The organism is Enterobacter cloacae complex sp. 382A5, assembly GCF_050031095.1.
Lineage (GTDB): Bacteria > Pseudomonadota > Gammaproteobacteria > Enterobacterales > Enterobacteriaceae > Enterobacter > Enterobacter cloacae.
Genome location: NZ_JBLGVK010000001.1, coordinates 1,094,338 through 1,151,381 on the forward strand (window position 1 = coordinate 1,094,338; position 57,044 = coordinate 1,151,381).

At 56.1% G+C, this 57,044-nt stretch carries 53 protein-coding genes and 2 tRNA genes (2 of these 55 only partly in view); 29 read left to right on the forward strand and 26 right to left on the reverse strand.

The genetic code is table 11. The features are described from left to right. Window positions 1–617, reverse strand: the 5' portion of a protein-coding gene (locus ACQG2G_RS05160) for an MFS transporter (RefSeq protein WP_013095903.1). Its footprint begins 604 nt before the window's first position; 617 of the gene's 1,221 nt are visible here — the first part of the coding sequence; the start codon lies at window positions 615–617; the stop codon falls past the left edge of the window. Window positions 618–780: 163 nt separating this feature from the next. Here ACQG2G_RS05160 and ushA point away from each other — a divergent pair, with 163 nt between their 5' ends. Then, complete coding sequence (ushA, locus tag ACQG2G_RS05165; RefSeq protein ID WP_013095904.1) at window positions 781–2,433, forward strand: bifunctional UDP-sugar hydrolase/5'-nucleotidase UshA; 1,653 nt, start codon at window positions 781–783, stop codon at window positions 2,431–2,433. 122 nt (window positions 2,434–2,555) lie between these two features. Here ushA and ybaK read toward each other — a convergent pair whose 3' ends face one another. Both ybaK and ACQG2G_RS05175 read right to left on the reverse strand, forming a co-directional pair. Next, entirely contained in the window at window positions 2,556–3,035 is a 480-nt protein-coding gene (ybaK, locus tag ACQG2G_RS05170; protein ID WP_061772951.1) for a Cys-tRNA(Pro)/Cys-tRNA(Cys) deacylase YbaK, read from the reverse strand. Window positions 3,036–3,234: 199 nt separating this feature from the next. Further along, on the reverse strand, window positions 3,235–4,029 hold the full coding sequence (locus ACQG2G_RS05175) for a TraB/GumN family protein (RefSeq protein WP_013095905.1): 795 nt from the start codon (window positions 4,027–4,029) through the stop codon (window positions 3,235–3,237). 209 nt (window positions 4,030–4,238) lie between these two features. Between ACQG2G_RS05175 and ACQG2G_RS05180 the strand changes: the two genes are divergently transcribed. Then, window positions 4,239–5,396 (forward strand): DDE-type integrase/transposase/recombinase, encoded by a 1,158-nt coding sequence (locus ACQG2G_RS05180; RefSeq protein WP_061772952.1) that lies wholly within the window; start codon window positions 4,239–4,241, stop codon window positions 5,394–5,396. A 78-nt stretch (window positions 5,397–5,474) separates the two neighbouring features. On the opposite strand, the gene copA is transcribed toward ACQG2G_RS05180, so the two are convergent. Next, window positions 5,475–7,973, reverse strand: a complete 2,499-nt coding sequence (gene copA, locus ACQG2G_RS05185) for a copper-exporting P-type ATPase CopA (RefSeq protein ID WP_040021500.1) — start codon at window positions 7,971–7,973, stop codon at window positions 5,475–5,477. 108 nt (window positions 7,974–8,081) lie between these two features. Between copA and cueR the strand changes: the two genes are divergently transcribed. Further along, window positions 8,082–8,492 carry a Cu(I)-responsive transcriptional regulator gene (gene cueR, locus ACQG2G_RS05190; protein WP_013095907.1) on the forward strand — a complete coding sequence of 137 codons (411 nt, stop codon included), beginning with the start codon at window positions 8,082–8,084 and terminating at the stop codon, window positions 8,490–8,492. On the opposite strand, the gene ACQG2G_RS05195 is transcribed toward cueR, so the two are convergent. Together ACQG2G_RS05195 and ACQG2G_RS05200 are read right to left on the reverse strand one after the other, a co-directional pair. Further along, a complete protein-coding gene (locus ACQG2G_RS05195; RefSeq protein ID WP_020685017.1) occupies window positions 8,489–8,941 on the reverse strand; it encodes an NfeD family protein in 453 nt (150 codons plus the stop codon). The two genes, cueR and ACQG2G_RS05195, sit on opposite strands and share 4 nt — an antisense overlap. Beyond that, entirely contained in the window at window positions 8,938–9,852 is a 915-nt protein-coding gene (locus ACQG2G_RS05200) for an SPFH domain-containing protein (protein WP_008499312.1), read from the reverse strand. The genes ACQG2G_RS05195 and ACQG2G_RS05200 overlap by 4 nt, the downstream gene beginning before the upstream one ends. Window positions 9,853–10,014: 162 nt before the next feature. On the opposite strand from ACQG2G_RS05200, the gene fetA reads away from it, so the two are divergent. Together fetA and fetB are read left to right on the forward strand one after the other, a co-directional pair. Further along, on the forward strand, window positions 10,015–10,686 hold the full coding sequence (gene fetA / locus ACQG2G_RS05205) for an iron efflux ABC transporter ATP-binding subunit FetA (protein WP_061771681.1): 672 nt from the start codon (window positions 10,015–10,017) through the stop codon (window positions 10,684–10,686). Continuing rightward, entirely contained in the window at window positions 10,679–11,461 is a 783-nt protein-coding gene (gene fetB / locus ACQG2G_RS05210; RefSeq protein WP_020685020.1) for an iron efflux ABC transporter permease subunit FetB, read from the forward strand. Before fetA ends, fetB begins: the two co-directional genes overlap by 8 nt. Before the next feature lie 48 nt (window positions 11,462–11,509). Here fetB and ACQG2G_RS05215 read toward each other — a convergent pair whose 3' ends face one another. Genes ACQG2G_RS05215 through tesA form a run of 3 tightly spaced genes read right to left on the reverse strand, consistent with a single transcriptional unit; the run spans window position 11,510 to window position 13,845 of the window. Next, window positions 11,510–12,364, reverse strand: a complete 855-nt coding sequence (locus ACQG2G_RS05215) for a co-chaperone YbbN (RefSeq protein WP_048970985.1) — start codon at window positions 12,362–12,364, stop codon at window positions 11,510–11,512. A 58-nt stretch (window positions 12,365–12,422) separates the two neighbouring features. After that, window positions 12,423–13,193 (reverse strand): SDR family oxidoreductase, encoded by a 771-nt coding sequence (locus ACQG2G_RS05220; RefSeq protein WP_061771682.1) that lies wholly within the window; start codon window positions 13,191–13,193, stop codon window positions 12,423–12,425. A gap of 28 nt (window positions 13,194–13,221) precedes the next feature. Then, window positions 13,222–13,845: a multifunctional acyl-CoA thioesterase I/protease I/lysophospholipase L1 gene (gene tesA / locus ACQG2G_RS05225; protein ID WP_013095913.1), complete on the reverse strand. Its 624-nt coding sequence runs from the start codon at window positions 13,843–13,845 to the stop codon at window positions 13,222–13,224. On the opposite strand from tesA, the gene ybbA reads away from it, so the two are divergent. The 3 genes from ybbA to ACQG2G_RS05240 all read left to right on the forward strand — a co-directional run bounded on the left by ybbA (window position 13,816) and on the right by ACQG2G_RS05240 (window position 18,241). After that, window positions 13,816–14,502, forward strand: a complete 687-nt coding sequence (ybbA, locus tag ACQG2G_RS05230; RefSeq protein WP_013095914.1) for a putative ABC transporter ATP-binding protein YbbA — start codon at window positions 13,816–13,818, stop codon at window positions 14,500–14,502. The two genes, tesA and ybbA, sit on opposite strands and share 30 nt — an antisense overlap. Further along, window positions 14,499–16,913 (forward strand): putative ABC transporter permease subunit YbbP, encoded by a 2,415-nt coding sequence (gene ybbP, locus ACQG2G_RS05235; RefSeq protein WP_061771683.1) that lies wholly within the window; start codon window positions 14,499–14,501, stop codon window positions 16,911–16,913. Before ybbA ends, ybbP begins: the two co-directional genes overlap by 4 nt. Before the next feature lie 182 nt (window positions 16,914–17,095). After that, window positions 17,096–18,241 (forward strand): porin, encoded by a 1,146-nt coding sequence (locus ACQG2G_RS05240; RefSeq protein WP_013095916.1) that lies wholly within the window; start codon window positions 17,096–17,098, stop codon window positions 18,239–18,241. Between the two features lie 123 nt (window positions 18,242–18,364). Here ACQG2G_RS05240 and mnmH read toward each other — a convergent pair whose 3' ends face one another. The 7 genes from mnmH to ppiB form a co-directional block, all read right to left on the reverse strand. Beyond that, window positions 18,365–19,435, reverse strand: a complete 1,071-nt coding sequence (mnmH, locus tag ACQG2G_RS05245; RefSeq protein ID WP_020685023.1) for a tRNA 2-selenouridine(34) synthase MnmH — start codon at window positions 19,433–19,435, stop codon at window positions 18,365–18,367. Between the two features lie 95 nt (window positions 19,436–19,530). Beyond that, complete coding sequence (gene purK / locus ACQG2G_RS05250; RefSeq protein ID WP_013095918.1) at window positions 19,531–20,598, reverse strand: 5-(carboxyamino)imidazole ribonucleotide synthase; 1,068 nt, start codon at window positions 20,596–20,598, stop codon at window positions 19,531–19,533. Then, on the reverse strand, window positions 20,595–21,104 hold the full coding sequence (gene purE, locus ACQG2G_RS05255; protein ID WP_013095919.1) for a 5-(carboxyamino)imidazole ribonucleotide mutase: 510 nt from the start codon (window positions 21,102–21,104) through the stop codon (window positions 20,595–20,597). Before purE ends, purK begins: the two co-directional genes overlap by 4 nt. Before the next feature lie 160 nt (window positions 21,105–21,264). Further along, entirely contained in the window at window positions 21,265–21,450 is a 186-nt protein-coding gene (locus ACQG2G_RS05260) for a hypothetical protein (protein WP_013095920.1), read from the reverse strand. Window positions 21,451–21,515: 65 nt separating this feature from the next. After that, complete coding sequence (locus tag ACQG2G_RS05265; protein WP_013095921.1) at window positions 21,516–21,725, reverse strand: YdgH/BhsA/McbA-like domain containing protein; 210 nt, start codon at window positions 21,723–21,725, stop codon at window positions 21,516–21,518. Window positions 21,726–21,865: 140 nt separating this feature from the next. Then, window positions 21,866–22,588 carry a UDP-2,3-diacylglucosamine diphosphatase gene (gene lpxH, locus ACQG2G_RS05270; protein ID WP_029882625.1) on the reverse strand — a complete coding sequence of 241 codons (723 nt, stop codon included), beginning with the start codon at window positions 22,586–22,588 and terminating at the stop codon, window positions 21,866–21,868. A 3-nt stretch (window positions 22,589–22,591) separates the two neighbouring features. Then, the gene (gene ppiB / locus ACQG2G_RS05275) at window positions 22,592–23,086 is read right to left on the reverse strand and encodes a peptidylprolyl isomerase B (RefSeq protein WP_020685026.1); all 495 of its coding nucleotides are present in this window, start codon (window positions 23,084–23,086) and stop codon (window positions 22,592–22,594) included. 174 nt (window positions 23,087–23,260) lie between these two features. Here ppiB and cysS point away from each other — a divergent pair, with 174 nt between their 5' ends. After that, window positions 23,261–24,646 (forward strand): cysteine--tRNA ligase, encoded by a 1,386-nt coding sequence (gene cysS / locus ACQG2G_RS05280; protein WP_020685027.1) that lies wholly within the window; start codon window positions 23,261–23,263, stop codon window positions 24,644–24,646. Between the two features lie 89 nt (window positions 24,647–24,735). Here the strand turns inward: cysS and ACQG2G_RS05285 are convergent, their stop codons facing one another. From ACQG2G_RS05285 to folD, 5 genes are all read right to left on the reverse strand, one after another. Then, window positions 24,736–25,263: a metal-dependent hydrolase gene (locus ACQG2G_RS05285; RefSeq protein WP_061771684.1), complete on the reverse strand. Its 528-nt coding sequence runs from the start codon at window positions 25,261–25,263 to the stop codon at window positions 24,736–24,738. 74 nt (window positions 25,264–25,337) lie between these two features. Continuing rightward, window positions 25,338–26,354: a Mal regulon transcriptional regulator MalI gene (gene malI / locus ACQG2G_RS05290; RefSeq protein ID WP_020685029.1), complete on the reverse strand. Its 1,017-nt coding sequence runs from the start codon at window positions 26,352–26,354 to the stop codon at window positions 25,338–25,340. A gap of 83 nt (window positions 26,355–26,437) precedes the next feature. Then, complete coding sequence (locus tag ACQG2G_RS05295) at window positions 26,438–27,937, reverse strand: PTS transporter subunit EIIC (protein ID WP_014830936.1); 1,500 nt, start codon at window positions 27,935–27,937, stop codon at window positions 26,438–26,440. Window positions 27,938–28,173: 236 nt separating this feature from the next. Next, a complete protein-coding gene (gene ybcJ / locus ACQG2G_RS05300; RefSeq protein WP_023621558.1) occupies window positions 28,174–28,386 on the reverse strand; it encodes a ribosome-associated protein YbcJ in 213 nt (70 codons plus the stop codon). 1 nt (window position 28,387) lies between these two features. After that, window positions 28,388–29,254 carry a bifunctional methylenetetrahydrofolate dehydrogenase/methenyltetrahydrofolate cyclohydrolase FolD gene (folD, locus tag ACQG2G_RS05305; protein WP_013095929.1) on the reverse strand — a complete coding sequence of 289 codons (867 nt, stop codon included), beginning with the start codon at window positions 29,252–29,254 and terminating at the stop codon, window positions 28,388–28,390. A gap of 311 nt (window positions 29,255–29,565) precedes the next feature. On the opposite strand from folD, the gene fimA reads away from it, so the two are divergent. From fimA to sfmF, 6 genes are all read left to right on the forward strand, one after another. Then, window positions 29,566–30,129 (forward strand): type 1 fimbrial major subunit FimA, encoded by a 564-nt coding sequence (fimA, locus tag ACQG2G_RS05310; RefSeq protein WP_013095930.1) that lies wholly within the window; start codon window positions 29,566–29,568, stop codon window positions 30,127–30,129. 68 nt (window positions 30,130–30,197) lie between these two features. Continuing rightward, a complete protein-coding gene (gene fimI / locus ACQG2G_RS05315) occupies window positions 30,198–30,743 on the forward strand; it encodes a type 1 fimbrial protein subunit FimI (protein WP_013095931.1) in 546 nt (181 codons plus the stop codon). A 34-nt stretch (window positions 30,744–30,777) separates the two neighbouring features. After that, window positions 30,778–31,470, forward strand: a complete 693-nt coding sequence (gene fimC / locus ACQG2G_RS05320) for a type 1 fimbria chaperone FimC (RefSeq protein WP_013095932.1) — start codon at window positions 30,778–30,780, stop codon at window positions 31,468–31,470. 14 nt (window positions 31,471–31,484) lie between these two features. Next, the gene (locus ACQG2G_RS05325) at window positions 31,485–34,049 is read left to right on the forward strand and encodes a fimbrial biogenesis usher protein (RefSeq protein ID WP_061771685.1); all 2,565 of its coding nucleotides are present in this window, start codon (window positions 31,485–31,487) and stop codon (window positions 34,047–34,049) included. Between the two features lie 13 nt (window positions 34,050–34,062). Beyond that, on the forward strand, window positions 34,063–35,067 hold the full coding sequence (gene fimH, locus ACQG2G_RS05330; protein ID WP_020685033.1) for a type 1 fimbria D-mannose specific adhesin FimH: 1,005 nt from the start codon (window positions 34,063–34,065) through the stop codon (window positions 35,065–35,067). Window positions 35,068–35,076: 9 nt separating this feature from the next. Next, window positions 35,077–35,601: a fimbria assembly protein gene (sfmF, locus tag ACQG2G_RS05335; protein WP_061771686.1), complete on the forward strand. Its 525-nt coding sequence runs from the start codon at window positions 35,077–35,079 to the stop codon at window positions 35,599–35,601. Window positions 35,602–35,652: 51 nt separating this feature from the next. Here the strand turns inward: sfmF and fimZ are convergent, their stop codons facing one another. The 3 genes from fimZ to ACQG2G_RS05350 form a co-directional block, all read right to left on the reverse strand. After that, window positions 35,653–36,285 carry a fimbria biosynthesis transcriptional regulator FimZ gene (fimZ, locus tag ACQG2G_RS05340; protein WP_013095936.1) on the reverse strand — a complete coding sequence of 211 codons (633 nt, stop codon included), beginning with the start codon at window positions 36,283–36,285 and terminating at the stop codon, window positions 35,653–35,655. Between the two features lie 805 nt (window positions 36,286–37,090). Then, on the reverse strand, window positions 37,091–37,813 hold the full coding sequence (locus ACQG2G_RS05345) for a helix-turn-helix transcriptional regulator (protein ID WP_038982831.1): 723 nt from the start codon (window positions 37,811–37,813) through the stop codon (window positions 37,091–37,093). A 24-nt stretch (window positions 37,814–37,837) separates the two neighbouring features. Beyond that, the gene (locus ACQG2G_RS05350; RefSeq protein ID WP_061771687.1) at window positions 37,838–38,536 is read right to left on the reverse strand and encodes an EAL domain-containing protein; all 699 of its coding nucleotides are present in this window, start codon (window positions 38,534–38,536) and stop codon (window positions 37,838–37,840) included. A gap of 278 nt (window positions 38,537–38,814) precedes the next feature. Between ACQG2G_RS05350 and ACQG2G_RS05355 the strand changes: the two genes are divergently transcribed. The 14 genes from ACQG2G_RS05355 (at window position 38,815) to ACQG2G_RS05420 (ending at window position 55,332) form a co-directional block, all read left to right on the forward strand. Further along, window positions 38,815–38,891, forward strand: a tRNA-Arg gene (locus ACQG2G_RS05355). A 282-nt stretch (window positions 38,892–39,173) separates the two neighbouring features. Beyond that, window positions 39,174–39,246, forward strand: a tRNA-Thr gene (locus ACQG2G_RS05360). Window positions 39,247–39,327: 81 nt separating this feature from the next. Then, window positions 39,328–40,158, forward strand: coding sequence for a CPBP family intramembrane glutamic endopeptidase (locus ACQG2G_RS05365; protein WP_248079013.1), 831 nt, complete (start codon window positions 39,328–39,330; stop codon window positions 40,156–40,158). Window positions 40,159–40,516: 358 nt separating this feature from the next. Further along, entirely contained in the window at window positions 40,517–41,533 is a 1,017-nt protein-coding gene (locus ACQG2G_RS05370; protein ID WP_061772343.1) for an iron ABC transporter substrate-binding protein, read from the forward strand. 24 nt (window positions 41,534–41,557) lie between these two features. Continuing rightward, window positions 41,558–43,132 (forward strand): ABC transporter permease, encoded by a 1,575-nt coding sequence (locus ACQG2G_RS05375; RefSeq protein WP_062856602.1) that lies wholly within the window; start codon window positions 41,558–41,560, stop codon window positions 43,130–43,132. Window position 43,133: 1 nt separating this feature from the next. Next, window positions 43,134–44,165 carry an ABC transporter ATP-binding protein gene (locus ACQG2G_RS05380; RefSeq protein WP_061771465.1) on the forward strand — a complete coding sequence of 344 codons (1,032 nt, stop codon included), beginning with the start codon at window positions 43,134–43,136 and terminating at the stop codon, window positions 44,163–44,165. 150 nt (window positions 44,166–44,315) lie between these two features. Then, complete coding sequence (gene yahO, locus ACQG2G_RS05385) at window positions 44,316–44,591, forward strand: DUF1471 family periplasmic protein YahO (protein WP_061771464.1); 276 nt, start codon at window positions 44,316–44,318, stop codon at window positions 44,589–44,591. Window positions 44,592–44,814: 223 nt separating this feature from the next. Then, window positions 44,815–46,998 (forward strand): TonB-dependent receptor, encoded by a 2,184-nt coding sequence (locus ACQG2G_RS05390; RefSeq protein WP_061771463.1) that lies wholly within the window; start codon window positions 44,815–44,817, stop codon window positions 46,996–46,998. A 126-nt stretch (window positions 46,999–47,124) separates the two neighbouring features. Beyond that, window positions 47,125–49,098, forward strand: coding sequence for a PhoX family protein (locus ACQG2G_RS05395; protein ID WP_128310541.1), 1,974 nt, complete (start codon window positions 47,125–47,127; stop codon window positions 49,096–49,098). A 102-nt stretch (window positions 49,099–49,200) separates the two neighbouring features. Next, the gene (gene pheP, locus ACQG2G_RS05400) at window positions 49,201–50,586 is read left to right on the forward strand and encodes a phenylalanine transporter (protein WP_040021452.1); all 1,386 of its coding nucleotides are present in this window, start codon (window positions 49,201–49,203) and stop codon (window positions 50,584–50,586) included. Between the two features lie 284 nt (window positions 50,587–50,870). After that, window positions 50,871–52,109, forward strand: coding sequence for an MFS transporter (locus ACQG2G_RS05405; RefSeq protein WP_236277183.1), 1,239 nt, complete (start codon window positions 50,871–50,873; stop codon window positions 52,107–52,109). Window positions 52,110–52,124: 15 nt separating this feature from the next. Further along, window positions 52,125–53,150, forward strand: coding sequence for a sugar phosphate isomerase/epimerase family protein (locus ACQG2G_RS05410; RefSeq protein ID WP_061771658.1), 1,026 nt, complete (start codon window positions 52,125–52,127; stop codon window positions 53,148–53,150). Beyond that, the gene (locus tag ACQG2G_RS05415; protein ID WP_061771659.1) at window positions 53,143–54,285 is read left to right on the forward strand and encodes a Gfo/Idh/MocA family protein; all 1,143 of its coding nucleotides are present in this window, start codon (window positions 53,143–53,145) and stop codon (window positions 54,283–54,285) included. The genes ACQG2G_RS05410 and ACQG2G_RS05415 overlap by 8 nt, the downstream gene beginning before the upstream one ends. A 75-nt stretch (window positions 54,286–54,360) precedes the next feature. Further along, window positions 54,361–55,332: a LacI family DNA-binding transcriptional regulator gene (locus ACQG2G_RS05420; RefSeq protein WP_061771660.1), complete on the forward strand. Its 972-nt coding sequence runs from the start codon at window positions 54,361–54,363 to the stop codon at window positions 55,330–55,332. Here ACQG2G_RS05420 and ACQG2G_RS05425 read toward each other — a convergent pair whose 3' ends face one another. Together ACQG2G_RS05425 and ACQG2G_RS05430 are read right to left on the reverse strand one after the other, a co-directional pair. Then, on the reverse strand, window positions 55,333–56,577 hold the full coding sequence (locus tag ACQG2G_RS05425; RefSeq protein ID WP_020689363.1) for a mechanosensitive ion channel family protein: 1,245 nt from the start codon (window positions 56,575–56,577) through the stop codon (window positions 55,333–55,335). 64 nt (window positions 56,578–56,641) lie between these two features. Beyond that, window positions 56,642–57,044, reverse strand: the end of a protein-coding gene (locus ACQG2G_RS05430; protein WP_029882609.1) for an MFS transporter. Its footprint extends 1,034 nt past the window's final position; only the last 403 of its 1,437 coding nucleotides appear in the window; its start codon lies off the right edge, out of view; the stop codon is at window positions 56,642–56,644.

Below are 57,044 nucleotides of genomic sequence, written 5' to 3' on the forward strand. Positions count from 1 at the left end.
CGGTGCTGTGCGGCATACCAGCGGCTGATCTGGGCGAGCACAACGATCGCCAGCAGGGCGGCCAGCACAAACCAGGCGACGTTACCCTTGCCGTAGGGGGCGATGATCACTGCCGCCAGCAGCGGGCCGAGGGAACTGCCAAAATTACCGCCCACCTGGAAGAGTGATTGCGCCAGCCCGTGGCGCCCGCCGGAGGCCATACGTGCCACGCGGGAGGACTCCGGATGGAAGACCGACGAGCCGGTCCCCACCAGCGCGGCGGCAAGCAGCACCGCTTCAAAACTGCCCGCCATAGCCAGCAGCACCAGCCCGCTCAGGGTGAAGCACATGCCAATCGGCAGCGACCACGGCATCGGATATTTATCCGTCCAGTAACCGACGATCGGTTGCAGTAGCGAAGAGGCCAGCTGGAAGGTCAGGGTGATCATCCCGATCTGCACGAAGGTTAATGAAAACTCGGATTGCAGCAGCGGGTAAATCGCCAGGATCAGCGACTGGATCATGTCGTTGAGCAGATGGGAGAGGCTAATAGCGCCTAAGACTTTAAATGAGGTGCGCGAGGGTGGCGGCGACGCCGGCGCGCCCGAAACGGGCTGGGTTGATTCACTGATTGCCATAAATACCACGTCGTTAGTGATGAAAAATGCAGGGGGTAATTATTATCCAACTAACATACCTGCCAGCGACATTTGAAGAAAGTCGCAATTATGAAAACTTATTTGTCTATTCTTGTTACTCACTGTAATTTTTGCGTTTGTCTATTGGTCAGGGAGAGAGAAGATGAAGTTAATGAAGCATGGCGTCGCGTTGGCGCTGCTCGCCGCCTGGGGTCTGGCAAGCCTGCCCGCACAGGCGTATGAAAAAGACAAAACGTATAAAATTACGATCCTGCATACCAACGATCACCACGGCCATTTCTGGCGCAGCGAGTACGGCGAATATGGTCTCTCCGCGCAAAAAACGCTGGTGGATGGCATTCGTAAAGAGGTTGCCGCCGAAGGGGGCAGCGTGCTGCTGTTATCGGGGGGCGATATCAATACCGGCGTGCCGGAGTCCGATTTACAGGATGCCGAGCCTGATTTTCGTGGCATGAATTTAATCGGTTACGATGCAATGGCCGTCGGAAACCATGAGTTTGATAACCCACTGAGCGTGCTGCGCCAGCAGGAAAAATGGTCCAAATTCCCGTTCCTCTCCGCCAATATCTATCAGAAAAGCACCGGTGAACGCCTGTTTAAACCGTGGGCGCTGTTTAAGCGTCAGGATCTGAAAATCGCGGTGATTGGCCTCACCACGGACGATACGGCAAAAATTGGCAACCCTGAGTTCTTTACCGATATCGAATTCCGTAAACCGGCAGACGAAGCGAAGCTGGTGATTCAGGAGTTGCAGCAAAATGAAAAACCGGACGTGATCATCGCCACCACCCATATGGGACATTACGACAACGGCGAGCATGGTTCTAACGCACCGGGCGACGTTGAAATGGCGCGCAGCCTCCCTGCGGGCTCGCTGGCAATGATTGTGGGTGGTCACTCACAAGATCCGGTGTGCATGGCCTCGGAGAATAAAAAGCAGGTGGATTATGTTCCGGGCACGCCGTGTGCACCAGACCGTCAGAACGGGATCTGGATTGTGCAGGCGCACGAGTGGGGTAAATACGTTGGCCGTGCCGACTTTGAGTTCCGTAACGGCGAGATGAAACTGGTGCATTATCAGCTCATCCCGGTCAACCTGAAGAAAAAAGTGACCTACCCGGACGGGAAAAGTGAGCGCGTACTCTACACCCCGGAAATCCCCGAGAACCCACAGATGCTCTCCCTGTTAACCCCGTTCCAGAATAAAGGCAAAGCGCAGCTGGACGTGAAAATCGGTACGCTGAACGGGCGTCTGGAAGGGGACCGCAGCAAAGTCCGTTTCGTACAGACCAATATGGGTCACCTGGTGCTGGCGGCACAAATCGCGCGCACCGGCGCTGATTTTGGTGTGATGAGCGGCGGCGGGATCCGTGATTCCATCGAAGGCGGGAATATCACCTATAAAGATGTGCTGAAGGTGCAGCCGTTTGGCAACGTGGTGGTTTATGCCGATATGAGCGGGAAAGAGGTGATTGAGTACCTTACCGCCGTGGCGCAGATGAAGCCGGACTCCGGCGCCTATCCGCAGTTCGCTAACGTCAGCTTTGTGGCCAAAGACGGCAAGCTCAACGATCTCAAAATCAAGGGTGAGCCGGTTGATCCCGCGAAAACCTACCGTCTGGCAACCTTAAGCTTTAACGCCACCGGCGGCGACGGTTATCCGCACATCGATAATAAACCGGGCTATGTGAATACCGGCTTTATTGATGCCGAGGTTCTGAAGCAGTTTATCGAGCAGAATTCACCGATCGACGTGAATGCGTATGAGCCGAAAGGCGAGGTGAGCTGGCAGTAACGTTGTGCGGCCTGATGCCCTCACCCCAACCCTCTCCCACCGGGAGAGGGCGCGAACACAAAAAACGGTAACGTCTGTTACCGTTTTGCTTTTACCTCGCAGCCGCCACCCGGCTTTTTCTTTTAATCCCTGCGCGCAATATCCGCAAACTTCGCATCCAGCATTTTGGCCAGATCGCCTGCGGTCAGTTCGATATCCAGCCCGCGCTTGCCGCCGGAAATATAGATGGTTTCAAATTCCTGCGAAGGGGCGTCAATCAGCGTTGGCAGGCGTTTTTTCTGCCCGAGCGGGCTGATCCCGCCCACCAGATAACCCGTGGTGCGTTGCGCAACCATTGGGTCTGCCATATCTACCTTTTTCGCTCCCAGCGCTTTGGCCACTTTCTTCAGGTCCAGTTGACCAGCCACGGGCGTGACCGCGACGGCGAGATGCTTCATATCGCCATTCACGGCGACCAGCAGCGTTTTATAGACCTGGTCGGCGTTCAGCCCCAGTTTGCGCACCACTTCATCACCAAAATTGGTTTCGTTCGGATCGTGATCGTAAGTGTGGATCCGGAAAGAAATTTTGTTTTTTTCGAGTAATTTAACGGCGGGAGTCATAGCTATCCTTCTTACGACAGACAATTCATGCTGACAGCATACGCCTGACGTTTGTCTAAAAAATAGCACCATCTTGCGCAATAGTATTGGCAGTGATGGTCACTTTGAGCGACAATCGGCTCAACCGAAGGTCTCCTTCGGCATAATAAAAACGATGAAATTCCTCTTTGACGGGCCAATAGAAATATTGGCCATTTTTTTATTTCAGCAGCGACGGCAAATTTCCTTCTCCGTACAAATGTAATGCCCCCACCGCAACCACGTAATGCCCGGCAGGTAACGCATGCAGCGTCTGCCGCCATGCCGCATTGCGTGCATTCATCAGCACATCATACAGCGATTCACTGAACGTCGACGGCAGCGTTAATTTCCCCTCAGCAGGCGGGGCATCCAGCCACCAGCCAATCATGGTTTGCAGCAGACGGGCGTTGGTATGCCAGTGCGTCAGCGTATCATCAAGAAGAATGAGACCGTCATCAGGCAACTGGCGAAGGAGGGCAATCTGGCTATCGGTACCTTCCAGCTCAATGATCGGCAGACGGCGTGCCCGGGCCGCATTCAGCAGCTGGTAATCAATACCGTAATCACCGCGCAGACCCAGACGCTGCGCCTGCGTCGCCTGTAATATCATGGCAATCTGCCAGAGCGGCAGGGTGTCCAGCATCGAGAGCGAAACGCCGGTTTCATCCGCCACGCGTGTCAGTTCGGCGAGCTGAGCCTCGTCCAGACGGTCGGCCAGGGTGAGATCGCTCTCCAGCCCGGCAAAGGGAGACTCGTGGCCTGAAATATCCGCCTCAACCACCAGCGCATCGGCCTGCTTCAGGAGGGATAACAGACCAGAGGGCAGCGGGGACATATCCTGCGTGCCCATATGTATGCTGCCCACCAGGTGCAGATGCTGACCGCCGGGGAGCGAAATATCCATTCCGGGCCAGGTATAACGGCGGGGGAAGAGGGCGCGAAACGATGTTTTTATACGGCGAAACAGACTCATACGCGCTCCATAAACGGAAAGGTTCATGCTAACGCGTGGGGCAGGGCGGCGCAACAGGTGAATGTCGGCACGTTTCGTAAGCCTGCTACGCGCAGCGCCATCAGGTAAAAAAGCCGGGTGGCGCTGCGGTATGAACCGGAAACATGGGTGACACTTTAGACCGGATACATGGGTAACAGTTATAACTGGCATAGAAGAGGAGACTCGCTATGCCCTGGACTGAGACCCGACCTATGCAACGCCTTGATTTTATCCGTGCCTGCCATGCAGGTACGGAGTCTTTTTCAGCCCTCTGCCGTCTCTTCGACATCAGCCGAAAAACCGGTTACAAATGGCTTGAACGTTTTGACCCTTCTGACCTGTCATCTCTCTCTGACCGCTCGCGTGCTCCGCACTCCCACTCCCGGACGGTTCCTGATGCTGTCGCCGGACAGCTTACGGCCCTGAGGCAAAAACATCCTGACTGGGGTCCCAAAAAACTGAGGATGTGGCTCCTCAACCATCATGTCGATTTTACCGTACCGGCTGCCAGCACCATCGGTGATATCCTCAAGCGTGAAGGCCTGGTCCCGGATAAAAAAAGAAAACGCAGAACGCCGGGAAACCGTCAGCCCCTGACGACCATCAGTGAGAACAATCAGGTCTGGAGCGCTGATTTTAAAGGTAAATTCAGGCTACTGAACCGGCAATACTGTCATCCCTTCACCCTGACCGACAATCACAGCCGGTATCTTCTGAGCTGTCAGGGAACGGACCGGGAAAGCGAGCCCTTCGTCAGAAAGTGTCTGACGGATGCGTTCCTGGAATACGGTCTGCCGGAAGTACTCCGGACGGACAACGGTCAGCCTTTCGCAGGAACAGGTATAGCCGGATTAAGCCGCCTTGCGGTCTGGCTAATCAAACTGGGCATCAGACCGGAACGTATCAGAAAGGGGCATCCGGAAGAAAACGGCCGCCATGAGCGAATGCACCGTTCGCTGAAAAGCGCAGTGAAACAGGGCAACACCTTCATGACGATGGAAGAACAACAGCGATGGTTCAGTGACTACCGGGAAGAGTTTAACCACGAAAGGCCACATGAAGCCCTGTCGGGAGCAACGCCCGGAACGGTGTGGCAACCCTCAAGCCGACAATGGGATGGCAGGGTTCCTGAATACACTTATCCGGCAGGGGGTATGGTCTACAGAGTAAAATCGAGGGGAACACTCTATATGGGTAAAAAAGGGACAGTGTTCCTAAGTGAAGCCCTGACTGGCGAGTACATTATGCTGGAAGAACAAGATGATGGCCTGGAGGCCATCATCTTTAATGGAATAACGCTTGCGTACTACGACCGGAAAACCGAGAGTGTGCTCCGGATAGACTAAAAGTGTTACCTATGTTCCCGGTCTGATCTGTCACCTATGTATCCGGTCATACACTGCGCTTCCCCGGCCTACAACGTATTACGCTTTCGGTTTAAAGCGCAGCAGACGGTTGGCGTTGCTCACCACGGTAATGGAGGAGAGCGCCATCGCTGCACCTGCGACCACCGGGTTAAGCAGCGTACCGGTCAGGGGCCACAGAATGCCGGCAGCAATCGGGATACCGAGCGAGTTATAGATAAACGCACCCAGCAGGTTCTGCTTCATGTTGCGCAACGTGGCTTTCGAAATCGCCAGCGCATCGGCAACACCCATCAGGCTGTGTCGCATCAGTGTGATGGCTGCCGTCTCAATGGCAACGTCGCTCCCGCTTCCCATGGCAATCCCCACCTCTGCCTGTGCCAGCGCAGGCGCATCGTTAATACCGTCGCCAACCATCGCGACCTGGCGCCCCTGCTGTTGCAGCGTTTTAATGGCGTCCGCTTTGCCGTCCGGCAGGACACCGGCAATGACTTCATCGATCCCCGCCTCTCTGGCGATGGCGTTGGCCGTGGTTGGGTTATCCCCGGTTAACATCACCAGACGGTAGCCCGCGCGGTGCAGTCGTTGTAAGGCATCCACACTGTCCTGACGTAACGGATCGCGCACGGCCAGCAGGGCCGCAATGTGACCGTCCACCGCAAGCAGCACAGGGGTTGCGCCCTGTGATGCCTGGGCATTCAGTTCACTTTCCAGCGCTGAAGTTGCTATGCCGTTTTCATTCATCAGGGCCTGGTTACCCAGCAGCAATGTGTGTCCTTCGGCCTCACCGCTGACGCCTAATCCGCGCAGGGTGCGGAAGTTGTTCACCTGCGGCAGGCTGGCCTCACCGGCTTTCTCAATGATGGCACGCGCCAGCGGGTGGCTGGAGCCTTGTTCCAGGGCCGCGGCGAGACGCAGCGCGTCAGCCTCCGCGAAGCCTGAGGTATGCACGGATACAACCTGCGGTTTACCTTCGGTCAGGGTACCGGTTTTATCAAAGACCAGCGTGTCGAGAGTGCTGGCGCGTTGCAGGGCGTCGGCATCACGCACCAGCACGCCAAACTCGGCGGCGCGACCCACGCCGGAAATAATCGACATCGGCGTCGCAAGGCCGAGCGCGCAAGGACACGCGATAATCAGTACCGTGGTGGCGATCACCAGGGTATAGACAATTTGCGGCGCCGGGCCGAAGAAATACCAGATAGCCGCGCTCAGCAGCGCAATGCCCACCACCACCGGCACAAAAATGGCGGAGATTTTATCGGCCAGCTGACCTATTTCAGGCTTACTGCTCTGTGCCTGGCGCACCATGCGGATAATACGGGACAGCGTGGTGTGGCTTCCCACCGCACTGGCGGTGAACAGCACGCTGCCGTCCTGCACCACCGTACCGGCATGCACGCCATCACCCTGTGATTTCTGCTGCGGAATGGGTTCCCCGGTGAGCATCGCTTCGTCAAACCAGGCTTCGCCCTGCGTAATGTCTCCGTCCACGGGAACGCGGTCACCGGTGGTCAGACGCAGCGTCATACCGGGCTGAACCTCGGCCAGCGGAACGCTTTTTTCTCCGTCGTCAGTGACCACGCGGGCGGTTGGTGGGGTTAAATCCAGCAGCCGCTCCAGCGCCTTTGAGGAGCGCTGACGGGCACGGGCTTCCAGCATATGGCCCAGGTTAATCAGGCCGATGATCATCGCGCTCGCTTCATAATAGAGATGGCGGGCTTCCATCGGGAACCACTGTGGCCAGACGTTCACGCTCATGGAGTAGAGCCATGCCGCACCCGTGCCGAGGGCCACCAGCGTATCCATGGTTGCGGTGCGGTTTTTCAGGCTCTTCCAGGCGCTGGAGTAGAAATGACCGCCTGCAAATACCATTACACCAAGCGTAATAATACCAATGACCAGCCACAGCGTGCGGTTATCGTCGGTGACCATCATGTTGTCACCGATCATGCCCCACACCATCACCGGGATCCCGACCAGCAGTGCAACAATGGCCTGCCAGCGGAAGCGTTTCATGGTGGCGATAGCCGTTTCCTGCTGGCGTTCGCGGCGTTTGGCATCATCTTCGATGGCCTCTGCGCCATAGCCCGCTTTTTCAACGGCCTGCACTAATTCTGCGGCGGAGGCACTGCCCATGACCAGCGCAGTACGCTCCGCAAGATTGACCCGTGCCTGCGCGACTCCGGGTACCGCCTGCAAGGCATTTTGCACCCGGGAGACGCAGCTGGCGCAGCTCATGCCGTTGATCAGCAGCTGTTGGCTGTCATCGATATCATCAGCTGCCGGAAGCTCAGGAGTGGCCGCTGTCAGTGCTTCCGACGGGGATGATGACTCTGCCAGCGGTTTAGCCTTTGGGTGGCTCAGCTCCGCCCCATAACCTGCCTGTTTGATGGTATCAATCAGCGCTTGCGCACTGGCGCTGCCGGTGACGGCGGCGTGATCGATAGTGACGTCAGCGCTTTCGACATCAGGACGCTGTTCCAGACTTTCTTTTACGCGTTTGACACAGTGGCCGCAGGAGAGGCCGTCCAGTGTCAGGTCAATTGTGTGAGACATAACAAAACTCCCGTATAATGAACTGGTCAGTTGTTGACCGGAGTAACGCTTTTCGCTAACTGTTATGAAGGTTAAACCTTCCATCAAGGGGAAGGTCAAGGGGGAAATGTGAATATCAGCGATGTTGCGAAAAAAACCGGATTGACCAGCAAAGCAATCCGCTTTTATGAAGAGAAGGGGCTGGTGACGCCGCCGCTGCGCAGCGAAAACGGCTACCGTAGCTACACGCAACTGCATCTGGACGAGCTGACCTTACTGCGTCAGGCGCGTCAGGTGGGTTTTAACCTTGAAGAGTGCGGTGAGCTGGTGAATCTGTTCAACGATCCAAAACGCCACAGCGCAGATGTAAAAAAAAGGACGCTGGAAAAAGTGGCGGAGATTGAACGGCACATTACGGAACTGGAAGCGATGCGCAAGCAGCTGCTGGCGCTGGCGGAATCCTGTCCGGGAGATGACAGCGCCGACTGCCCGATTATCGATAATCTTGCCGGCTGCTGTCATCGTAAGGCGCAGGCTTAGCAGGCTTTAACCCGAAGCGTAATCCCTTCCACCGCGATGACCTCAACCCGCGTCCCGGCGCTGAGGTCATCGTCGGCCACCACCGGCCAGGAGCTATCGCCCACGCGCATATGTCCGCGGCCGTTCACCAGAGCAGTCTCAAGCGTAAAGCGCTGGCCGACGATCTGCTGTCCACGCTGATTGAGATGGGTATCCAGCGGTTTTTGCTCGTTAACCTGACGGTTCAGCCAGCGCCACCACAGCCAGGCGGCCACCAGCGTCAGCACGGCAAACAGCGCGCCCTGCCACGCCCAGTCCAGGGGGAGCAGCCAGACCAGCAGCCCGGTAATCACCGCGGCCACACCGCTCCAGAGCAGATAACCGTTGCCACCAAGCATCTCTGCGGCCAGCAGTAAGCCACCCAGGCTTAGCCAGAAAGCATGAGGATGTGCGACGATCAGCTCAATCATTTTTTGCGCTCGTTTCCGCTGTCTTTGATAAGTTCAGCAATCCCGGCGATGGAGCCCATCAGACTGCTGGCATCCAGCGGCATCATCACCACTTTGCTGTTATTTGCCGAGCCTATCTCTTTCAGCGCATCGGTATATTTTTGCGCGACAAAGTAGTTAACGGCCTGGATGTCACCGGCGGCAATGGCCTCGGATACCATCTGGGTTGCGCGGGCTTCCGCTTCGGCAGAACGTTCACGCGCCTCTGCCTGCAAGAAGGCAGACTGGCGATCCCCTTCCGCTTTCAGAATTTGCGACTGTTTTTCCCCTTCGGCTTTCAGGATCTCCGCCTGACGCACCCCTTCGGCTTCCAGAATATAGGCGCGCTTGGTTCGTTCTGCCTTCATCTGGGCGTTCATCGAAGCGATAAGCTCCGCAGGCGGGCGAACGTCCCGGATTTCAATGCGGGTGACTTTAATGCCCCACGGGTTTGTCGCTTCATCAACAATGTGCAGCAGACGGGTGTTGATGCTGTCACGCTGAGAGAGCATTTCGTCCAGCTCCATAGAGCCGAGTACCGTACGGATGTTGGTCATTGTCAGATTAACAATCGCCAGCTCCAGGTTGCTCACCTCATAGGCGGCTTTGGGCGCATCAATTACCTGAATAAAACAGACGGCATCGATGGTGACGTTGGCGTTATCCTTCGAAATAACTTCCTGCGAGGGGATATCCAACACTTGTTCCATCATGTTGATCTTGCGACCAATTCTGTCCATGAAGGGAACAATCAGGCTCAAACCTGGCTGGAGTGTATTGGTGTAGCGGCCGAAGCGTTCAACGGTCCACTGATATCCCTGCGGGACAATTTTGACCCCGGCGCCCACAATAACCAGCGCAACGAATATAAGGACAGGAACAACGATAAGCATAAAAACCTCCTGTTTTGCATGCTGTTGATGAGTAAAAATGCATGTTTATTGTTCATCAGTATATCGGCTATCGGGCTGAAATTCGCCTCTGAAAATAGGCTGGGAAGGGACAAAGGATTATGCTACAGACGATTTTTACCAGAAGCGGTTAACGGAAGCGGAATGAACGATCAAAAAAACATATTACATCTCAGGGATGTCGGGTTTCGTGTTGGGGGGAATACGATCCTTCAGCACGTCGAATTTTGCCTTTCACCGGGCGAGTTTAAATTAATCACCGGGCCGTCAGGCTGCGGCAAAAGCACGTTACTGAAAATTGTGGCTTCACTGCTAAGTCCTACGGAGGGAACCGTTCTGTTTGAGGGCCACGATATTGCGACCCTCTCCCCGGAACGCTATCGCCAGCAGGTCTCTTATTGTGTACAGACCCCTTCACTGTTCGGCGAAACGGTCTATGACAACCTGATCTTCCCGTGGCAGATTCGCCAGCAAACGCCGGAGCCGGATAAATTTATCGCTGACCTGGCCCGCTTTGGCCTGGCGCAGGAGACATTGACCAAATCCATTAATGAGCTCTCCGGGGGCGAAAAGCAGCGCGTTTCGCTGATTCGTAACCTGCAGTTTTTACCTAAGGTGCTGCTGCTGGACGAGATCACCAGCGCGCTGGATGAGGCCAACAAGCGCAACGTGAACGACATCATCCATCGCTACGCCAGTGAACAAAATATTGCCGTGCTGTGGGTGACGCACGACGCAAATGAAATTGCCCATGCGGATGATGTCATCACGCTGCAGCCGCAGGGTGGGAAATGGCAGGAGGCAAACCATGGGTGAGCATAATATCACCAACGCATCGCTGGCGTTTTCGATGGTGTTGGTACTGGTGGCGATTTTAGTGAGCTACCGGGAAAAGCTGGGGCTGGAGAAAGATATCCTCTGGAGCATCTGCCGCGCGGTGATTCAGCTCATCATCGTTGGCTATGTGCTGAAGTACATCTTTAACGTCAACCACGCGGTGCTGACGCTGCTGATGGTGCTGTTTATCTGCTTCAACGCAGCGTGGAATGCGCAGAAGCGCAGCAAATATATCGATAAGGCGTTTGTCTCGTCATTTATTGCCATTACGACCGGGACCGCGCTGACGCTGGCGGTGCTGGTGCTATCTGGCTCTATTGAGTTTACGCCGATGCAGGTGATCCCCATCTCCGGGATGATCGCCGGGAACGCCATGGTGGCGGTAGGGCTGTGCTACAACAACCTTGGCCAGCGCTTCAGCAGTGAGCAACAGAAGCTGCAGGAGAAGTTAAGCCTGGGGGCCACGCCAAAAGTGGCGTCGGCGCGGCTGATTCGTGAGAGTATCCGCGCGTCGCTGATCCCTACGGTGGATTCGGCGAAAACGGTCGGGCTGGTGAGTCTGCCGGGGATGATGTCAGGGCTGATCTTCGCCGGGATTGATCCGGTGAAAGCGATCAAATATCAGATCATGGTGACCTTTATGCTGCTCTCCACGGCGAGCCTGTCGACCATCATTGCCTGTTATCTGACGTATAGGAAGTTCTACAACGCGCGCCACCAGCTGGTGGTCACACAGCTAAAAAAAGCGGATTAAGCCTGTTTGTTTAGGCCCGGTAAGCGTGAGCGCCACCGGGCATTTTTTTTAGTAGAGCAGCGCGTACAGCTGACGACGGTACTTCGAGGCCAGCGCATCGCCGGTACCCAGCGCGGCCAGGATCTCCTGGAACATTTTCCGCGCCTGACCGTCTGCGGCCGCCAGATCGTTTTGCAGATGGCTGAACAGCAATTCCAGCGCCTCTTCGTTTCGACCCACCTGATGCAGCTGGAGTGCCAGCTGGCTTGCCAGCGCTGCGTCGGCCGGGTTATCGGCAACCTGCTGCTGGAGTTGCTGGATTTCCGGGGTATCCGCCGCCTGTTTCAGCAGATCAATTTGCGCCACCAGGCCCTGATAGCGGGTGTCCTGATCCTGCAACGGGATCGTTTTTAGCACGGCTTCGGCATCTTCTGAGCGGTGCAGGGCAATCTGCGTTTCAGCCAGCAGCAGGCCAATCTGGCTGTTCTGCTTAGAAATCTGCCAGGCGTCTTTCAACAGCGGCAGGGCTTCGTCGTATTTACCTTCCTGCATCAGCGCCATGGCTTCTTGCGCTTTTAGCTCCTCCTCACGCGGCAGCACTTTATCCAGCAGGGCGCGGATCGCCTCTTCAGGCTGCGGTCCCTGGAAGCCATCAACAGGCTGTCCATTCTGGAAAAGATAGACCGTGGGGATGGCGCGCAGGCCAAACTGAGAGGCCACCATGGGTTCTGCATCACAGTCCAGTTTGGCGAGAATGAACTGGCCATTGTATTGCGCGGCAAGGCTTTCGAGGACCGGCGTCAGCTGCAGACAGTGTTGGCTGCGTTCAGACCAGAAGTAGAACAGTACCGGTTTAACCATCGACTGTTCGAGGACCTGTTGCAGGTTTGCTTCAGTAATATTGACGATATTCTGTACGGACATGCGGCATTCTCTTTTATCGGTTTGTTATTTACATGGGGGTGAGCGTCGTCGCTTCAACTCAACCGTGTAAAATTTTGTCCATCATCCGGCCCGGCAGCAGACGTTTTAACCAGCCTACGGCATAGGTGACCAGCGTTACCGGATAGCGCATTTTTGGGTTATCGCTCTCAAAAGCATGGCGCACTTTCGCGACAACCGCTTCCGGCCCAAGGGTAAAACGTGCGGCGATGCCGGGGTTTTCGACCGGTTTGTCCGCCTGCGTCTGGTTGACGTTATCCGTAAAACGGGTGCGGATGGGGCCGGGTTCAATCAGGCTCACCTTAATCCCGCTGTGACGCAACTCCATGCGCAGGGCGTCCGACCATGCTTCCAGCGCATATTTGCTGGCGGCATACGCGCCGCGGCCGGGGGTAGAAATCAGCCCCATCACCGAGGAGGTCATCACGATACGCCCTTCACCGTGAGGCAGCATCGCCGGAAGCAGGTGCATGGTGAGCTGATGCACACCGAAAAAGTTGCTGGAAAACTGTTGTTCAAGCTGTTCGCGGGAGATCGTATTCAGCGGGCCATAGAGACCGTAACCGGCATTATTGAACAGACCGTACAGACGGTTGCCGGTAAGGGCGATCACCTCATCGGCGGCGCGTTCAACGCTTTCCGGTGAGTCCAGATCCAGTAACACGCTGGTGAACCCCATCCCGTTGAGGCGTTCCACATCGTCAGGTTTACGGCAGGCCGCCAGCACCTGAAATCCCTGACGCTTTAATTCGAGCGCGCTTTCAAGACCAATTCCGCTGGAACATCCTGTAATTAAGACCGATTTTTGCATAACTTTACCTGTCAGGATCTCCGCTTAATCAGGAGTCATGGTTAACTAAAGGAGCCAGCCGCGTTGCCATCCAGTCGGCAATAAACGGCTGTGCATCGCGATTGGGGTGGATCCCGTCATCCTGCATCCAGTTGGGTTTGAGATAGACCTCTTCCATGAAAAATGGCAGCAGCGGAATATCAAACTCGTTGGCAAGCTTAGGGTAGATCGCGCTAAAGGCTTCATTATACCGACGACCGTAGTTGGCGGGCAGGCGAATTTGCATCAGCAGCGGCTGGGCGTTCGCCGCTTTAATGTCCTTCAGGATGGTGCGCAGGGTTTGTTCCGTTTGCTGAGGCTGGAAGCCACGCAATCCGTCGTTACCGCCCAGCTCCACCAGTACCCATCGCGGTTGATGCTGTTTGAGCAAGGCTGGCAGACGCGACAAGCCCTGTTGCGAGGTATCACCGCTGATGCTGGCGTTGATAACAGACGTTTTGCTCTGCCATTTTTCGTTGAGCAGAGCCGGCCAGGCCGCACTGGCCGCCATACGATAGCCTGCGCTGAGGCTGTCGCCGAGAACCAGTAACGTGTCCGCTGCCGCCGCGCGGAAAGTCATCAGAATCAAAAACAGGAAGGGCAAATGCCAGCGGAAAACATTGTTGAAGTTCATCGTCTTAAGAAGTCCGTCGGTCAGGGGGAACACGAGCTTTCCATCCTCACCGGAGTTGAACTCGTTGTCAAACCTGCCGAAACCATTGCGCTGATTGGCGAATCCGGTTCCGGTAAGTCCACGCTGCTGGCTATTCTGGCCGGACTGGACGACGGCAGCAGCGGCGAGGTTAACCTGGTCGGACAGCCGCTGCATCAGCTTGATGAAGAGGCGCGTGCCGCGCTACGTGCCCGTCACATCGGCTTTGTGTTTCAGTCCTTCATGCTGATCCCCACCCTGAACGCTCTGGAAAATGTTGAGTTGCCCGCGCTGCTGCGCGGAGAAAGCAGCCGTGAAAGCCGCGATCATGCGAAGGCATTGCTGGAACAGCTGGGGCTGGGGAAACGCCTTGACCATCTTCCGGCGCAGCTTTCCGGTGGAGAGCAGCAACGCGTGGCGCTGGCCCGCGCATTTAATGGTCGCCCGGAGGTGCTGTTTGCCGATGAACCCACCGGGAACCTGGACCGTAAAACCGGCGATAAGATTGCCGATCTGCTGTTCTCGCTCAACCGGGAACATGGCACCACGCTGATTCTGGTCACGCACGATCCGCAGTTGGCCGCCCGCTGCGATCGCCGCCTGCGGCTGGTCAACGGTGAATTGCAGGAGGAAGCATGATTGCCCGCTGGTTCTGGCGCGAGTGGCGCTCGCCTTCGCTGCTGATCGTCTGGCTGGCGTTAAGCCTGGCGGTGGCCTGCGTGCTGGCGCTGGGCAGCGTCAGCGATCGCATGGAGAAAGGGCTTAGCCAGCAAAGCCGCGAATTTATGGCGGGCGACAGGGCGCTGCAAAGCTCGCGCTCCGTCCCGCCGGGCTGGATCGACGAAGCGCGCAAGCGGGGGCTCAAGGTCGGGGAGCAGATAAGCTTCCAGACCATGACCTTCGCCGGTGACACGCCGCAGCTGGCCAGCGTCAAAGCCGTGGATAATATCTACCCGATGTACGGTGAACTGCAGACCAGCCCGCCAGGCGTCAAGCCGAAACCCGGTACGGTGCTGCTGGCGCCGCGACTGATGGCGCTGCTGAACCTGAAAACAGGTGACAGCATCGACGTGGGGGACGCGACGCTGACCATTGCCGGGGAGGTGGTTCAGGAACCCGATTCCGGCTTCAACCCGTTCCAGCTCGCCCCACGCTTGCTGATGAACACCGCAGACGTGGCGAAAACCAACGCCGTCCAGCCGGGGAGCCGTGTCACCTGGCGCTATAAGTTTGGCGGCACGCCTGCGCAGCTGGAGGCGTATGAAAAATGGCTTCTGCCGCAGTTAAAACCGGAGCACCGCTGGTACGGGCTTGAGCAGGATGAAGGCGCGCTCGGCAAGTCTCTTGAACGCTCTCAGCAGTTCCTGCTGCTCTCGGCGCTGTTAACCCTGCTGCTGGCCGTCGCGGCGGTAGCCGTGGCGATGGGACACTACTGCCGCAGCCGTTACGATCTGGTGGCGATCCTCAAAACTCTTGGCGCGGGCAGGGCGCAATTGCGGAGGCTGATTGTCGGCCAGTGGCTGATGGTGCTGGCGCTGTCGGCCGTCACCGGTGGGGCGACAGGTCTGCTGTTTGAAAAGCTGCTGATGATGCTCCTGAAACCGGTACTGCCTGCCGCGCTGCCGCCAGCAAGCCTCTGGCCGTGGCTGTGGGCGATTGGCGCGATGACCGTGATTTCATTGCTGGTGGGGTTGCGCCCGTACCGGCTCCTGCTCGCCACTCAGCCGCTGCGCGTGCTGCGCCGCGATGTGGTGGCCAGCGTCTGGCCGCTCAAATACTACCTGCCGGTGATGATAGCCGTGGTGATCGGGCTCCTTGCCTGGCTGATGGGCGGGAGTACCCTGCTGTGGGCCGTGCTGGTCGGGGCGGTGGTTCTGGCGCTGCTGTGTGGCATGCTGGGCTGGATGTTGCTCACTGTTCTGAAAAGGATGACGATTAAATCCCTTCCCGTGCGGCTGGCGGTGAACCGTCTGCTGCATCAGCCGTGGTCAACGCTGAGCCAGCTTTCGGCGTTTTCGCTCTCGTTTATGCTGCTGGCGCTTTTGCTGGTGCTGCGCGGCGATCTGCTGGATCGCTGGCAACAGCAGCTTCCGCCGGAAAGCCCGAACTATTTTCTGATCAATATTGCTCCAGAACAGGTGACGCCACTGAAGGGTTTTCTCTCTGAGCATCACATTATTCCCGAGTCGTTCTATACGATCGTGCGTGCGCGCCTGACGCAGATCAACGGTCAGTCGACGGAGGGAAATAAAGATGAGTCGCTCAACCGTGAGCTAAACCTGACCTGGCAGGAGAAGCGCCCGGATCACAACCCGATCACCGCCGGAAGCTGGCCGCCAAAGGCCGGGGAAGTGTCGATGGAAGAGGGGCTGGCAAAGCGTCTGAATGTGAAGCTGGGAGATAGCGTGACCTTTACCGGCGACACGCAGGATTTCAGCGCCAGAGTGACCAGCCTGCGCAAAGTGGACTGGGAAAGCCTGCGGCCAAACTTCTTCTTTATCTTCCCTGTCGGGGCGCTGGATGGACAGCCGCAGAGCTGGCTCACCAGCTTCCGCTGGGAAAACGGCAACGGCATGTTGACGCAGCTTAACCGGGAATTCCCGACGGTCAGCCTGCTGGACATCGGCGCGATACTGAAACAGGTCGGTCAGGTGCTGGAGCAGGTCAGCCGCGCGCTGGAGGTAATGGTGGTGCTGGTGACGATTTGCGGCGTGCTGTTGCTACTGGCACAGGTGCAGGTTGGCATGCGTCAGCGTCATCAGGAGCTGGTGGTCTACCGTACGCTGGGAGCCGGCAAGCGCCTGCTGAGGGCTACGCTGTGGAGCGAGTTCGCCCTGCTGGGGCTGGTGGCAGGCCTGGTGGCCGCCATTGGCGCAGAGGCGGCGCTGGCAGTGCTGCAGTCGAAAGTCTTCGACTTCCCGTGGGAGCCAGACTGGCGCCTGTGGCTGACGCTGCCGGTGTGCGGTGCGCTTTTGCTTTCACTTTGCGGCGGCTGGCTTGGAACGCGGCTGTTAAAAGGCAAGGCACTGTTCCGCCAGTTTGTCAGTTAGTTCACAGACGTGATGGTTGCGTACCGGTTTAAATGCTGGTGCGCAGCCCGTTAACAGCACAAATCGATAATACCCACTCATTTAGTAGCACAAAACATTAAAAACCCGCCCACACAGCCCGATTATTTCCAGTTAATATTCACACGCTAAATATTTAGCAGCGTGTCTATTAAGGAAAAATAATGACTATAAAAACAACCGCGCTGGCGACAGCTATTGGCGCAGCAGTGGCATTAACCTCCTTCGCATCTCAGGCGGAAATCACGGTTCTTAAGCAAGATCCTCAGGCGGGTAACCCGCTGAGCCGTCTGAACTTTACCGTTGGCGGCAGTATTCGTCCTCAGTTCCAGAACATGACGGGCGACGACGGTAAAAACAGCTACAAACGTAACGGTTTCGACGGCGGCACCCGTTTCCGTTTTGCGGCAGATTACTATCTGTTCGACGACATCAGCTGGATCAGCTACTACGAACTGGGTGTGAATATCCCTGCCCAGTTCAACTGGGATCATCACTATGCCGAGGGTGCCCACGACACCACGCGCCGTATGCTCTACACCGGCCTGAAGAGCGACACCTGGGGTACGCTGACCTTCGGTCAACAGAACAGCGTGTACTATGATGTGGTGGGTGTGAAAACCGATATCTGGGACTACGACATGATCGGTCAGGCACCAGGTAACGGTATCAACGGCGACTACGATGGCTCTTATCGTTCACGCAATATGCTGAAATATAAGAAAACCGTTGGCGATGCTGATATCTACGCCTCTTACCTGTTTGAAGACAGCGAATACCTGCCGGGCAACGGTCTGCGCTACAAGCGTAAAGGCGGCGGTTCCCTGGGTATCGATTACCACCTGACCACCGATCTGACCTGGGGCGCGGCATGGAACTACACCCGTGCGGATATGCGTAACCCGGACAACGGCGACAGCAAAACCTATGACCAGAACATCCTCGGTACCGCGCTCAGCTGGACACCGGATAACTGGACCTTCTCTGCTGGCGGCGGCTGGTACCAGAACTTCCTGACCACCAAAAAAGTGTCTGTTAACGACTACTTTGCCGGTGACGCATGGGGTATCGAATACTTCGCAGGGTACAAATTCCCAATCAATCAGTATGCGGTTAAATCCATCCAGCCATACTTCATGGGTGACCGTATCGAGTACGTGAACGGCCGTAACTACCAGCGCATCGACAACGGTGTGGGTATCAGCTTCCAGCTGGACTACGGTTTCCGTGTGGATTACGAACACGTGTTCACCTCCAGCACCGACAACCTGGGCGATATGAACCTGGTGCGTCTGCGTTACGACTTCTAAGGTCGAAGCACAGGGTGCGGTTTGATGCCCTCACCCTGACCCTCTCCCACAGGGAGAGGGTACAAACATTAAAAACGGCAACCAGGTTGCCGTTTTGCTTTTACCTCGCCACCCGGCTTTCTTTTAGCGATCAAGCCAGTCAGCGACCTCGCCATACGTCCCGCGATATACAATCTTTTCTGCCTTCTTCTCCAGCTGATAGCCGTACATCGGGTCGTAATAATCTCTGAGCAGCGGCGCAAGCCAGCTAAAATGTGCGTCAGTGCTGCCAGAGCGTTGTTGTTCCAGCAGCGCGGAATCTAACAGCGCGGTGAATTCCGCATAACGCTGCAGCCCCAGACGGCGGCGAATGGCGAACAGACCGTGGTGCAGGTACTCGCTATACTCCTTCCAGCCTGCCTCTTCGCCGTAGGCGGCAGAAAAATCGGCCCACATATGGTCGAAATACTCTTCGCGCAGGCGCTCAAGACGAATGTCAAACGGATCCTCTACCACCACGATAGGGGCTTCGGCCATCCGGTCGCGCAGGCATTCCGGCAGATGGTTAGAGCCAATCATCCTGCCCTCATCCTCCAGCACCCAACGTGCGGCATCTTTTTTCAACAGCTCGACGGCCAGATGATTTTCAAAGCTTGCCTGGGAAAGCTGTGGCGTCAGCGTGCGGCCAAACGATGAGCCGCGATGGTGGGCCAGCCCTTCCAGATCGATCCCCTGCGCGTGCTGCTTCACCAGCAACGTTTTACCGTTTCCGGTACAGCCGCCGATAAGCACCATCGGTTTTTGTGACTGCTCAATAGTGACTTGAATCGCCGTCTGACGCAGGGCTTTATAGCCGCCGCGGATCAGCGGGTAATCCACGCCCGCCTCTTTCAGCCAGGCCTGCGTGATATGCGAGCGCTGTCCGCCGCGCGCACAGCAGATAAAGCCCTCAGGTCGGGCAAGACAGGCTTCGCGCCAGGCGTTGATCCGGGCCTCCCGCGTGTCGCCGTTCACCAGACTATGACCGAGCGCCAGCGCAGCGTCGGGCCCCTGGCGTTTGTAGCAGGTCCCCACGGCGGCGCGTTCGTCGTCGTTCATTAAAGGCAGGTTGATTGCCGCAGGCATCGCACCCTGCGCAAATTCGATCGGCGCGCGAACGTCAATCAAAGGGGTATCGGACGCGAGTATCGCGCGATAATCCGTTCCATCGTTCATGGTTATTCCAGAAATCAAAACAGCAATGGAGGGGGATTTTACGCGCGTGAGGAGAGGCCGGGGAAGGGGAAGATCAACTCCCCGGCAATTATCGCTTATTTGAGCTTTGATTGCGCCCAGACAATCCCGCTTGCGTATTCCGGCGGCAGGAGAGGGATCATCGCTTCCAGGGTAGCGCTCAGGCGGCCTGCGTCGCTGTCGTTCAGGTTCAGGTGACCCACTTTACGCCCCGGACGAACCTCTTTGTCGTACCAGTGCAGGTGCACCAGCGGCAGCTTCAGCCAGTCGTAGTTCAGATCGGTACCGATCAGGTTGATCATCACTGAAGGGCTGTTAACCACCGGCTGCGGCAGCGGCAGGTCAGTAATGGCGCGCAGGTGCAGCTCAAACTGGCTGATTGATGCGCCGTTTTGCGTCCAGTGACCGCTGTTGTGAACGCGCGGTGCCAGTTCGTTGATCAGCAGACCAGACGGCGTTACAAAACACTCCATCGCCATCACGCCCACATAACCCAGTTCATGCATAATGGCCGAGAGCATCTCTTCAGCCTGGGCCTGCTGTTCAGCATTGGCCTGCGGGAAGGCGACGCTGGTGCGTAAGATCCCGTCCTGATGCAGGTTATGGGTCAGAGGATAAAATACGGTACGCCCGTCGTGGCCGCGAGCGCCAACCAGCGACACTTCACCGCTGAAATTGATGCCCTGCTCAACGATGCACTCTCCGTAGCACTCTTCCGGCAGTTCGGCGGTTTCGTGCGCGCGCAAACGCCACTGTCCGCGGCCGTCATAACCGCCGACGCGACGCTTTACAATCGCCAGTTCGCCCAGCATAGCGAAGACATCGTTCCACTCGCTTTTATCAGACAGCAACTGCCACGGCGCGGTCGCCAATCCGAGCTTGTCGAACAGCTGTTTTTGCGTCAGACGGTCAGCAATGATTGGGAACACGTCGCGGTTCACAAAAGCGTTATGGCGCGCCAGTTCACGGGTCAGCGCGGTTTCCGGCCAGCGTTCAATCTCAGCGGTAATGACGCTCTGGTGGAACGGCACGGCTTCGGGTTCGGCATCCAGACCGACCGGCCAGACGGCAATACCCAGCGGTTCACCGGCCTGGCGCAGCATGCGGCCTAACTGACCGTTACCGAGGACGCAAACCTGCTTCATGCCGCACCCCGCGGGTCCGGGTTGTCCAGCACCTCGTCGGTCTGGGCTTTACGCCAGTCCGCCAGACGCTGATGTAAGGCTTTATCGTGCGTCGCCAGGATCTGCGCTGCCAGCAGAGCCGCGTTTGCCGCGCCCGCTTTGCCGATGGCCAGCGTACCCACAGGAATACCACGCGGCATCTGCACGATGGAGTAAAGGCTGTCGACACCGCTCAGTGCGGCGCTCTGCACCGGAACACCCAGTACCGGCACCAGCGTTTTGGCGGCAATCATGCCCGGCAGATGAGCTGCACCACCCGCACCGGCAATGATCACCTCGTAACCGTTCTCTTGCGCACTTTCGGCAAAGCTGAACAGTTTATCCGGCGTGCGGTGTGCGGAAACCACTTCAACGTGGTGAGGAACATTCAGGATTTCAAAGATTTCGGCGGCGAACTGCATGGTAGCCCAGTCGCTTTTGGACCCCATCACGATGGCGACACGCGCCGGATTATTGCGGGAAGACATGCGTCTTAAAACTCCTGTGGTGCGAAACACACTGCTTTCGAGGGCACAGAGAATAGCATGTAATACGGGCAAGGAAAACGGTTGCGCGGTTAAAAACCGAGCCGTTGTGGTGCGCGGGAATAACAAAACAGACCGCATTCAGGCGGTCTGTTTTGAGAAGTTACTGAAGATCCCCTGCGGTCAGGTTCTCTTTGTCGAATGCGTGGCTGACATCAATATGATTCACCATGCTGGTGTCGATATTCGAGCCGGCTTCGGGTACACAGAAGCCATTCTCTGCTGCCATCGCGCCAGTGGACAGTCCAGCGACCAGCAGCAGGGCACTTACGATGCTGATTTTTTTCATTCTCTTTCCTTCCTCATCGTCTTGTCGCTGTCGCGGATCTACTGGCGGCACGGCAAACGGCGATCTTATTTGGTCAGTTCTGCAGTCATGTGCACGCGGTTATTGAACTGTGCGCTGGTGATTTTGTAAGACGCGCCCTGTTCAGCAGCCTGAGCGGCAATTTTCGCTTCTGCACGATCCAGGGTTGAGGCTGTCGCGCTAACGCTTTGTGCGAAAGAACCGAAAGAGATCAGAGACAGAGCGGCAACTGCAACGAAAGTTTTGATAGATTTCATGGTCGTAATCCTTAAGTGTTTTGTTTGGGATAGGGCGTGTTGCCCTGATGTGATAAATGATAGGCCGACCACGGGCTGATTAAAATCGAAACAATTTGCCGATATCGTTCAAAAAAATAGAATGAGTTTTGCGGGAGAGATTAAAACGGGAAAGCGATCAGTTCCACACCTTCAGGCGTGACTTTCACCATCGATCCTTCGCTGTGCCACGCGCCCAGTACCACACGGTGAGCCGGTTCGCCGTTGGCGACCAACGTATGCACGTCGGGACGGTGGGTATGACCGTGGATTAACCACTGGACGTGGTGTTTCTCCATCACGTTGACCACTGCCTGCGGGTTGACGTCCATGATGGTCATCGACTTACTGCTGTTGGCGGCTTTACTGCCCGCGCGCATTCTGGCGGCGATACGGTTACGGATAAACAGCGGCAGGGCAAGGAACACCTTTTGGATCCACGGGGTGTGGACCTTCGCGCGAAACGCCTGATAGCCGGTATCGTCCGTACAGAGCGTGTCACCGTGCATGATCAGGACTTTTCGACCATAGAGGTCAAGCACCTGTTCTTCTGGCAGCAGCGTCATGCCGCTTTCCCGGGCGTAGCGAGGGCCGACCAGAAAATCGCGGTTGCCGTGAATGAAGTAGCAGGGAACGCCGGAGGTGACCAGCGCGTGAATGGCGGCAGCCATTTCACGGTGCAGCGGGTTGGGGTCGTCGTCGCCGATCCAGGCTTCAAACAGGTCGCCAAGGATGTAAAGCGCGTCGGCGTGTCTGGCTTCACCCGCTAAAAAACGCAGAAAACCGGCGGTGATCGCCGGTTCTTCTGTTTGCAGGTGCAAATCTGCAATAAAGAGTGTCGCCACGAATTACTCGCTGACGGTCACGCTGGTAATCACAACGTCTTCTTTTGGAACGTCCTGATGCATGCCGCTGCGGCCGGTGGAAACGGCTTTGATCTTGTCGACCACGTCCATGCCTTCAACCACTTCTGCGAATACGCAGTAGCCCCAACCCTGCAGGCTTTCGCCGGAGAAGTTCAGGAAGTCGTTGTCAGCCACGTTGATGAAGAACTGCGCGGTGGCAGAGTGAGGAGCCTGAGTACGCGCCATCGCCAGCGTGCCGCGGGTGTTTTTCAGGCCGTTATTGGCTTCGTTTTTGATCGCTTCTTTTGTTTCTTTCTGCTTCATACCCGGTTCAAAACCGCCGCCCTGGATCATAAAGCCGTTGATCACACGGTGGAAAATGGTGTTGTTGTAGAAACCTTCGCGGCAGTAGTCCAGGAAGTTTTTAACTGTTTCAGGCGCTTTGTCATCAAAGGTTTTGATTACGATATCGCCATGATTAGTGTGGAAAGTAACCATTTTTGCATCCTGTTCCGTTATTGTGGTACGTCGACCCGCGTTCGGGTCAGATATAGGGGCCTGTTATAGCATAACCACAGGATGCGATCACCTTGCATTGTGTGCTGCTTCGGGTTTGAATTACGGGTAGAATACCCGGTTTTCGTCCACACACGTGTTTACATGGAATCTTCGATGTTAAAAATCTTTAATACAATGACGCGCCAGAAAGAGGAATTTAAACCTATCCATGCCGGGGAAGTCGGCATGTACGTGTGTGGTATTACGGTTTACGATCTCTGTCATATCGGCCATGGCCGTACCTTTGTCGCATTCGATGTCGTGTCGCGTTACCTGCGTTTCCTCGGGTATAACCTGAAGTACGTGCGTAACATCACCGATATTGACGACAAAATCATCAAGCGCGCTAATGAAAATGGCGAAAGCTTTGTCGCGCTGGTGGATCGTATGATCGTTGAGATGCACAAGGATTTCGACGCGTTAAACATTTTGCGCCCGGACAGCGAGCCGCGTGCGACCCACCATATTCACGAAATTATCGAGATCACGGAAAAGCTGATTGAACGCGGCCACGCGTACGTTGCGGACAATGGCGACGTGATGTTCTCAGTGCCAACCGATCCTACCTACGGCTCGCTTTCCCGTCAGGATCTTGACCAACTGCAGGCTGGCGCCCGCGTTGACGTGGTTGACGTGAAGCGTAACCCAATGGACTTCGTGCTGTGGAAGATGTCCAAAGAGGGCGAACCAAGCTGGCCATCTCCATGGGGAGAAGGGCGTCCGGGCTGGCACATTGAGTGCTCGGCGATGAACTGCAAACAGCTGGGCAAACATTTTGACATTCACGGCGGCGGTTCAGACCTCATGTTCCCGCACCACGAAAACGAAATCGCGCAGTCCACCTGTGCGCACGGCGGCGAGTATGTGAACTACTGGATGCACTCCGGGATGGTGATGGTTGACCGCGAGAAGATGTCTAAATCGCTGGGCAACTTCTTCACCGTGCGTGACGTGCTGAAGTATTACGATGCGGAAACCGTGCGTTACTTTTTGATGTCGGGCCACTACCGCAGCCAGCTGAACTACAGTGAAGAGAACCTGAAACAGGCACGCTCTGCGCTGGAGCGTCTGTACACTGCGTTGCGCGGTACCGACAAGTCCGTGGAGGCCGCGGGCGGCGAGGCGTTTGAGGCCCGCTTTGTTGAGGTGATGAACGATGATTTCAACACCCCGGAAGCCTACTCGGTGCTGTTCGATATGGCGCGTGAAGTCAACCGTCTGAAGTCAGAAGATATGGCGGCGGCGAATGCGCTGGCTTCTCACCTGCGTAAACTCTCTTCCGTGCTTGGCCTGCTGGAACAGGAGCCGGATGCCTTCCTGCAGAGCGGTGCGCAGGCGGATGACGGTGAAGTGGCAGAGATTGAAGCGCTGATTAACGCGCGTCTGGAAGCCCGTCAGGCGAAAGACTGGGCGGCAGCAGATGCAGCGCGCAATCGCCTGACCGAGATGGGGATCATCCTGGAAGATGGCCCACAGGGGACCACCTGGCGCCGTAAGTAATTTTCCCCTCACCCTAACCCTCTCCCACAGGGAGAGGGGATTGTTAGGTGTTCTCCCTCTCCCTGTGGGAGAGGGCCGGGGTGAGGGCATCAGCGTGCACGCTTTCGCCACCACAACAACCCCATCAGCACCACTCCCGGCAGCCACACCCACAGCAGTTCAGAGATAATCACCTGATGCCCGTACGGCGTGGTATAACGCGACAGGGCAAACGGGGCGACCTTAATCACCTGCCACGGCGCAAAGAAGCGTTCATCTGACCACGGCCACAGCCAGCCGACGCCCTTGCCGCCGGTGGTGACGGAATCCAGCAGGCTGTGCGACAGCAGCGACACGGTTAAAAACAGCCAGCAGCGCGTCAAACTTGCCCTGAACCATCGTCGCCCGACCAGTATGCAGAGTATCGGCACCACGAAGGCAAACAGCAGTGAATGGGTAAAGCCGCGATGGCCGAAAACATTGCCGTAAGCAACGCCGAACTTAAACGCCAGCACGTCGGCATCGGGCAGCATCGCGAGCACGACACCGGCGAAAAGCAGGCGGGGAGGAATAACCCGGGTTCCCAGGCCTAAGCCCAGGCAAAGCGGAACAGCAGCGTGAGTGATAACGGTAGGCATCGTAATTTTCCATGACAAATCATGGGAATATAGCAGCGATTTCGCTGGAACTGACCTGTGCTAAATTCCGATTTTTACGCCGATTCCCGCGCGATAAGCTGGCCGGAGAGGGTAATGCGCTGCGTCTGCAGCTCTGGCTCTTTTAGCTTACGGATGATAAGACCCGCCGCCTGGCGGCCTGTCTCGTCACTGGCGGAGGAGACATAGGTAAACGACGGCGAGGTCAGGTTGACGTGCAGCATATCTTCAAAGCCCACCAGCGCGACCTGCTGCGTCAGAAATACATCTTTTCCCACGGTGCGGCCCACCTGATGAATGCCGCTAATGCAGCCGATCATCGCATCCGGTGAATGGCAGAGCAGGGCGGTGATGGTGTTGTTTTTTTCAAGCAGCTGGCGGGTCGCCATTGCGGCGGCTTGCGTGTCATCGCTGCAGGCCGGGGAGCTTTCATCGCGCCACACCAGCCCGTTCTGGGTCATTGCGCTGCGAAATCCGAGCAGGCGCTGCTCGCGAATAAGGCAGCCTTCCCGTCCGCCAATGTAGGCGATGTTGCGGTGCCCGCGCTCGATAAGATAGCGCGCGGCCAGGTTTGCCGCCTGGCGGTTATCGCGCATCACCAGGTTGCATTTTTCATCCAGTAGAGACTGCGAGACCACCACCAGCGGCAGCGGGCACTGGCGGATCTGCTCCGGCAGGGTTGAGGAGCGCGTATCCGACGCGAGATAGATCACGCCCGCCACGCCCTGTTGCTTAAAGGAGAGCAGGGTGCGCTCTAAATGCTCCCGATCGTTCAGCGGCTGGCCGAGAAAAACCATATAGCCCTGCTTCTCCAGCTCCTGGACGATACTCGCCATGACTTTGATGGAAAAGCTGTCGCTAAAATCACGCAGGATCAGGCCGATCAGGTTGGAGGTGTTGGCGCGAAGGTTAGCAGCGGCAACGTTATGAACATAGCCCAGCGTCGTGATGGCGGCATTGACCTTCTCGATCGTTGCTTCGGAGATTTTCCCTTTCTGGCGCAGCACCAGCGATACGGTAGAGACCGACACACCCGCGTGCTTTGCGACATCAATGATGCTGACTTTCTTCAAAACCGCTCCCTGAAATTTACCGATTATCAGCCAGATACGACACGTCTCTCAGCCTACAGGAGACGTGTCGTTCCGGCATCTTATTATTTGCCAATCATGGTGGACATGGTCTGGGCGATAAACTGTGCTCTGGCACCGAAAATCACCTGAATTCCGTTATCACCCACGAAGACCACGCCGCGTGCACCGAGTCCGTTCAGGCCATCTTTATCCACCGCATCACTTTTTGCCACTTCCAGGCGCAGACGGGTAATACAGGAGCCAACGGAGTCGATGTTGTGCGCACCGCCCAGCAGGGTAATGATTTCGGTGGCGAGTTCAGAATCGGATTTATCATCCGCGCTGGCGGTCACTTCGGTACGGCCCGGCGTTTTCACGTCAAAGCGACGGATCACGAAACGGAAGGTGAAGTAATAAATCAGGCCCATCGGAATACCAATGATAATGGCATTGAGGAAGTTGGTCTGATAGCCGTTGAATGACGGCAGGATCCCGAACGACAGATAATCGATAAAGCCTGCCGAGAACGACTTGGCGATATGGGCGTGCAGCAGATACATGGTCATGTACGCCAGGCCCGCCATAATGGCGTTAAAGACGTAGAGGATCGGTGCGACGAAGATGAACGTGAACTCCACCGGCTCGGTGATCCCCGTCAGGAAGCAGGTGAGTGCCGCAGAGAACAGAATACCGGCCGCGATTTTTTTATTTTTGGTATGCGCTTCATGATACATCGCCAGACACGCCGCAGGCAGGGCAAACAGCATTAGCGGGAATTCACCCTGCATGAACTTACCAGCATTCTGGTAGGTGTCGCTGCTGAAGGATTTCACCCCTTCTTCCAGCATCTTGAACCAGATGGTCTGGTCGCCGTGGATCACCTGGCCCGCCTGAGTGGTGTAATCACCAAATGAATACCAGAAAGAGGGGTACCAGATATGGTGCAGACCGAGCGGGATGAGGGCGCGTTCGACCAGACCGAAGATAAAGGTTGAGGCGGCCTGATTATCGCCGTTCACCACCACGGAGAGCGCGTCGATGCCTGCCTGAATGTGTTGCCAGACGTAGGGCAGCAGCAGGCCGAGCAGGAACGAGAGAAACGCCGTGGCAATCGCCACAAAGCGTTTGCCGGAGAAGAAGCCAAGGAACTCCGGCAGCTGCATGGTGTGGAAACGGTTATAGCACCACGCCGCCAGAATACCGCAGATAAGCCCGCCAAAGACGCCCATCTGCAGCGTCGGGATGCCGACCACCATGGCGTATTTTCCGCCCTGAGAGGCCATTTCCGGCGTGATGCTCAGCACGGTACTGATGGTGATATTGGTAACAAACACCGAGACGGCGGCAGACAGTGCGGCAATGCCGGATTCCGATGCCAGACCCACGGCGGAGCCAATGGCAAACAGCATGGGCAGGTTATCAAAGATAACCCCACCCGCGTTCATCATCAGCGGCAGGTGAAACTTATCGCCAAAGGCCAGCAGCAGGCCCGCAGCGGGAAGCAGTGAAATTGGCAGCATTAAGGCGCGACCAATCATCGATAACTTAGACAGCGATTTAACAAACCCTGATATCAGACTCATGCTGATTTCCCCCGAGAAGCGCTTTTTTTGGCGCTGTTATTGTAAGTAGAACGTTTTAGTAGAACGTTCTACTTATCGTGGGCAAAGCGTGAAAAACGCGCAACACAATTTTCACTTTTCAACAGATGAAATAGTGATTATTTGAAGTTGATCGATAATTAACCGTGATGGGTGTGGGGGGATTTTTTTATCCCCTCTCCCTGTGGGAGAGGGTTAGGGTGAGGGCATCAGACGGCTCAGGCCGTAACGGTCACGCTCTGGCCGTCAAAGCTGACGGTCTGACCGGCAACAATCTTGCAGCGCTTACGCGTTTCTACCACGCCGTCGACGAAAACCAGCCCGTCGGCAATGGCAATCTTGGCCTGCGCACCGCTCTCGCTCCAGCCTTCCAGCTTCAGCAGATCGCACAGCTCAACGTGTGGATGTTTACCTAATGAAAATGTCGCCATGTTACGCGTCCTCTACGTCGTGATACTCCTCGCATGCCTGCAAGGTATTCTGAATCAGTGTTGCTACGGTCATTGGGCCTACGCCGCCCGGTACCGGGGTGATGTAAGAGGCACGCGCTGCGGCGTCTTCATAAACCACGTCGCCAACCACTTTGCCGTTTTCCAGACGGTTAATCCCGACGTCCACGACAATCGCCCCTTCCTTAATCCATTCCCCGGGAATGAAGCCCGGCTTACCGACCGCGACGATCAGCAGATCGGCATTCTCGACGTGATGACGCAGGTTTTTGGTGAAGCGGTGGGTCACGGTGGTGGTGCAACCGGCCAGCAGCAGCTCCATGCTCATCGGACGGCCCACGATGTTGGAGGCGCCAATCACTACGGCGTTCAGACCGTAGGTGTCGATGTTATAACGCTCCAGCAGCGTCACGATGCCGCGCGGGGTGCAGGGACGCAGGCGCGGCGCGCGCTGGCACAGACGGCCAACGTTATACGGGTGGAAACCGTCCACGTCTTTATCCGGCGCGATACGCTCCAGTACCTTCACGTTGTCGATGCCTGCCGGCAGCGGCAGCTGGACCAGAATACCGTCGATCTCTTTATCGGCATTCAGGGTGTCAATAAGTTCCAGCAGTTCTGCTTCGGTGGTGGTTTCCGGCAAATCGTAAGAGCGGGAGACGAACCCCACCTCTTCACACGCTTTGCGTTTGCTGCCGACATAAATCTGCGATGCCGGGTTGCTACCAACCAGCACAACGGCAAGCCCTGGTGCGCGAAAACCAGCCGCTTTACGCGCCTTCACTTTTTCTGCGACCTCAGAGCGCACCTGCTGCGCAATCGTTTTACCGTCAATAATCTTTGCTGCCATCAGAGAGAAGATTCCGTCTGTAACGTTTGAAAGGGGGGATGGCCTGTATTTTGTCAGAAGCGAGCGCCGCTGTCAGTCACCCTTTGCGAGTTTTCCTCCGGCGGGCGTAAAGACCCTTCTCGGGTGATGGTCAATTTCTTAGGCAGGATTAGGATGTGACCTGGTAAAATGGCAGCGTTTTGACATATTTAAAAATAGTTTCCTGAGCTACTTTGTCTCCTCCGAAATAAGCTTTCAATTTTTTCAATTGAACGTATTTCTTATTCCCGAAAATTCGCGGGAAGGGTTATTTACATTTTAAAGGAATAGACATGAAACTCAGCAACATTGCTTCTACTGTTATTGCTTCACTGGCCCTGGTCGCGGGTGCCGCTCACGCTGCCGATCCGGTTACGCCAGTTTCCGTAAATGGCGGTACCGTGCATTTTAAAGGTGAACTGGTTAATGCTGCATGTTCAGTAAATACCGATTCTTCCGAGCAGACTGTTAATCTCGGTCAGTACCGTACCGCGAAATTCACCAAAGTGGGTGATACCACCACCAATATTCCATTCACCATCGAACTGAACGATTGCGATCCGCTGGTGGCGAAAACGGCTGCTGTGGCGTTCACCGGTCAGATCGACGCAACTGACAAAACCCTGCTGGCAGTGACTTCCGGTAGCAACGACAACACCGCGAAAGGTGTTGGTATCGAGATCCTCGACAGCAAATCCAGCGTTCTGACGCCAGACGGTGCCACCTTCTCTGCTGCGCAGAACCTGATCCAGGGCACCAACACCCTGAATTTCAGCGCGCGTTATAAAGCCACTGCTGCGACCACTGAACCAGGCCAGGCAAACGCTGACGCCACTTTCGTTATGAAATACGAATAATTCCTCCGTACAGGGATGTTTTGGCCTCAGGGATGAGGCCCGTCATACGCTCAGGCCAGGAACGAAGGATGACAAGGACAGGAACACTACTGCTGTTAACCCTTGCGATGGCTTCCCAGGCATTCGCCCATACGGTGGTGATTGACGGCGGCAAAGTACACCTCCGGGGTGAACTGGTGAACGGTGGCTGCGCCGTGGCGCCAGACAGCCAGAATATGCGCATCGATATGGGACAATACCGGACCAACTCGTTTTCCGGGGTGGGCAGTTTTTCCACCGTAAATGTGCCTTTTACCGTGCGGCTGCTGGATTGCAGCGTGGATGTTTCTCGCACCGTCGGGATCCAGTTCCAGGGCATCACGCCCGCGGAAGACCCGCAGGTTTTTCTGGCGACATCGCGCCCCGGTGAAACACCCATCAGCAGCGGGGTGGGGCTGGCACTCTTTGACGAACAGCAGCGTCAGATTATCCCCAACGCCACGGCGGTCAGCTGGCTGCCCATTGATACCCGCGAGCTTGCGTTTCATTTTAGCGCCCGATATCGGGCTATTTCCGAACACCTTGTGCCAGGCAATATTCAGTCGGATGTCTGGTTTACGTTGATTTATCCATAACACCTGCGAACACATTATTAAAGGTACGGTTTTGATGAATACCCTAATTAAACCAGGACTGATTTTATCGTTTATTTTAATGATGGTTTCTGCAAGCGCGAATGCGTCCGGCGGTATTGCACTTGGAGCTACGCGCGTTATTTATCCGGCAGATGCTAAACAAACTTCACTGGCGATCACCAACAGTAACAAGCAAGAACGCTATTTAATTAACGCGTGGATCGAAAACGCAAACGGGCAAAAAGAAAAAACCTTTGCCGTCACGCCACCGCTGTTTGTCAGCGAGCCGGACAGCGAAAACACGCTGCGCATTATTTACGCCGGGCCTGCGTTGCCTGCCGATCGTGAATCGCTGTTTTACATGAACGTGAAAGCGATCCCGTCAGTGAACAAAGCCAAAACCGAAAACAACAACGTGCTGCAACTGGCCATCCTGTCGCGTATCAAGCTGTTTGTGCGCCCGAATAACCTGGCAATGCAGCCGGAAGAGGCGCTCTCTCAGCTGCGCTTTGAGCGCGTTGGCTCGCATCTGAAGATCAGCAACGCCTCACCGTATTACATCACGCTGGTCAATCTGAAGCTGGGCGGTCAGACGCTGGATAACATCATGATTGCGCCAAAAAATTCGGCACAGCAGGCGCTGCCGGCTGGTGCGGGCGGTACGCTCTCCTGGCAGAGCGTCAATGACTACGGTGCCATTACTCCGGCGCGTAGCGTCAACCTGTGAGCAGAGTCAGGGCGATGAATAATCATCAATGGCGTTACTGCCCGGTTGCACTGGCGCTGATGGCAACGCTCTGGCCGCAGTCGGGCTGGAGCGAAAGCTACTTTAACCCGGCCTTTTTGTCCGACGATACCGCCAGCGTGGCGGATTTATCGCGTTTTGAACAAGGTCACCAGCAGGCACCCGGCGTGTATCGCGTGGATATCTGGCGTAACGATGAGTTTATCGCGACCCAGGACGTGCGCTTTGAACAGGCCGACGATACGCCACCGGTGGCGGGCGGACTGGCGCCGTGCATCACGCGTAAAATGCTGGAACGGTTTGGCGTTAACCTCGCCGCGTTTCCCGAGCTGGTAAAGGTGCAGGACGACACCTGTGTCCCGCTGGCGACAGCGATCCCCGGCAGTCTGGTCGCATTTAATTTCGCCTCGCAGCGTCTGAATATCAGCCTGCCGCAGGTGGCGATGCAGAACAGCGCCCGTGGCTATATCCCGCCTGAACAGTGGGATGAAGGGATCCCCGCCGCGCTGTTGAACTACAGCTTTACCGGCAACCGGGGAAGCGAGGATGACAGCTACTATCTGAACCTGCAGAGCGGGCTGAACTATGGCGCCTGGCGTTTACGCAATAACGGCGCCTGGCGTTATACGCAAAACAACGGCCAGCGGCACAGTAACTGGCAGAACATCGGCACCTGGGCACAGCGCACCGTCATTCCGCTCAAAAGCGAGCTGGTGCTGGGCGACAGCAATACCGGCAATGATGTCTTTGACAGCGTCGGTTTCCGCGGCGGGCGGCTTTTCTCGTCCGACAGCATGTACCCGGACAGCCTGCAGGGCTACGCGCCAACCGTGCGCGGTATCGCCCGTACCCCGGCCAAAGTGGTTGTTCGCCAGAACGGCTATGTTATCTACCAGAGCTATGTCCAGCCTGGCGCGTTTGCCATTACCGATCTGAACCCTACCTCCTCAAGCGGCGATCTGGAAGTGACCGTAGAAGAGAAGGACGGCAGCCAGCAACGCTATACCGTGCCGTACTCCACCGTGCCGCTGTTGCAGCGTGAAGGTCGCTGGAAGTATGACCTCGTGGCAGGGGATTACCGCAGCGGTAACAGCGATCAGGACACGCCGTTCTTCACCCAGGGCACGCTGATTACCGGTCTGGCCAATGGTTACACGCTCTACGGCGGTACGCAGCTGGCGTCGCGCTATACCGCGGTGGCCATTGGCGCCGGGAAAAACCTCGGTGACTGGGGGGCGGTGTCGGTCGATATCACCCATGCCCGCAGCCAGCTGGCGGACGACAGCCGCCATGAAGGCCAGTCCCTGCGTTTCCTGTATGCAAAATCACTCAACGGATTCGGCACCAACTTCCAGCTGCTGGGCTATCGCTACTCCACGAAAGGGTTTTACACCCTGGATGATGTGGCCTGGCGTTCGATGGAAGGCTATCAGTATGCCGACAGCAAGGATGATGACGGCGTGCCGGACGTGCAGAGCTATCACAACCTGACGTGGAACAAAAAAGGGCGCTTCCAGCTCAACATCTCTCAGTCGCTGGGTGATTACGGCTCAGTCTATGTCTCCGGCAGCGAGCAGACCTACTGGGGCACCAGCCAGTCGAACCTCTGGTATCAGCTCGGCTATGCCGGAGGTGTAAAAGGGATCAACTACTCCCTGTCATGGTCGTGGAACAAGTCCGTCGGGATAGAGGGCACGGACCGGATCGCGTCCTTTAACGTCTCGGTGCCGTTCAGCCTCTTTACCCGTCAGGGATATCGCCGGAACAGCGCCATCGACCGCGCTTACGCCACGGCCTCAGCCAGCCGCAACAGCGACGGTGATACCAGCTGGCAAACCGGGGTCAGCGGCACCCTGCTGGAAGATCGCAACCTGAACTACAGCGTTACGCAGGGGCACACCAGCACCAACGGCTCAAGCGGTAGCGCCAGCGCAAACTGGCAGGCGACCTACGGCACGCTGGGGGTGGGCTACAACTACGCGCGCGATCAGCATGATCTCAACTGGCAGCTCTCCGGTGGGGTGGTGGGCCATGCCGACGGCGTCACCTTCAGCCAGCCGCTGGGCGACACTAACGTCCTGATCAAAGCGCCGGGAGCCTCGGGCGTCAGCGTGGAAAACCAGACCGGGGTGAAAACCGACTGGCGAGGCTACGCGGTCATGCCGTATGCCACCGTCTACCGCTATAACCGCGTGGCGCTGGATACCAACTCCATGAGTAACAACACCGACATCGAAAATAACGTCAGCAGCGTAGTACCGACCAAAGGTGCGCTGGTGCGCGCCAGCTTCGATACCCGTATCGGCGTACGCGCCCTGCTGACCGTGACCCGCGGCAACCAGCCTGTGCCGTTTGGTGCCGTGGTCCGTGAAACCCAGAGCGGGGTCACCAGTATGGTGGGCGATGACGGGCAGATTTACCTGAGCGGGCTGCCGCTGGAAGGGGAGCTGCTTATTCAGTGGGGCAATGGGATGCAGTCCCAGTGTCGTGCGCACTATCGTTTATCGCCTGAAAGCCAAAACCAGGCCATTACCATGGCGGGGGCAAGCTGTGACCGTTAACAGGAACCCAAAGATGCGCAGTTTACGCAATGTGTTTAGCTTAGCGCTGCTCTGCAGCACGATGCCCGCGTGGGCGACGGTTTGCCAGAACGCCACGGGCGTGCCGAAGGATATCTCATACGATCTTTCAAACGTCTTTAACAGTTCCAATAACAAACCGGGGCAGATTGTGACCCTTGCGCAAAAATCCGGGCTGGTGGGCGTGAACGCCATTTGCCCTAAAGGAACAACCGGAAAGTCCACGATGCGTAGTTATGTCACCAGCCTGCCGATAACGACGGTAATTGATGGCTATAAGTATGTGAAGCTGAATGACTACCTTGATGGCGCAATGCAGATCCACGATGACTACGCGGGCACCTTCTATCCACCGTCAGACTACATTCAGATGGGGCAGCACCCTAACGTTCCGAACAACAAAGCGTTTCCTGTCACCGATTCGAAGCTGGTCTTTCGTCTGCGGGTCACACGGCGGTTTATCAACATGGTGGTGATCCCCCAGCAGACCATGTTCACCGTCTATGTCACCACCACGTCATCCGATCCGCTGAATACGCCGGTCTATACCATCAGCTACAGCGGCACCATTCAGGTACCACAAAGCTGTGCGATTAACGCCGGGCAGGTGGTGGAGTTTGATTTTGGTGATATTGGCGCGTCGTTGTTCAGCCAGGCGGGGGCGGGCAATCGTCCTCAGAACGTCTCACCACAAAGCAAAACCATTGCCATTAAGTGCACCAATGTGGAGGCCAATGCGTATCTGACGATGCGCATCGAGGCGGAAAAAATCTCGGGCAATGCGCTGGTTTCCGATAACCCGGATTTAGGGTTTGTCGTGGCGAACGATAGCGGTACGCCTCTGACGCCTAACAACCTGAACAGCAAAATTCCGTTCCGTCTGGATGACAGCGCGCAGGCGCAGGTGGGGATCCGGGTCTGGCCGGTGAGCATTACGGGGAATAAGCCAGCAGAAGGCCGGTTCACCTCTCGCGGCTATCTGCGCGTGGATTACGATTAAGGGGAAGAGATGGGGAACTGGACATGGCCTTTCGCTGCGCTGGCCCTGACGATGTGTCAGACAAACGCGTGGTCAGCCACAGCGCTGGGCGAGATCAATATTCAGATGTACGGCAATATCGTTGATTTTACCTGTGTGGCAGAGGGCAGCGACAGCGACAAGACCGTCACGCTGGGCACCTGGCCGACGAAGCAGCTCAGAACCACGGGGAGCCGCACGCAGCCCATGCCCTTCACGCTGAAGCTGACAGGCTGTCCGCCAGGCTCGGCATCAATTACGTTTTCCGGGAAAACTGACGGGAGTGACAGCGGATTGCTGGCGTTGAATGACGCCAGTACGGCGAATAACGTCGCGGTGGAGATCAGGGATGCGGATAAAACGCGTCTTGCGTTACAGCAGGCCAGCCAGCCGGTAGCGGTAGATGCGCAGGGTAATGCCGTGTTGTCATTTTATGCTAATTATATTGCCACAGCGGATAACCCCCGGCCCGGACGCGCCGATGCGGATGCCACATTTATGATTAATTATAATTAGCGCTGACCGCACTCCCTGCAACTCAGATAAACTGCAGGGAGTGAATTCAGGTTATAGCAGCTCGTGTGCCTTGGCGTAATCAATTAATTCCACAATGCTTTGCACACCGAGCTTGGAATAAATATTGGATTTGTGCGCGCTAATGGTTTTGTTGCTTAATAGCAGCTGTTCGGCAATTTCCTTATTCGATAAGCCATTCGCCAGATACCGCAGTACGGTGACCTCACGGTTCGATAATGGCATATCGGATGCCATCCCTTTCCCTGAGCCCAGGTGATTAATAAAGTTCAACGTTTCCGACGGGAAAAAAGAATAGCCCATCAGAATCATTTCCACGGCGTTGTAGATCTCACCTAAATCTTTTCGTTTGCTGACAAACCCATTTGCCCCGGCGCGGATGGCACGGCCTGCGTAAAAGGACTCCGATTTGGAAGAGAGGAACAGGACCTTTATGTCTTTGTTTAAGTTTCTGATTCTTTTCAATAAAGCGAAGCCATCGGTGCCCGTAAGTTCAATGTCCAGGATCACCAGATCGATGGCGTGATTGCGGATACAGTCGAGAACTTCATGGCTGTCGCCAGACTTCAGTTTGACTGTGATATTTTTATTTTTCTGTAGCAGGACTTCTATCGACATTCTGACGATAGGATGTTCGTCCATAATGATAACGGATGCCGGTTTCATTTTTTATGCCTCAGATTGTTAAAAGCGTTATGCTGAGTTTGGTTCAAACTCTCGAAATGCCGGAAGGATAAATTTGCAGATCCTTATAGGGTGGTATTTCCCTGGAAAGAGCGAAAGCATCCTTGTTAACGTAGTGGTAATGTCATTGCCTCAGCGCGGTCATCTCATTTGGCTGGTGGCGGCAAAAAGGTTTTTCTTATTCATAATTGGTACGCGTCTTATTATACCGTGTAAGTTTTCTCCGAAAAGCCTGCAGATTAATTCATGATTATTGATTTGTATTATCTTCTGGATCTGAATGGCTATTTTTTTAAATTTAGCGGAAATGTCCTGTTATTCGATTTACCGCATCTTTTCATCTTTATGTAATAACAAAAAATAACAGATACCACTATATGTTGCAAAATTGTTAATGAAATGGCGGGGCAGTAAAACGTCTCACCTGCTGCTGAAGTGGCGTGAATTTGCACAGATAGCGCGTCTCATCCTCATCCCGATACCTCTCCCCGATATCAGAAAAATACTATGCCGGAAGAGCAAAATCTTCTGCGGCCTTCGCTTTAAGCGCCAGGGGCGTGCAACCAAATTGCTTGTTTTTACATCATTATCATCCTGTTAACGGAACCATCAATCCCTTAACGCATGGATGAAAGTGCTGCGCTTTACTTATTCTTTAATATTTCACGTGGTTCAGAGTCAGAAATTAGGAATAGTTGTAATTTCGAGATTTATGTTAACGGTTAACATAAAATTAACTTTTTTAGTAAGTAACTTCCTAAAGATCTTTAGGAAATAAGGGGTTAGGTTAAGAGTAAAACGGGCAGTCGGAGAGATTATTGAGAAGATGCAGCAGTTCCTGGCGATGGCTAAGCCCGAGCTTCACCAGAATGCAGCTCAGGCGATAGATAATGCGGCTGTAGGGGCGATTCTGCAGCAGGGCGATCTGACGTAGTGACTTCCCCCGCGACAGCTCCTGTAAAATGGGCCACTCGCCGCGAGAGAACCACTCTTTACTGGAGCCCTGTGGAGGGCTAATGTCCATCAGGCTGTGCTGGAGTGCCGCCGCCGTTGACTGGCGTTCAAGGACATGAAACGGCCCCGCCGCTTTACAGAACAGACGGGTGTCGTAATTATCCGCCCTGACCAACAGATACGGCGTGAGAAAGGGCGGATACAGGCTGTGTCTTCTCAGCTGATCCAGCTTTTCTATAAGCGCCGTGGTACGGCTTTCAATATCTACCACCAGACGGGCTGCAGGCCACTGGTTGAGCGCCTGAAAGGCTTCGTCCAGCGTCGGGTAGTCGCTACAGCTGCTCAGGGGAAACTGGCCGTTCAGAAAACCGGTGCGCAGGAAATGATCTTCCGTGACCAGAATAATAAAGGGCGCGTCTGTTTTGCGATGTTGGTGGATGGACTGGCTCAAAAATTCGAGCCGGTCGAAAAAGGGGGGAGCAAAAGGCGAGTGCGTAAATCCCAGTGCATCACTTCCTGTACGCCGCCGCCGGTAACGGCGCACTGTCATTCGCATGGCTTCCCTCCTGGAAATGGCTTTTTATTCCTCCGGCCATGTCCAGGACGGCCAGTAGTACCCCTGGCCGAATCCTGCTCCTGCCTGTCGTGCCCGGCTATGATCCTTTTCAGTCTCAATACCTTCAATAAGCACGTTGTCGGCAAGCTGAAAGCAACGTGTCACCAGTTGCCCGAGCGCAGGGGTGGCGCGTAAACGCCAGAATGCTTCCTTGTCGATTTTTATGCCGGTTAACGGCAGCCGGCAGGACAAAAACGGTTGGACGATCGCTTCATCAATATCATCCAGCCAGATACCGTGGCCTTGTCTTCTGAGCTGCAGCAGGCGCTGGTGAACGTCCTGCCGTTTTGTGTCAGACAGCGCCAGAAAGCTTGCCGGCTCGACAATTTCTATATTCAGCGGTGCGGCAGGCAGCCGGAGAAGCCGCTGAAAGGCGTCCGGCTGCGTTAATACGGTTATCGGCAGATTGACGTAAAGATTATGACAGTGCGGGGTATTTTTTAGCGCGACAAGTTGCGCTTCAAGCAGCGTAAGTGACCACTCCGCAGACCGATCGTTGAAAAATGCTTCGCTTTGCTCTCTTGCTGACAGAACGCTCAGCACTTCCACCCCAACCTGGCGCTGCGAGGAGAGGGCGATGATAGGCTCAAGTTTGATGCCCGCGATATCGTGAGAGAGGTGCTGCAAGCTGGGGGACGTATCGATCAGGTTTTGCGCTGTCACTCCATTGTCCTGTTGTCTGTCAGCCTCCAGGCGGCCGGGATACTTCACACTAGTGTGACGAGTTGACGCTCAGGAAAACAGCAGGCGTTACTTAAATGCAGCTAAGCCTTTTCGCAGCGCTAAATTCTACGAAAGAAAGGCCGGGAATGTTGAAAAAACAGCCATATTTACAATCAGCTAGCCCTAATCGGGGGTGAAAACGGAAAAGGCATTGACTCACCTGCCATTGACCGTATAATTCTTCGCGTTTCACCACCGCGAAGTTCACTCTTCTCAGTGCGCCCTTAGCTCAGTTGGATAGAGCAACGGCCTTCTAAGCCGTAGGTCGTAGGTTCGAATCCTACAGGGCGTGCCATTTAGTCTCAGCCTTAATCCAGCCCACTCTTCCCCAGACCGACCAACCGCTACCGATCCTTCACTCTGTACCAGCTTTTAACCATCTGATTTGCATGGTTAATTCCAGATGTGTATCATTCTGAACCCGGCTCTGTAGCCTGTCGGTCAGAACGTTTGTTCCGCCATCGACCGGTCATTGGCGTAGTTCCAGTCAGGGCCACCATACCGCCACTAGCTCATCGGGAAGAGCGACAACCAGGATGTTGTAGTACGGGGTTCGAGGCTCCGGTGGCGGACCAACGCCGACTTAGCTCAGTAGGTAGAGCAACTGACGTGTAATCCGTAGGTCACCCGTTCGATTCCGGTAGTCGGCACCCTATTTATGGCTTCCCCGTGGGATGCCTCCGGCACGACATTCATTTCACTGTTGTACATGCCAATCATGAAGGACATTTATGTGGTATCTACTCGCAACTTCGCTTGCCGCACTTTCCCTGAATAAAAGCCTGGCTTACCTGATGCTGGGGTTAACGGCATTTCTCGGCTGGAAACAGAGCATTCTTGACGCCCCGGCGCTGCTGGTGATTGCATTAATCGTTATTGGCTGGTCTGTTGTTGAATGGCTACGTAATAAAAATAATAAATATACTTATCTGGTCGAGGGCCTGTGCGTGGTCATCGCCGTTGCCCGGGTTTTGCATGCGATCCCTGGCTTCCATAACCCGAAGGTACTGGACGCTGTCGTTGTTGGTCCGCAAAGCATACCGTTCAGTATGTACTTTAATATGGACAAGGCAGTGGTGCCGTTCTTTTTAATTACGTGCATGCCAACGTTATTCGTAGCAAAACCCCTTTATAAAGCTGGCAAGGTAGGCTGGGGAATATTGGTATTGGCGATACCCGCGCTGTTACTTCTGGCTGTTGCGTTGGGCGGGCTGAGAATTGAGCCGCATGCGCCAGAATGGTTTGCTCAATTTGCCCTTGCGAATATTTTCTTCGTCTCTTTAGCCGAGGAAGCCTTGTTCAGAGGCTATCTGCAGCAGCGCTTGTCCCGGGTTGTGCATCCTGTTGTAGCGCTATTGATTGCCTCACTCATTTTTGGGCTAATGCATTATAGCGGCGGTTTACTGCTGATTATTTTTGCCAGCCTCTCCGGTATTATTTACGGCCTGGCGTGGATGTGGAGCGGCAGGCTCTGGGTTGCAACGTTCTTCCATTTTGGGCTGAACTGCGTGCATTTATTGTTCTTCACCTATCCGATGTACGCCCCTCACGCGTCTGTGTGATGCTTTTTAAAATAGTGGCCTTATAAATTTGGCTGCCTCCGGATAAGCATAAAAAGCCCCGAAGCATCGGGGCTTTTTTTATATATGCCGGGGGCATGAATAACACATTTACCTTCGCGTCAGAATAAATAGAAGGCTAATGAATTTCATTGTTGGCAGGCTTAAGGTTTTCTTAATCTAAAAATTATCTCGCATTAAAATTTGGGTTTTTATCATTCTTAAATCTGCTAAAAACGAATTTTACACTTTTACGTCTAAACTCGATTGATAGTAATTATCATTAGCGTTGTTGTATGCTTTAATCCTGTCCCACACAGCCCTTTGTTGTTTATCACGTTGGTCTATTAAGGATATGTTCATGAATTCTCGCCTGCTGTCATGCTTCTCGCTTGCCCTGTTTTCTTCATCACTTTTCCTTTCAACTCAATCGGTTGCCGCTGATAACAACGAAGGTATCGTTGTTTATAACGCGCAGCATGAAAATCTGGTGAAGTCGTGGGTAGACGGTTTTACCAAAGAAACGGGTATTAAGGTCACGCTGCGTAATGGCGATGACAGCGAGCTGGGCAACCAGCTGGTGCAGGAAGGCAGCGCATCGCCTGCGGATGTATTTTTAACTGAAAACTCGCCGTCAATGGTGCTGGTTGATAACGCCAAACTGTTTGCGCCATTAGATGCAGAGACATTAAAGCAGGTACCGGCGGAGTATCGTCCGGCACACGGTCGCTGGATCGGGATTGCCGCTCGCAGCACGGTGTTTGTCTATAACCCGGAAAAACTGAGCGAGCAGCAGCTGCCAAAATCGCTGATGGATCTGGCTAAACCCGAGTGGAAAGGCCGCTGGGCTGCCTCTCCGTCAGGAGCCGATTTCCAGGCGATCGTCAGCGCAATGCTGGCTCTGAAAGGCGAGCAGGCCACCCTTGAGTGGCTCAAAGCGATGAAAGCCAATTTCGTTGCCTATAAAGGCAACAGCACGGTGATGAAAGCCGTTAACGCCGGTCAGATTGATGGCGGGGTGATTTATCACTACTACCGTTTTGTCGATCAGTCCAAAACGGGTGAAAACAGCAAAAACACTAAGCTCTACTACTTCAAACACCAGGATCCGGGCGCCTTTGTTAGCCTCTCCGGCGGCGGCGTGCTGGCGTCCAGCAAACACAAAGCGCAGGCACAGGCCTTCATTAAATACATCACCGGCAAAGAAGGGCAGGATAGCCTGCGCACCAATAACGCCTTTGAATATGCGGTGGGCGTGAATGCGGCCTCTAACCCGAAACTGGTGCCGCTGAACGAGCTGGATGCACCGAAAGTGGAACCTTCCACGCTTAACAGTAAAAAAGTCATCGCGCTGATGACGCAAGCTGGCCTGCTGTGATCCTGAGAGTAAAGTGAACGTCCTATGTCTGGTCTGAGTCTCGACATCGGCAAAAACAGAGTGCGGGAGCCTGCCCGCAGGCGTCCTGCGCTGCCGATGGTTGCGTTAGCTGTCCTGTTTTCATTAATGGCGCTTCTGCCTTTGGGCTTTATCATTGCCATTGGCATTGAGACGGGCTGGGAAACCATTAAGGCGTTGGTGTTTCGCCCGCGTGTTGCTGAGCTGCTCAGCAACACGCTGTGGCTGACGGCCTTAGCGGTGCCACTCTGTATCGTCACCGGCGTGGCGATAGCCTGGCTGACGGAACGTACTCAGCTCGCCGGGCGGGGGATCTGGTCTGCGCTGGCGGTGGCTCCGCTGGCCATACCCGCGTTCGTGCAAAGCTACGCCTGGGTGAGCGTGGTGCCTTCCATGCATGGGCTTTCTGCGGGCGTGTTTCTCTCCGTGTTAGCCTACTACCCGTTTATCTATATGCCCGTGGCGGCGGTGCTGCGTCGTCTGGATCCAACGCTTGAAGATGTTGCCGCTTCCCTCGGCACGCCGCCGTGGCGGGTCTTTTTTCGCGTGGTATTACCGCAGCTTAAGCTCGCGATTTGCGGCGGTGCGCTGCTGGTGGCCCTGCATCTGCTGGCGGAATATGGCCTGTACGTGATGATCCGCTTTGATACCTTCACCACCGCCATTTACGACCAGTTCCAGTCGACATTCAGTGGCCCGGCGGCAAATATGCTGGCGGGTGTGCTGGCGCTATGCTGTCTGGCCATCTTGCTGCTGGAAGGGGTCACCCGCGGGAAAGCCCGTTATGCGCGCATCGGCGCAGGGGCGGCACGTGAACAGACGCGCTGGCCGCTAAAGCCTGTTGCAGCGGTGTTGGGCCAGCTGTTTTTCCTCGTGCTGATTGTGCTGGCGCTGGGCGTACCGCTCATTGTGCTGTGTCGCTGGATATGGCTTGGCGGCGTACAGAACTGGATGAGCGCCGATCTCTGGCACTCGCTGCGCCAGACGCTGATGCTCGGTGTGGGCGGCGCGCTGCTGACCACCGCCTGTGTCATTCCCATCGCCTGGCTCGGTATCCGTTATCCGCACCGCATCTTCCGGATGCTGGAAGGGTGCATTTACATCACCAGCTCTCTGCCGGGGATCGTCACCGCCCTCGCGCTGGTCACGGTCACCATTCACTATGCACGTCCGATTTATCAGACCGAAATTACGCTGTTCCTGGCTTATCTGCTGATGTTTATGCCCCGTGCGCTCATTAACCTGCGGGCCGGGATTGCCCAGGCGCCGGTGGAGCTCGAAAACGTGGCGCGCAGTCTGGGCAGCACGCCCGCGAAGGCATTGTGGAGCGTCACCATGCGCCTGGCCGCGCCCGGTGCGGCGGCAGGGGCGGCGCTGGTCTTCCTTGGCGTCAGTAACGAACTGACGGCGACGCTGCTGCTCTCCCCGCTGGGAACGCGCACGCTGTCCACCGGTTTCTGGGCGCTGACCAGCGAGATCGATTATGTTGCCGCTGCGCCTTACGCCATGCTGATGATTTTGATTTCACTTCCGCTGACCGCCATTCTTTATATGCAGTCCAAAAAAATTGCAGGGCTATGAGATGCTTGAATTAACGTCCATTTCTAAATCGTTTTCCGATGCGCAGGTGCTCGACAGCTTAAACCTGAGCGTCGCGCCGGGAAGCCGGACGGCGATTGTCGGGCCGTCAGGGTCGGGTAAAACCACGCTGCTGCGTATCCTTGCCGGGTTCGAAACGCCGGATAGCGGACGGATCGTGATGCAGGGCCGAATCCTGTTCGATCAGAACAACTTTATTCCTGCGCATCTGCGTAAAATTGGCTTTGTACCTCAGGAGGGGGCGCTCTTCCCGCATCTTAATGTGGCAGACAACATTGCCTGGGGATTAGACGGTACCCGCCACGAGAAGCGCCAGCGCGTGGAAGCACTGATGGAGATGGTCTCGCTTGACAGACAACTCGCCACGCACTGGCCGCATGAGATTTCCGGCGGCCAGCAGCAGCGCGTGGCGCTTGCCCGCGCGCTGGCGCAGCGTCCTTCCCTGATGCTGCTGGATGAACCCTTCTCGGCGCTGGATACCGGCCTGCGCGCCATGACGCGTAAGGCCACGGCTGACCTGCTGGCGGAAGCGGGCGTGGCCTCGATCCTGGTTACTCACGATCAAAACGAAGCGTTGTCCTTTGCCACGCAAGTGGCGGTCATGCGATCCGGGCGTTTCACTCAGGTCGGTACCCCTTATCAGGTCTATAGCCAGCCCGTGGATGAAGAGACGGCGCTGTTCCTGGGGGATGCGGTGATCCTGCCTGCTCAGCTCGCCAGCGGCTATGCGCTCTGCGCGCTGGGCGAGGTGCCCACGGACAACGCCCAGGCGACGGGGCAGGGCAAAGTGATGTTGCGCCCTGAGCAACTGCACGTGACGGCATGCGCGGCGCACGAAAGCCCGGTGTCGATTGTTGATGTGGATTTCACCGGCCAGCTCTCCACGCTGACGCTGGCGTTAGCCGGACAAACGGAGCCGATTACCCTGAAAACCGTCAGCCAGCCTGGATGGCACCCTGGGGCGGCGGTGCGTATTGATATTGCTGGTACGGCGCGCGTTTTTGAATATTCTTAATGTTCGTTAGTAATTTAATCCAACGGGTTGTTATAAAAGAATTTTCCTTAACGTGTGGCATTTCCTTAGATTCTCTACCATGCTCATAAAACCTCACCATCATGTGTGAGGTTTTTCGTAGTTGCTGATTAATCTCAAGGAAAAAAGGTTATGAAAAAGACGACTGCTATTTTGCTGGGAACGGCGTTTCTGTTTACCACCAATACCTTTGCGGCTGAACTGCTGACGAAAAATGAATTCGAGAAAGTCGAATCGCAGTATGAAAAAATCGGTACGGTAAGCACTTCAAATGAAGTCTCTGTTGATGATGCAAAGAAAGAATTGATTGAAAAAGCAGATAAAGAAGGTGCCGACGTACTGGTGCTCACGTCAGGTAATACCAACAACAAAATTCACGGCACGGCCGATATTTACAAGAAAAAATAATGTCCTGCAGCCATCCCGGATCCGGGGTGGCTGTGCGTCACGCTTTTCCTCTGTAACACCTCTCTCTTCCCCGGCTTCATTTAACCCCCTGGCCTCAGGCCGAAACGCGCGGTTACACTTGCTAACGCAGATATAATGCGTATAGTTCTCATTTGCATTACACATAAGCTTTTCTAAGGCCCGACAACGGGCCATTTTTGCGCGCACATTTAATGAGTCCATTATGAACAACACCAGAATGCATAAAACACTGCTGGCGCTCGCCATTGGCGCAGTGACCCACGCTGCCCTTGCGGCAGAGGCAAAGCCAGAAGACACCATGGTCGTCCAGTCTGCCACCGGGCCTGATTTCACTCCCGGCGGCGACCAGCTGGTACCCGCCTTCCTGGATGGACAGGTGGCAAACGGCGGCCGTCTGGGGATGCTCGGCCAGCAGAATGCCATGGACGTGCCGTTTAATATCATCAGCTACACCTCGAAGCTGGTGGAAGATCAGCAGGCGAAAACCATTGCTGATGTGGTTGCCAACGATGCGGGCGTGCAGTTTGTTCAGGGTTACGGTAACAGCGCCGAAACCTTCCGTATTCGTGGCCTGAAGTTTGACGGCGATGACATGACCTTTGGCGGCCTGTCCGGCGTGCTGCCGCGTCAGGTGGTGGATGCCCAGATGGTCGATCGCATTGAAATTTTCAAAGGGGCAAACTCGCTGATGAACGGCGCGGCAAGCTCCGGCGTGGGCGGGATGATTAACCTTGAGCCAAAACATGCGGGCGACGTCCCGCAGGCGAAAGTGGGCGTGGACTACACCTCCGACTCACAGATTGGCACCACGCTCGATGCTGGCCGACGCTTTGGCGACAACGATCAGTTCGGCGCGCGCGTGAACCTGGTTCACCGGGAAGGGGAAACCGGCGTGCCGAACGACCGTCGCCGCACCACGCTGCTCTCCACCGGTCTGGATTACAAAGGCGACAATTTCCGCACTTCGCTGGATCTGGGCTATCAGAAGAAAACCTTCCACGGCAGCCCGACCAGCGTCAACATTTCCGCCGTGGACTTTGTGCCAGAGCCGCCGAAAAACGATCGTAACTTCTCGCAGAAATGGGCCTACAGTGACATTGAAAACGAGTTCGGGATGTGGCGCAGCGAGTACGACATCACTGACAACTGGACGGCCTATACCGGTCTCGGCGCGCAGCACGCGCACGAAGAGGGGATCTACAGTGCGCCGAAGCTGGTGGACAAGAGCGGTAAGGCCACGGTCAGCCGTCTAGATACCAACCGTATCAGCGATTCCGTCAGCGGTATGGCGGGGATACGCGGTCACTTCACTACCGGCTTTGTCTCGCACAAGGTCAACGTGGGGTATTCCGCGATGACCAAAAACGAAAAAATCGCCTGGAAAATGTCGGCGACGGCGGATAATCCAACCACCAACATTTACCACAACACCGGCGTCGCGATGCCGGACAGCTCCAATTTCAACGGCTCTGGCGGCAAATACAGCGATCCGCTGACCAGCGGGCGCACCCGCACTCAGGGCTGGCTGCTGAGTGATACCCTGGGCGTGCTGGATGACAAGCTGCTGTTTACCGCTGGTGCACGTCATCAGAAAGTGGTCATTCGCGGGTACAACAAAATTACCGGTGCGGAAAACGACGCGGACGGTTTTGACGGCAGCCGCTGGATGCCAACCTACGGTGTGGTTTATAAACCGTGGGAGGAAATCTCACTCTACGCCAACCACACCGAAGCGCTGCAGCCAGGTAAAACCGCGCCCAACACGGCCACCAACTACGGCCAGAGCACCGGTATCGTTCACTCTAAGCAGAATGAAGTGGGCGTGAAGGCGGACTTTGGCCGCGTGGGCGGCTCCCTGGCGCTGTTTGAGATCAAAATGCCGTCGGCGATCCTCGACGACAGCGGTCACTACGGCCTGGACGCTGAGCAGCGTAACCGTGGCGTAGAGTTGAACGTCTTCGGCGAGCCAATGCTCGGGATGCGTCTGAACGCCAGCGCCACCTGGCTGCAGGCCGAGCTGACCAAAACCAAAAACGGCGTGAATCAGGGCAACGATGCCATTGGTGTCCCGAACTTCTACGCCGTGCTGGGCGCAGAGTACGACATCAAACCGATTGAGGGCCTGACGGCTACCGCCCGCGTCAACCACTCCGGCACGCAGTATGCCGACCTCGCGAACAGCAAAAAGCTCGACAGCGATACCACGCTGGATCTGGGCATGCGCTATCGCTTCGCGGTGAACCACAATGAAAACCAGATGACGGTGCGCGCGGGCATCGACAACGTGACCAACGAAAACTACTGGTCCAGCGTTGACGATTCCGGCACCTACATCACGCAGGGCGAACCGCGTACCTTTAAGGTCTCGGTTGGCTACGAGTTCTAAGCGTTCCACCTCGTTATCCGGGGCAGGGATGCCCCCATCCTTCCGTACCTTGTTATAAAATTGTAATAAAAGCTTCTTACACTGGCCTCCAGACCTTTACCTCTTGGCCAATGACAGGAAGCCGCTATGGGCAGACCCCTCAAATCCGTATTTAAAAAAGAACATCGCGACGATATCACTAACCGCAGCGCTAACCCGGTATTCTCCGAGGTTGCGGAGGTATTCCTCTCCCGCCGCCGTTTTTTACAGATGGGCGCCGTGGCGGGTGCTGCCGCTTCATTCCCTTTTCTGATCAAACCTGAAAGCGCCATTGCCGCAGTATCAAAGCCATCTGCACTGGCAAAAGCGGTTTCCCTGGGCTTTACCAGCATCGACGTATCCACGGAAGATACGGTCAGGGTGCCGGAAGGCTATATCGCCCGTCCGTTTTATCGCTGGGGTGACCCGACGGGGATCAAGAACAACATGCCGACGTTTAAACAGGATGCCAGCAACACCACCGACGAACAGGCCGTGCAGGCGGGCATGCACCACGACGGGATGGCGTGGTTTAGCCTGCCGCAAGGGAAACAAAACCCGGAACATGGCCTGCTGGCGCTGAATCATGAGTACATCGATAACGGGATGCTGTTTACCGACGGCACGGCCAACTGGAATCTCGACAAGGCCCGCAAGGGGCAGAACGCGATGGGCGTGTCGGTGGTGGAAGTGAAAAAATCGGGCAGCGACTGGCAGGTGGTTCGCCCGTCTTCGTATGCCCGCCGCATTACCGTCAATACGCCGATGCAGCTTACCGGCCCGGCGCGGCATCAGGACTTAATGAAAACCGCCGCTGACCCGCAGGGGGAACGCGTGCTGGGCACCATGCAAAACTGCGCCAATGGCCATACGCCGTGGGGCACCTATCTCACCTGCGAGGAGAACTGGTCGGATATTTTTGTCAAAAAAGCCGATCTTAATCCGCTGGAAAAACGCTACGGCATCAGCGACAGCGATGAATCCTACCGCTGGAACGAGGTGGATGACCGCTTCAGCGTCGATAAAACCCCTAACGAACCCAACCGTTTCGGCTGGGTGGTGGAGATTGATCCCTACGATCCCACCTCCACGCCGCGCAAGCACACCGCTCTGGGCCGCTTCAAGCATGAAGGCGCCGCCGTCACGCTCGCCGCCGATAACCGCGTGGTGGTCTATATGGGGGACGACCAGAAGTTTGAGTACATCTATAAATTCGTCTCGGACAAAAAATACGATCCTGCAAACCGTGAAGCCAATATGCAGCTGCTGACGTCCGGCACGCTGTACGTTGCCCGGTTCAACGAGGAGGGGAGCGGCGACTGGCTGCCGCTGATCTTCGGGCAGAATGGCCTGGATAAAAGCAACGGTTTCGAAAGCCAGGGCGATCTGCTGATCAAAACCCGTCTGGCGGCCGACGTGGTGGGGGCGACGAAAATGGATCGTCCAGAGTGGATTGCGGTCGATCCGCACGCCAGCGGCAGCGTCTACTGTACGCTCACCAACAACAGCGATCGCGGGAAGGAGGGCAAGGCGCCGGTCGATGCCGCCAACCCGCGTGCCAACAACGTGTTTGGTCATATTATGCACTGGCACGAAGAGGGAGCCGATCCGGCCGCCGCTCGCTTTAAGTGGGATATTCTGGTGATGGCCGGGCGTACCGACAGCGACGATCCGAAGGCCAAAGGCTCCATGCAGGGTGCAGCATTCGGCAGCCCGGATGGCCTGTCGTTCGATCACCAGGGCGTGCTGTGGATCCAGACCGATGTCTCTTCCAGCACCATTAATAAGAAAGCGTACGAAGGGATGGGCAATAACCAGATGGTGGCTACCATTCCGGGCACCAATGAGTATCGCCGTTTCCTGACCGGCCCACGCGGGTGTGAAATCACCGGGATTGCGTTTACGCCGGACAACCGCACGCTGTTTATTAACATTCAGCATCCGGGAGAGGGCGGGGATGATATTACCGACCCGGCCAATCCGCGTGCTGTTTCCAACTGGCCAGACGCGAACCCGAACGGACGTCCGCGTTCGTCGACGGTGGTGATCACCAAAGCGGACGGTGGGATCATCGGTTCGTGACGTTTATCCGCCGGGTGCACGCAGTGGCCCGGCGTTAAACTTGCTACCACCAGCATGAAGTGTTAAAACGTGCCCCTTCTAAAAAAGAGACAGGGGTAGGACGTGAAAGACGCGTCATCCGCTTCAGGCAACGGTAGCGCTGAAGCTTCGTCGGAACAGAACCCGACGCTGCAACGTGGTTTGCAAAATCGACATATTCAGTTAATTGCCCTTGGCGGCGCGATCGGTACCGGGCTGTTCCTGGGTATCGGCCCCGCCATTCAGATGGCTGGCCCGGCGGTCCTGCTGGGGTACGGTATCGCCGGGGTTATCGCCTTCCTGATCATGCGCCAGCTCGGCGAGATGGTCGTCGAAGAGCCGGTGTCAGGCTCGTTCGCTCACTTTGCCTATAAATACTGGGGCCCGTTCGCAGGCTTCCTCTCCGGCTGGAACTACTGGGTGATGTTTGTGCTGGTGGGAATGGCCGAACTGACCGCCGCAGGCATCTATATGCAGTACTGGCTGCCCGAGGTGCCAACGTGGGTCTGGGCTGCGGCCTTCTTTATTATCATCAACGCCGTTAACCTCGTGAACGTGCGCCTGTATGGTGAAACCGAGTTCTGGTTCGCGCTGATCAAGGTGCTGGCGATTATCGGCATGATCGGCTTTGGTCTGTGGCTGCTGTTCTCCGGCCACGGCGGCGAGCGTGCCACTCTCGACAACCTCTGGCAGCACGGCGGCTTCCTGGCGACGGGCTGGAAGGGGCTGATCCTGTCGCTGGCAGTGATTATGTTCTCGTTCGGCGGGCTGGAGCTGATTGGGATCACCGCGGCCGAAGCGCGCGATCCGCATAAAAGCATTCCAAAAGCGGTTAACCAGGTGGTGTACCGTATTCTGCTGTTCTACATCGGCTCGCTGGTGGTACTGCTGGCGCTCTACCCGTGGGTGGAAGTGAAGTCCGACAGCAGTCCGTTTGTGATGATTTTCCACGATCTGAACAGCAACGTGGTGGCGTCGGCGCTGAACTTCGTCATTCTGGTGGCGTCGCTGTCGGTCTATAACAGCGGGGTTTACTCCAACAGCCGCATGCTGTTTGGCCTTTCGGTGCAGGGGAACGCCCCGAAATTCCTCACCCGCGTCAGCCGCCGCGGTGTGCCGGTCAACTCTCTGCTGCTTTCCGGGGCCATTACGTCGCTGGTGGTGCTGATCAACTACCTGCTGCCGAAATCCGCCTTTGGTCTGTTGATGGCGCTGGTTGTCGCCACGCTGCTGCTGAACTGGATCATGATCTGCCTGGCGCACCTGCGTTTTCGCGCCGCGATGCGCCGCAAGGGGCGTGAGACGCAGTTTAAGGCGCTGCTCTATCCGGCAGGCAACTACATCTGTATTGCGTTCCTGGCGATGATCCTGGTGCTGATGTGCACCATCGACGACATGCGTCTGTCCGCGATGCTGCTGCCGGTGTGGGTGGTGTTCCTGTTTATCGCGTTTAAGCTCTCTCGAAGGTAAAAGCAAAACGGCAACCTGGTTGCCGTTTTTAATGTTTGCCCCCTCTCCCTGTGGGAGAGGGCCGGGGTGAGGGCACCAGACCGCACCAAACCCGACCGCATCCCGGCCGCATCTGCCTTCACGCCCGGTGGCGCTGCGCTTACCGGGCCTACAAAACACTGCTTCATCTTTATCGTGACCCCCCTCCCAAATCTTCTACGATCCACAGGATCTTTGTTTTGTAATCGATTACTTTTTTGTTTGAACTATTTTGTAATCGATTACTTTTTAGGGTGAGGCTTATCATGGTGTCAACAACTGAAAGTAGTGGAAAGGCGATAGCACCGCACCGGCTGCTGGTGCCGCGTCTGTCGCTGATGATGTTTCTGCAGTTTTTTATCTGGGGAAGCTGGTCGGTCACGCTGGGTCTGGTGATGACCCAGCACAACATGTCGTTGCTGATTGGCGATGCGTTCTCCGCCGGGCCTATCGCCTCTATTCTGTCGCCGTTTGTGCTCGGCATGCTGGTGGATCGCTTCTTCGCTTCGCAAAAGGTGATGGCGGTGATGCATCTGGCCGGGGCGGCAATCCTCTGGTTTGTGCCGGGCGCGCTGATTGCTGAAAACGGTGCGCTGCTGATCGGTCTGCTGTTTGGTTACACGCTCTGCTATATGCCGACGCTGGCGCTGACCAACAATATCGCCTTTCACAGCCTGGCGAACGTGGATAAAACCTTCCCGGTGGTGCGCGTGTTTGGCACTATCGGCTGGATTGTGGCGGGCATTTTCATCGGCGTCACCGGCGTGGCGGCAAGCGTCACCATCTTCCAGGTGGCGGCAGTCAGCTCCGTGCTGCTGGCTCTCTACAGCCTGACGTTACCGCACACGCCTGCTCCCGCGAAAGGGCTGCCGGTGCAGGTTCGCGATCTCTTCTGCGCGGATGCCTTTGCGCTGCTTAAAACCCGCCACTTTTTCGTCTTTTCCGTCTGCGCGATGCTGATCTCCGTCCCGCTGGGGACCTACTACGCCTACACCGCCTCGTATCTGGCGGATGCGGGTATTGCGGATGTCAGTACCGCCATGTCGTTCGGGCAGATGTCTGAGATCTTCTTCATGCTGGTCATTCCGCTGCTGTTCCGCCGCCTGGGCGTGAAGACCATGCTGCTGATCGGCATGCTGGCGTGGTTTGTGCGCTACGCCATGTTTGCGCTGGGCGTGAGTGAAGAGGGGCGCATCCTGCTCTATCTCGGCATTCTGCTGCACGGCGTCTGCTACGATTTCTTCTTTGTTGTCGGCTTTATCTATACCGACCGGGTCGCAGGCGAAAAGGTCAAAGGTCAGGCGCAGAGCTTGATCGTGATGTTCACCTACGGCATCGGCATGCTGCTTGGCTCGCAGATATCCGGCGCGCTCTATAACCGCCTGGTGGCCGGACAGGCCGTTCCGCAGGCGTGGGTCACGTTCTGGTGGATCCCTGCGGTGGCTGCCGCGGCGATCGCGCTGATTTTCCTTCTCACGTTTAAGTATGACGATGACAAGGCGTAATGTTCTGGAGGTGGTATGAGAACGATTAAGGGACCGGGTATTTTTCTGTCGCAGTTTATTGGTGTGAATGCACCGTTCAACACGCTCGACGGGCTGGCGGGCTGGGCGGCAGCGATGGGCTATAAGGCGGTGCAGATCCCCTGTAACCATCCGGCTATTTTTGATGTGCAGAAAGCGGCTGAAAGCCAGACCTATTGTGATGACATCACCGGCACGCTGGCGGAGCACGGGCTGGTGATCAGCGAGCTGTCGACCCATCTGGAAGGCCAGCTTGTGGCGGTGAACCCGGTGTACAGTGACGCGTTTGACCACTTCGCCCCTGCAGCCGTGCGCGGCAATGACGCCGCCCGGCAGGCATGGGCCACAGAAAAACTGAAACAGGCCGCTGTGGCCTCGGCGAGATTAGGCCTGAAGGCGCACGCCACCTTCTCCGGCTCGCTGGCATGGCCGTTTTTCTACCCGTGGCCGCCGCACAATGAGCAGCGTTTTCAGGCGGCGTTCCAGGAACTGGCAACCCGCTGGCGCCCGATTCTGGACGCCTTTGACGAGCAGGGCGTGAACGTCTGCTTTGAGCTGCATCCGGGGGAAGATCTGCACGATGGAGTGACCTTTGAGCGTTTTCTGGCGCTTGTTGATAACCACCCGCGCTGCAACATTCTCTACGACCCAAGCCATATGCTGCTCCAGCAAATGGACTACCTGACCTTTATCGACATCTACCATGCGCGTATTAAAGCGTTTCACGTGAAGGATGCCGAGTTTCGCCCCAACGGGCGCAGCGGCGTCTACGGTGGCTACCAGCCGTGGCTCAACCGGGCCGGGCGGTTCCGCTCACTGGGGGACGGGCAGATCGACTTCAAAGGCATCTTCAGCAAGCTGACCCAGTACGACTACGACGGCTGGGCGGTGCTGGAGTGGGAGTGCTGCCTTAAGGACGGCGATACCGGTGCCCGCGAAGGCAGCGAGTTTATTCGCCGTCACATCATTCCGGTCTCCGGGCGCGCGTTTGATGATTTTGCCGCAGGAGGCAACGATGATTAACGTCGGCATTATCGGCAGCGGGTTTATTGGCCCGGCGCATATCGAGGCGCTTCGGCGTCTCGGGTTTGTGCAGGTGGTGGCGCTCTGCGACGGTACGTTTGCCGAGGCGCAGGCAAAAGCGCGTCAGCTTAACGTGCCGCACGCCTTCGACAGCGTGGAGGCGTTGCTTGCACATCCGGATTTACACGTGGTGCACAACTGCACGCCAAACCATCTGCACGCGGAGATTAACCGCCAGATCCTGCGCGCGGGAAAGCACGTATTCTCCGAGAAGCCGCTGTGCATGACCCCGGGCGAAGCGCGTGAGCTGGTAGCGCTGGCGGAGCAGGCAGGGGTGATTCACGGCGTCAGCTTTGTCTATCGCCAGTTTGCCATGGTGCGCCAGGCCGCAAGCATGATGAGGGCGGGTAGCATCGGGCGGATCTTCGCCGCGCACGGCAGCTATCTGCAGGACTGGATGCTGCTGGAAACGGACTACAACTGGCGGGTGGATGCGGCGCTCGGTGGCGCATCGCGCGCGGTGGCGGATATCGGCTCGCACTGGTGCGACACGGTGCAGTTTGTTACCGGACGGCGCATCATCGAGGTGATGGCCGATTTATCCATCGTCTGGCCGACGCGCAAGGCAAACGTGGCAGGCAATCACACCTTCACTCATGACGAAAATGCGCAGTATGAAGAAAAACCGGTCACCACCGAAGATTTTGGCTCAGTGCTGTTCCGCTTTGACGACGGCAGCAAAGGCTGCTTTAGCGTTTCACAGGTGAGCGCCGGGCGCAAAAATCGCCTGACCTTTGAAATCAACGGCAGCGAGCGGTCTGTTGCATGGGATCAGGAGGTGCCGCAACAGCTGTGGATCGGCCATCGCGCGCAGGCCAGTCAGACGCTGAGTGATGACCCGACGCTGATGAACCGCGATGTGGCCGACAGCGCCCACTTCCCCGGCGGGCACATCGAAGGCTGGCCCGATGCGTTTAAAAACATGATGGCGCAGTTTTACCGTGCCGTGCACGCCGGCGTGATGCCTGAGCGGCCCGAGTTTGCGACGTTCCACGACGGGGCGAATGTGATGTATATCATTGATGCTATTGTGAAAAGTCATGAGCAGCAGCGCTGGGTTCGTGTGCAAGCGTAACGCGTTGTCCGGTTCGCCGGGCAACGAATTTATGGTAGCCTGCATAAAACGTTAACCGCAGGAAGTGCCGTCGCTATGTCAATTCAGAAAATCGCTCAGCTTGCCGGGGTGTCCGTGGCAACGGTCTCGCGCGTGCTTAACAACAGCGATACCGTGAAGGCGAAAAACCGCGAGCGCGTCCTGCAGGCCATTAAAGAGAGCAACTACCAGCCCAATTTGCTGGCGCGTCAGCTGCGTACCGCGCGCAGCTATATGATCCTGGCGATGGTCTCGAATATCGCCAACCCGTTCTGCGCGGAAGTGGTGAAGGGCATTGAAGAGGAAGCCGAGAAGAACGGCTACCGCATTCTGCTGTGTAACTCCGGATCGGATATCGAACGCTCCCGCTCGGGGTTAAGCCTGCTGTCGGGCAAAATCGTCGACGGCATTATCACCATGGATGCCTTCTCAAAACTGCCTGAACTCGCCGGGCTGATCGGCTCCGCGCCGTGGGTGCAGTGCGCTGAATACGCCGACGCCGGAACGGTTTCCTGCGTGGGCATCAATGATGTGGACGCGTCACAGCATGCCATCAGCCAGCTTGCCGACGGCGGACGCAAACGTATCGCGATGATCAATCACGATCTCAGCTACAAATATGCCCGCCTGCGCGAACGCGGCTACAAAAGCGTGCTCCACCTGCGGGATCTGGATTATCAGGCGGTGGAATATGCCCGCGATCTCAGCTCCAGCGCGGGCATGGCGGCGATGCAAAATCTGCTGAAGGACAACCCGCCGGACGCGGTATTTGCCGTGTCCGATACCCTTGCGGCAGGGGCGCTGCGTGCCATACAGCAGGCGGGGCTGCGCGTGCCGGAGGATATCGCGGTGGTAGGGTTTGACGGTACGGAGCTGGCGGAGATGATCTCGCTGACCACCATTGAACAGCCTTCGCGGGATATCGGGCGCAAGGCAGTCGATCTGCTGTTGAATAAAATCGACAACCCGGATGCGCCCACGGAGAGGGTGATGCTGGACTGGCGCTTTATTTCCCGCGCCAGTACCTGATTATTGTGCGATGCCGCCCGCCAGGGATCGAATATCGTTCCCGGTGGGGGACTGATGAATACGCAGTCCAAATTCATCCACCACGGCAAAAATATGGTCGAAGATGTCAGCCTGAATCTCTTCATATTCCGCCCAGACCACCGTGTTGGTGAAGGCATATATTTCAATCGGCAGACCATTTGCGTCAGGCGCCAGCTGGCGCACCATCAGCGTCATATCTTTACGAATACGCGGGTGGTTACGCAGATATTCATTCAGATAGGCGCGGAAGGTGCCGATATTGGTCATCTTGCGCAGGTTTAATACCGATTCCCCTTCACCGTTTTGCTGATTCCACAGGTTTATTTCCTCATGACGCGCGGCCAGATAAGGCTTCAGCAGTTTCGCCTGAATCAGCTTCTGCTGCTCCTGCTCGTCGAGGAAGTGAATGCTGGTGGTGTCGATATTCAGGCTGCGCTTAATGCGTCGCCCGCCGGAGGCAGACATGCCGCTCCAGTTGATGAACGCGTCGGAGACCAGCGCCCACGTCGGAATGGTGGTGATGGTGTTATCGAAGTTGCGGACTTTAACCGTGGTGAGACCAATGTCCGTCACCGTGCCGTTAGCGCCGTATTTCGGCATCTCCAGCCAGTCGCCGAGCTTGAGCATATCGTTAGCGGAGAGCTGAATACCGGCGACCAGCCCCAAAATGGGGTCTTTAAACACCAGCATGAGTACCGCTGCCATGGCCCCCAGGCCGCTTATCAGAATGGCGGGTGACTGGCCGATCAGCAGAGAGATAATTAAGATCCCCACCAGAATGGCGCTCACCAGCTTGATCCCCTGGAAGATCCCCTTCAGTGGCAACTGCGAGGCGGTCGCCATTTTCTGCGACAGATTAAAAATCACGTCCAACAGCGAGAAGAAAGAGAGCAGGGCATACACCATCACCCACAGCTTCGCGCAGGTGGTGAGCATTTCCGCTGCTTCGCTGCCTTTTTGCAGCCACAGTACCGCCTGAACGTTGACGATTATCCCCTGAAGGGTAAACGCCAGGCGGTGAAATAACTTGTTCTGCGTAATGATCTGCAACCATAAATGGCTGCTGGCCTGCGCGCGTTTCTCGAAAGCGCGGAGCACCACTTTGTGCAGAATAAAATGAACAATGATGGCGGTAAGAAAAATAATACCAAAGATAATCACTAACGAGGTGGTGTGATTAATTTCAATCCCTAACTCTTCAACCTGAGCAATTAATTCCTGCATAACGTCTCCTGTAATGATGCAGCCCCATAATGGCGGCTGCGGATCTATTATGCAAATTCGCGGCTTATTTGGTGGCGTGGCAGGTTTTCACCACCGGCAGGCACAGACGATGGCGCATACGTAACGTTGCCAGCCCCAGCACGATCATCATGCCGGTTTCCACGGCGAGGAAGACGTTAATCGCCTGGGTGTAATCGCCGTGGTGGTTTTGCAGCGCGTGCAGCAGGATCGCACCAAAAATCGCCGGGCCAAGCCCCAGGGCGGCCTGCTGCAGCGTGCTTAAAATCGCGCTGGCCGCCCCGGCATCGTCAGGCTGAATGTCGCGCATCCCGATGCGGTAGAAGCTGTTGACGATCAGCGCCTGCCCATATCCAACCAGCCCGGTTGCCGGTGCCAGCGTCAGCGCCGTGTTGTCCATGCCCCAGAGACGGAAGGTGGCAATCAGCGCCAGCAGGCCGATAATCTGA

Excerpts from the sequence above, each read along its gene's own strand:
- fetB (WP_020685020.1), top strand. The coding sequence starts at position 10,679 with ATGGGTGAGCATAATATCACCAACGCATCGCTGGCGTTTTCGATGGTG.
- ACQG2G_RS05175 (WP_013095905.1), bottom strand. The coding sequence starts at position 4,029 with ATGAGTCTGTTTCGCCGTATAAAAACATCGTTTCGCGCCCTCTTCCCC.
- ACQG2G_RS05390 (WP_061771463.1), top strand. The coding sequence starts at position 44,815 with ATGAACAACACCAGAATGCATAAAACACTGCTGGCGCTCGCCATTGGC.
- copA (WP_040021500.1), bottom strand. The coding sequence starts at position 7,973 with ATGTCTCACACAATTGACCTGACACTGGACGGCCTCTCCTGCGGCCAC.
- fetA (WP_061771681.1), top strand. The coding sequence starts at position 10,015 with ATGAACGATCAAAAAAACATATTACATCTCAGGGATGTCGGGTTTCGT.
- mnmH (WP_020685023.1), bottom strand. The coding sequence starts at position 19,435 with ATGAACGATGGAACGGATTATCGCGCGATACTCGCGTCCGATACCCCT.
- ACQG2G_RS05375 (WP_062856602.1), top strand. The coding sequence starts at position 41,558 with ATGTCTGGTCTGAGTCTCGACATCGGCAAAAACAGAGTGCGGGAGCCT.
- fimC (WP_013095932.1), top strand. The coding sequence starts at position 30,778 with ATGAATACCCTAATTAAACCAGGACTGATTTTATCGTTTATTTTAATG.
- tesA (WP_013095913.1), bottom strand. The coding sequence starts at position 13,845 with ATGAACTTCAACAATGTTTTCCGCTGGCATTTGCCCTTCCTGTTTTTG.
- ACQG2G_RS05415 (WP_061771659.1), top strand. The coding sequence starts at position 53,143 with ATGATTAACGTCGGCATTATCGGCAGCGGGTTTATTGGCCCGGCGCAT.
- sfmF (WP_061771686.1), top strand. The coding sequence starts at position 35,077 with ATGGGGAACTGGACATGGCCTTTCGCTGCGCTGGCCCTGACGATGTGT.
- ACQG2G_RS05380 (WP_061771465.1), top strand. The coding sequence starts at position 43,134 with ATGCTTGAATTAACGTCCATTTCTAAATCGTTTTCCGATGCGCAGGTG.
- fimZ (WP_013095936.1), bottom strand. The coding sequence starts at position 36,285 with ATGAAACCGGCATCCGTTATCATTATGGACGAACATCCTATCGTCAGA.
- ushA (WP_013095904.1), top strand. The coding sequence starts at position 781 with ATGAAGTTAATGAAGCATGGCGTCGCGTTGGCGCTGCTCGCCGCCTGG.
- ACQG2G_RS05365 (WP_248079013.1), top strand. The coding sequence starts at position 39,328 with ATGTGGTATCTACTCGCAACTTCGCTTGCCGCACTTTCCCTGAATAAA.
- cysS (WP_020685027.1), top strand. The coding sequence starts at position 23,261 with ATGTTAAAAATCTTTAATACAATGACGCGCCAGAAAGAGGAATTTAAA.
- ACQG2G_RS05410 (WP_061771658.1), top strand. The coding sequence starts at position 52,125 with ATGAGAACGATTAAGGGACCGGGTATTTTTCTGTCGCAGTTTATTGGT.
- ACQG2G_RS05395 (WP_128310541.1), top strand. The coding sequence starts at position 47,125 with ATGGGCAGACCCCTCAAATCCGTATTTAAAAAAGAACATCGCGACGAT.
- ybbP (WP_061771683.1), top strand. The coding sequence starts at position 14,499 with ATGATTGCCCGCTGGTTCTGGCGCGAGTGGCGCTCGCCTTCGCTGCTG.
- ppiB (WP_020685026.1), bottom strand. The coding sequence starts at position 23,086 with ATGGTTACTTTCCACACTAATCATGGCGATATCGTAATCAAAACCTTT.
- ACQG2G_RS05405 (WP_236277183.1), top strand. The coding sequence starts at position 50,871 with ATGGTGTCAACAACTGAAAGTAGTGGAAAGGCGATAGCACCGCACCGG.
- ybbA (WP_013095914.1), top strand. The coding sequence starts at position 13,816 with ATGCCAGCGGAAAACATTGTTGAAGTTCATCGTCTTAAGAAGTCCGTC.
- folD (WP_013095929.1), bottom strand. The coding sequence starts at position 29,254 with ATGGCAGCAAAGATTATTGACGGTAAAACGATTGCGCAGCAGGTGCGC.
- ACQG2G_RS05240 (WP_013095916.1), top strand. The coding sequence starts at position 17,096 with ATGACTATAAAAACAACCGCGCTGGCGACAGCTATTGGCGCAGCAGTG.
- ybaK (WP_061772951.1), bottom strand. The coding sequence starts at position 3,035 with ATGACTCCCGCCGTTAAATTACTCGAAAAAAACAAAATTTCTTTCCGG.
- ACQG2G_RS05180 (WP_061772952.1), top strand. The coding sequence starts at position 4,239 with ATGCCCTGGACTGAGACCCGACCTATGCAACGCCTTGATTTTATCCGT.
- ACQG2G_RS05345 (WP_038982831.1), bottom strand. The coding sequence starts at position 37,813 with ATGCGAATGACAGTGCGCCGTTACCGGCGGCGGCGTACAGGAAGTGAT.
- fimI (WP_013095931.1), top strand. The coding sequence starts at position 30,198 with ATGACAAGGACAGGAACACTACTGCTGTTAACCCTTGCGATGGCTTCC.
- ACQG2G_RS05200 (WP_008499312.1), bottom strand. The coding sequence starts at position 9,852 with ATGCTTATCGTTGTTCCTGTCCTTATATTCGTTGCGCTGGTTATTGTG.
- ACQG2G_RS05285 (WP_061771684.1), bottom strand. The coding sequence starts at position 25,263 with ATGCCTACCGTTATCACTCACGCTGCTGTTCCGCTTTGCCTGGGCTTA.
- ACQG2G_RS05260 (WP_013095920.1), bottom strand. The coding sequence starts at position 21,450 with ATGAAAAAAATCAGCATCGTAAGTGCCCTGCTGCTGGTCGCTGGACTG.
- ybcJ (WP_023621558.1), bottom strand. The coding sequence starts at position 28,386 with ATGGCGACATTTTCATTAGGTAAACATCCACACGTTGAGCTGTGCGAT.
- ACQG2G_RS05265 (WP_013095921.1), bottom strand. The coding sequence starts at position 21,725 with ATGAAATCTATCAAAACTTTCGTTGCAGTTGCCGCTCTGTCTCTGATC.
- ACQG2G_RS05295 (WP_014830936.1), bottom strand. The coding sequence starts at position 27,937 with ATGAGTCTGATATCAGGGTTTGTTAAATCGCTGTCTAAGTTATCGATG.
- ACQG2G_RS05425 (WP_020689363.1), bottom strand. The coding sequence starts at position 56,577 with ATGCAGGAATTAATTGCTCAGGTTGAAGAGTTAGGGATTGAAATTAAT.
- purE (WP_013095919.1), bottom strand. The coding sequence starts at position 21,104 with ATGTCTTCCCGCAATAATCCGGCGCGTGTCGCCATCGTGATGGGGTCC.
- ACQG2G_RS05220 (WP_061771682.1), bottom strand. The coding sequence starts at position 13,193 with ATGCAAAAATCGGTCTTAATTACAGGATGTTCCAGCGGAATTGGTCTT.
- fimH (WP_020685033.1), top strand. The coding sequence starts at position 34,063 with ATGCGCAGTTTACGCAATGTGTTTAGCTTAGCGCTGCTCTGCAGCACG.
- ACQG2G_RS05195 (WP_020685017.1), bottom strand. The coding sequence starts at position 8,941 with ATGATTGAGCTGATCGTCGCACATCCTCATGCTTTCTGGCTAAGCCTG.
- ACQG2G_RS05420 (WP_061771660.1), top strand. The coding sequence starts at position 54,361 with ATGTCAATTCAGAAAATCGCTCAGCTTGCCGGGGTGTCCGTGGCAACG.
- ACQG2G_RS05325 (WP_061771685.1), top strand. The coding sequence starts at position 31,485 with ATGAATAATCATCAATGGCGTTACTGCCCGGTTGCACTGGCGCTGATG.
- purK (WP_013095918.1), bottom strand. The coding sequence starts at position 20,598 with ATGAAGCAGGTTTGCGTCCTCGGTAACGGTCAGTTAGGCCGCATGCTG.
- ACQG2G_RS05370 (WP_061772343.1), top strand. The coding sequence starts at position 40,517 with ATGAATTCTCGCCTGCTGTCATGCTTCTCGCTTGCCCTGTTTTCTTCA.
- fimA (WP_013095930.1), top strand. The coding sequence starts at position 29,566 with ATGAAACTCAGCAACATTGCTTCTACTGTTATTGCTTCACTGGCCCTG.
- yahO (WP_061771464.1), top strand. The coding sequence starts at position 44,316 with ATGAAAAAGACGACTGCTATTTTGCTGGGAACGGCGTTTCTGTTTACC.
- ACQG2G_RS05215 (WP_048970985.1), bottom strand. The coding sequence starts at position 12,364 with ATGTCCGTACAGAATATCGTCAATATTACTGAAGCAAACCTGCAACAG.